This is a genomic window from Cyclobacterium sp. SOCE241, from assembly GCF_056867545.1.
In genome coordinates this window covers 1,095,758-1,153,428 of record NZ_CP149779.1, presented here as the reverse complement: position 1 = coordinate 1,153,428, position 57,671 = coordinate 1,095,758, and the positions used below count along the sequence as shown (strand labels likewise).

The window sequence follows — 57,671 nt, the reverse complement described above, 5'->3', positions numbered from 1 at the left end:
GTTTAAGGGAAAGCAATTGAATTAGTTTTTCTCTAGGTTTACCAAATAAAGTAAAATCTTTATAAGAAAAAGCCTGTTCATCTATTGATTTCTCATCATAATAATTTCCTATTACCCTTATTTTTTCATCCAAATCGGAATGAATTACCTTTGTGATGGCCTCAATTTCATCCTTATTACTGGCAATTATGGATATGGTCTTTATATTTTTTGTATTCAATAAGATGGATTTTTGGGTAGGTTTCTTCTTTGGCTTTTCCAAAGTGCTTTTTACGTAATATTCCCTTATCCATTTCATCTGTTATTATTTTATTTCTTTATTTGTTGTACACATTTTTATAAAAGATTCCTCTGAAATCAAGGGAATGTTTAATTTTTCAGCCTTTTCCTTTTTGCTTGGCCCCATGTCTTCACCTTCAATAATAAAATCAAGGTTTTTGGAAACCGACTTGGAGTAAGTTCCGCCATGGGAAGCTATAAAATCAATGATTTCATCCCGCTTAAAATGATTTAAGCGACCTGAGGCCAGTATTTTTTTACCTTCCAATACTGTGCTTTCAAGTTGCGTTTCTTCTGAAGTAAGCTGGAACTGTAAACCTTTTTCTTTTAACTTCCTTATGATCGATTTATTTTTCTCTTTAGCGAAAAACATTTGAATACTTGTCACCAAAGTTTCTCCCACCCCATTGATAGCTAGGAGCTCTTCAGCACTTGCATTTTCTATATTTTCAATATTTTGAAAATGCTTGGCCAATAATATGGCAGTATTCTCACCAATATTTCTAATACCCAAGCCGAATAGAACTTTTGGAAACGGCTGGTTTAGGGATTGTGCAATACCTTCCAGCATGTTTTTAATCACCCCTTCTTGAAATGAATTCCCTTTTAATTTATTAATAGCGTCAAAAACCTTTTCAAAAATGCCATCCTGGTCATGAATAACTATTTCATGTACACTGTTCCTGTTTTTTGTAATTGGTTTTATTTCTTCTATTCTTTCTTCCTTACCAACCAAAATAGCCAACACATAAGCCACCGGGACATAATCTTCAACCAAATCGAAATGGCCATGATCGATTAAGACAGAAAGTTTTTCTATAGTCAAGCTATTTTGCTTGCCTTTTTTACCTCGATGAAGGGCATATGAATGAAACTCATTGACCTTTTGGTTGAGGCTCAATTCCTCATTTTCTGCAATAAACTCATCTATTTCCTTAAGTGTTAACTGCTGAGTTAATGCATATAAAGCCTTCTTTAGGCTTACGTATAAATACCCTTCACTATTTTTTGAGTACTGGTCGTCGGTGATTTCTAAACCAAGTAGCGCTTCTCTTTTTTCCGGTAAGTAATATAGATCAGCAAGGTCTTGGACATATTCTTGCTGTATCAATGCCCGAAGTCTTTCTGTTCCTAAGGGTCGATGTCCATGGCTCGCTTGGAAACAAAATGCTCAATTCTTCCCAATACTTGTGGTGGACATGCCTCGTCATTTGGACAGAAATGCTTGGCTTCTCCTTCATTTCTTTCTAATGGGGTGCCGCATTCCGGACATTCTCTGATGTAAACAATGGGTTTACTTCCTTCTATCCTTCGCTCCTTGACAACTCCTGTGATTTTAGGGATTATTTCCCCACCTTTTTCAACATTTACAGTGTCTCCTTCATGCAAATCCAACCTTTCAATTTCATTGGCATTGTGTAAGGATGCTCTTTTGACCGTAGTTCCGGCCAATTGTACAGGTGAAAGATTGGCTACAGGTGTGATCGCTCCAGTTCTTCCAACTTGGTATTGGATCGATAGGAGAGTGGCCTCTGCACTCTCAGCTTGGTATTTATAGGCTATGGCCCATTTTGGGACCTTTGCTGTGAAACCTAATTCCTCTTGTTGCCTATAGTCGTTAACTTTTATTACTACTCCATCTGTTTCTACAGACAAATCATGCCGTTTTTCTCTCCATTCCTCAATATACTCAAATACCTCTTCCAGGTTTTGACAGTTTTTGTAGGTAGGAGATACGTGAAATCCCCACTCTTCTAGTAAGTGTATTGATGTCGCATGCTGATCTAAATCAACTTCGTCAGCTATTAATTGATACAAATAACAATCCAATCTCCGTTTTGCGACCACAGTTGAATCTTGCATTTTAAGAGTTCCGGATGCTGTATTTCTTGGGTTGGCCAGCAAACTTTCGCCGTTTTTCAATCGTTCTGCATTGATCTTTGCAAAACCCTTTTTGGAAAGAAATATCTCTCCTCGAGCTTCGAACTTCTCAGGAAGATTTTTTTGTCTTTTATGTGCAATGGAATACTACGGATGGTTTTAACATTCTCCGTTACTACATCCCCTTTGTAACCGTCTCCTCTTGTTACTGCCCTTACCAATTCGCCCTTTTCATAAACCAAACTAATGGCCACCCCATCAAATTTAAGTTCGCAAAAATAATTATAATTTCTATGCTCCAGTCCCTTGAATACCCTCTCGTCAAATGCAACCAATTCTTCCTTAGAATAGGTGTTGCCAAGTGAGAGCATTTTAACAGAATGGCTTGCCGTCTCAAAATTTTTGGTGATTGTGCCTCCAACACGTTGGCTGGGACTGTCAGCTCTTTTTAGTTCAGGAAAATCTGTTTCCAGCTGAATAAGCTGATTCAGTAATATATCAAATTCAAAATCACTAATTTCGGAATTGTCTTCCTGATAATAAAGGTGATTGTAATGGTTGATCTGCTTGGTCAACGCATCAATTTGTTTCTTTGCCTCTTGTATACTTACTTTTTTCATTTAAAAAATGATCACAATTCCTGTCTTCAAATGTACTGTTTTTGATTATAAAATAATGGCTATGGACTTAAATAAAAGATGGAATTTGTATGAGATAAATTTTTTTATCGATCAATTTCTATTCTTCATCGAAAGCCTTTTTAATTTCTTCAGCAGTCATCTTTAATTTCTGTTTGCAAACTTTAACCAAACTACTGGCCTCCTTTACCATCTTTGTTAGGTCATCCATGCTCTGCTCACCATCTTCAAGCTGATTGACCAAATTTTCTAACCTAGAAATGGCCTCATCATAGCTTAAGTTATCCTTCTTGTTTTTCATTTTCCTCTAATTTATTAATAACAGAAGTTATTTTTTTCAATTTTGTATAAGTCACTAGCTCATCACCTATTCCTAAGGCTTGACCCCGAATAGGCAACCCATCTTTCTCTGTTTTAGTGTAGCCCCTGAGCAAAAGCGTTTCCGGATTAAGGCGGTCAATGGTTTTCTCTATTTGTCTAATCCGTTCTTCAGATTTGTTTACCTTCCTATCCACTACTTTTCTTAAATTGAGTGCCAAGTGATCGTTCTTTATTCGCTCCTTGTCTACTTTATAAATGGCACTCCTTTTTGCTTGCTGAGCATACCTTTCCAATAATAAATTATTTTTGTTTAATTTATTTTGAAATATATTAAACAATAAATGTGTTTTATCTGTCAGTCCTGATTCTTCGGCTTTTAATCTGGCCTGCACATTTCTTTCAATGCTCACTAGGTTTCTATGCAAGCGATCTTCAAACTCTCTAAAACCGGACAATATAAAACTTGCTACGGCAGTAGGGGTTTTCAATTTGGTATGGGCTACTAGATCTGCGATTGATTCATCTCTTTCATGCCCAATACCTGTAATAATGGGTAAACTTGAATTGGCTATGGTTTTTGCAAGTTCATAATCATCAAAACAATCCAGATCGGTCTGTGCACCACCTCCCCTAATAATGACCAATAGGTCAAATTTTTCTACGATCAATGCCTCTTCAATTTGATGAATGGCTTCAATTATTTGAGGTATTGCATCTTTGCCTTGCATTGCTGCCTGAAACAAACGGTAATGAACTTTGTATTCTTGAGAATTTTGATCCAGCTGGTTGATAAAATCTCCATAGCCTGCAGCAGTTACAGAGCTTATTATGGCTATTTTCTGACTTACTACCGGTAATACATATTGTTTGTTAAGGTCCATTAAACCTTCATTGGTAAGCCTGCCTATGATCTCTTGCCTTTTTCTTGCCCTTTCTCCCAAAGTAAAATTTGGATCCACATCTTTGATTACCAGACTAATTCCATACAATTCATGGAATTGAACAGAAACCAAAGCCATGATGTTCATCCCTGCTTGAAGAGAGGTACCTGTAACACTTTCAAATTTCCTTGATATTGATTGGTAAGTATAGGACCAAATATTGCCTCGTATTTTAGCAAGTATATTGCCATCGACTTTTTCTATTAAATCGAGATAGGCATGACCTCTAACTCCTGCCCTTAATTCTCCAATTTCTGCAATTACCCAATAAGTAGGAGAAAGGTTACTGTCTAAAGTTCTTTTGATCAGCTCGTTTAAGGAAAGTAGGGATATAGCTTGCTGCTGCATGCTACAAATAAACGAAAAATATGCTTAAAAGATGGACAATTTTACTTTGATGGTAAACAATATTGATTCCTTTTCAATGAATTTCTTGAAGAGTAAAAAAATGAAATGATACTAATTTTTAGGAAAGGATCAATGGCAATAATTCTACTTGAAACGAATTATATATAACAAATTTAAACGCTTAAATGGAAATATATGCTTCGTTCTAAGTCTTAGTAAATACCATAATTTACCACAAAGAAATGATAATTAATTTATTGCAAATAATTTTAGTGAAACTACTATACAAAGTCTGTTCTAATTGTTGCTGCTTTCGGACTTGGACTCTCGCTGTTTGCGATGCATTCTATAGATATGCCTAGTAAAATCCCTATTAATTTCTTCAAGCTTTAAGGCATGAATAGCACTTAGATTAGAGGCAATTTTTCTTGTGAAATTTTTCTCTGCAACCAATAAATTTTCTTGAAGCTTAAATCTTTTTTCTATCAATTCTTCCGCTTCTGCATTGGTTATTTCTTCTTCACCTTTTTTTGAAATTTGACGCATCTCACGCGTCATAGCATTTCTTTTTTCCTGGTACTCATTGTATAAAGGCCAAAATTTTGCAGCTTGATCAGGGCTTAATGAAAGCCGGTTGGTAATAAAGGCCACTCTTGCTGCCTCCAATTTTTCTTTGTCCACTTGATTGTTTCTTTGGCCATAGCCAACAATGGATAGACTTGTTAATAAGAAAACAATAAATAGCTTTTTCATATCAATAAAATATTTCATTCTCTAATAAACCTTCATCTACCCAAGTCTGATTACTCCACTCTTCTTCTGTAATATCATCCAGCAGTTCATTTGGATTTTCAGCCAAGGAAAGTACATCTTCTACATTCCATACCCCGGCTTCGATGTAGTATTCTACTTCTTCATTTAATTCTACTTGGTAGTTATTGGAAGAAATTACGGTTTCATTCCCATGAAACATAAAAAAGCCAATGACAACAACAGCTGCAGCTGCCATTCCACTTAGGTAATAGTGCAAAGCCTTTGGTTTTCTACGCTGAAGAATTTGATCCGGGAGTTGCTCAAAGTAATTTTCGGAGCCTTGAATATATTTTTCTTTGAGAATTTTTCCATACGACTGTTAGACAATTATTTTATCCAAAGGTTTAATCATTGCTTAGGTATTCTTCAATCTTTTTGACAGCATGGTGATATCCTGCCTTTAGACTTCCTACACTCGTTTCAGTGATTTTACTCATTTCTTCATAAGGCAATTCATCAAAATACCTTAAGTTAAATATCAACCTTTGCTTAGTAGGTAATTTTAGTATGGCTTTTTGAAGTTTTTTCTATCTCGTTACCATCTACTAGCGGGGATTGATCCACGTAATTTTCCATTTTCTCATGGTAATCTTCAATGGGTGAGGCCATCTTCCTTTTTCTTTTTCAATAAAATTTAGGCTTTCATTTACCGCAATCCTATAAATCCAGGTAAATAAGGTGGATTTTTGGTTGAACTTGTGGATGTTTTTAAAAGCCTTTATAAATGTGTTCTGAACCACATCATTGGCATCATCATGAATAATAACCATTTTTCTTACGATCCCATAAACATTCCTCTGATATGTTTCCACCAATATACGAAACCCTTTTTCGCGAGTTTTTGGTGAATTAATCAAATCTAGAAGTTCTTCATCGTTTTTTGGCTCCATTCATCTTTTAGACTATAATTTAATCAAATGGTTTAATCGGCTTGCAATTTTTTTATTTTTTATTATACCTTAAAGTTTACTATACTATCCTTTTCGGCTGAAATTAGGATTATTATTTAATCGGTCTAAAGCTGTTGGACAGATTTTTTTACTCAAATATTTTCTGAAACACAGCAAAGCCCTTGACTTAACTGACAAGGGTATTTCCCCTTAAAAAGTCTCCAATTCCCATTTTTTTCTTCCCTTCCAACTGTAATTCCAAAATAGACAGGACTCCTGCACCTGTTTGAAAGTGTACGTAACTTTTATTGTCTGTTTTGATTGTGCCGGGTAGTGCATTGGATTTAGTGTCATCCACTACTTCGGCCTTGAAAATTTTGCAACTTTTGTTATTAATGGTACACCAAGCAGCAGGGTAGGGCGATAGCCCACGAATAAGGTTGTTTATAGATTCTGCAGATTTGCTCCAATCAATTTTGCCGGTTTCCTTAAAGATTTTTGGAGCATGATTGATTGCCTTGTTCTCATCTTGATCTTGAGGCTCAATTTTACCGCTTTTTATGGCATTCACTGTTTTGACTACTAGCTTTGCCCCCTTGACCATTAGTTTTTCATAAAGATCCCCCAAATTATCTTCAGAAAGGATTGGGACTTCTTCCTGAAATAAGATGCTACCGGTATCAATTTCATGTTTAAGGAAAAAGGTGGTTACTCCCGTTTTAGTCTCTCCATTGATAATGGCCCAATTGATAGGTGCTGCTCCTCTATAATCAGGTAAAAGTGAGGCGTGCAAATTGAAAGTCCCCATTGGAGGCATTGACCATACCACTTCAGGAAGCATCCTAAATGCGACCACTACCTGCAAGTCAGCTTTGTAGGATTTCAAGGTCTCAATAAAATCAGGATGTTTTAAATTGGCGGGTTGGAGAACAGGAATACCGTGTTTAACTGCACATTCTTTTACTGCAGAGCTTCTTGGTTTTCTGCCTCTTCCTTGTAACTTATCTTGTGCAGTGATGACAGCTACTATATTCCAATTGTCTTGAATCAATGCTTCCAATGGAGCTACTGCAAATTCAGGCGTTCCCATGAAAATGATCCTTATGTCTTTCTTTTCCATATTTTTATTTATAGATCAGGTAAAGTTTTCTTTTTGTTTTGTAAACATCAAGTCCCTTTTGCCAAGAGGAACGAATGTTTTCCTCAGATTCGCCGGCAATGATTGATTTCCTTAACCGGTCAGAACCTGCGAGTTTGTCAAAAAATGAATTGAAAAATGAGTCCCCTTGGTCTGCAAGCCGGTAAGCATCCAATAAGTAAGAAAGGGTAAATTGATGACTTAAAGGTTCATTTCTTAAATCTTTGCCATAACATAGCTTGTCTTGTTGGGGAGGGTATTTTGACATGCCATCTATACTTACCGGTGTAAAGGTGAAATCACCAAATTTAGGGTCAGGATACCCGTAAACCTGAAAAGGAAACAATGTGCCTCTTCCCAAGCTTACATCAGTCCCTTCGAAAAAACACAGAGAAGGATACAGTCTAATGGCAATATCATTTGGCAAATTTGGCGATGGTTTCACCGGCAGTGAATAATGGTCATCATGTGTCCAGTTGGCTACGGGTATGATTTCAATTGGTGCTTTTACTTCATCTTTTAACCAGCCTTCTCCGTTGATCATTTGAGCCAATTCTCCTACAGTTAGACCATGAACAATTGGAATAGGGTGCATACCTACAAAGCTTTCGTAACCTTTTTCTAGTACGGGACCGTCAATATAGTCTCCATTAGGATTGGGACGGTCAAATATCATGAGCTTTTTATCTTGTTCGGCACAAGCTTCCATCAAATAATGTAAGGTGCTGATAAAAGTATAAAAGCGAATTCCTACATCTTGGATATCAAAAATAACGATATCAACATTTGCTAAGGCCTCTTTTGAAGGTTTTTTTGAACTACCGTATAAGGATACAAGAGGGATGCCTGTCTCAGCATCTATTGAATTGTCAACTTTCTCACCTGCATCTGCCTTACCTCTAAAACCATGTTCAGGTACAAATACTTTTTTCACCTCGATCCCCTGTTCTAACAAGAAATCTACAAGGTGCATATTGTTTTTGGAAGGCAAAATACTCGTCTGATTGACAGCAAGTGCTACTTTTTTCCCTTTTAGTTTTGGTAAGTAAACCTCCGGACGATCAGCTCCAGGGAGAATTTCCGGTTTAGCTTCCTCTGATTGAGCTGAAATTTCTATGGAAGAGCTGATATTGTCCGGCTTACTCTTACAAAAAGTCATGTTGCCAAACAAAAAAGCGAGGATAAGTATTAATTTAGTCTGCTTCATGTTAATTTGCGTTTGAGTTAACAAAATAAACGACTTCATTGAACCTTTCCTACTTCATTGCAAAAAGAATCAGTTTTAAAAAGACGGGAGGTTTTACCGGAACCATCCACAGAATCGCTGTAGCCAGTATTGCGCTTGGCTTGTCTATTATGATCATCTCCTTTTTAATTTTGGGAGGTTTTCAATCGGTGATTTCCAATAAAGTTTTTTCTTTTACGGGGCATTTTCAAGTAAATCGCTTTGTAATGAGTCAATCCTTAGAAGATTCGCCAACAAGTACAACAAGCGATTTTTATAGGCATTACAAGGAAAGCGATTACATTCGACATGTGCAAGTATTTGCCAACAAGCCGGCCCTTATCAAAGGGGAAGAAGAGGTTGAAGGGGTCATGATGAAAGGGGTTGGGAGAGATTTTGATAGCTTGGCCTTCAAACCCTCAATAGTAAAAGGACGATTCATACAATTTCCTGAGAAGGGACAATCCTCTAATGAAATTGTAGTCAGTACAAAGATCGCGAAGAAAATGCTTCTTGATGTAGGTAGTAAAATCACCATGTATTTTGTTCAAGATCCGCCAAGATTTAGAAGATTAGAGGTAGTGGGCTTGTATGAGACTTTTTTGGAAGATTTTGATGACAAATTTGTACTGGGTGATGTAAGAGTTATACAGGTGCTCAATGATTGGGATGAGGATAAAGTTGGGGGATTTGAGGTTTTTATCAACGACCCGAAAAACATTGATACTTATGAAGATGAGCTGTATGAAAGTATAGACTATGACCTAAGATTGACCAAGGTTACTGACAGGTTTATTCAGATTTTCGACTGGTTGGAATTACTCAATAACAATGTTTATGTTTTTTTAGCTTTAATACTGTTTGTGGCTTCTTTTAATATGGTTTCTATTCTCTTCATTTTGATTATGGAGAGAACCTCCATGATAGGCTTACTTAAAGCCATGGGAAGTACCAATCGTCAAATCAGAAATATTTTCATATGGAACGGCATACGGATAATTGGCAGGGGAATGTTACTAGGCAACCTGATTGGGCTTGGTTTTGGTTTGTTGCAGCAATCCACTCATCTTTTCAAACTCAATGCTGAAAATTATTACATGAGTTATGTTCCCATTGTTTGGGACTGGCCGATAATTTTTGGCTTAAATGTGTTGATTTTGTTGATTACAACTCTAGTATTGTTTATTCCTGCTGTGATTATCAGTAATGTAAACCCAATCAAATCAATCAAATTTGATTAACGGGCCTTGGTTTCACAAAAATGCTTTTTACTTTCATGTAGATTACGCCTAAAATAGCTTCTCTAAAAATATGTTTGGACATTTTGGAGGTGCCTCTGGTCCGGTCGGTAAATATAATAGGCACTTCTAAAATATTAAAACCCATCTTCCAGGTAGTAAATTTCATTTCTATCTGGAAAGCATAGCCGATAAATTTTACTTTGTCCAGTTGTATGGCTTCCAATACTTTTCTATGGTAACACACAAAGCCTGCTGTGGTATCTTTGATGGGGATCCCTGTGATAAATTGCACATATTTGCTGGCGAAAAAGGACATTAAAACCCTTCCCATTGGCCAGTTGACCACATTTACACCAGAAACATATCTGGAACCAATTACCATGTCATGATTTCCAGTGACAGCAGCGGTATATAAAACGCTCAAATCTTGAGGATTGTGAGAAAAATCAGCATCCATTTCAAAGATATATTCATATCCTTCTTTTAATGCATAGGCAAAACCCTCCAAATATGCAGTACCTAATCCTAACTTTCCTTTCCTTACGATCAAGGAAAGTCGGTCAGGATAAGTCTCCTGCATCTGTTTAACCAGATCAGGAGTGCCATCAGGAGAATTGTCATCAATTACCAATAAGTCGAAACTTTCAGGCAATGCCATGACCTCGACAATCATGTCTTGGATATTCTCCTTTTCGTTGAATGTAGGTATAATGACTAGTTTGCTGCTTTTCATATTTGAGAATACAAAAGTAGAATTTAATACGGAATATTCTCTGGCTAGTTAAAAAATTTGAAAAGCAATTATTGTTAAAGAAAGTGAAAAAATACAATTCAAATGAAGTTAATTTATCAATTTTCATGCGTCTCTAAAATTGCCTTTAGCATGGAAAAATCTACCACAGAACGATTGGGTTAAGGAAAATACTTATCCAAAGGTTTTTCCAGGCATTCATTCTGAAATCCTACATAATGCCTTCATGCACTAAGCAGTTTGTATGACGTAAGATTGGATTTCCTTAATTTGTGTATTACCCGCTGAAGTAAACCGATAAACATCACAGAAAGCATAAGTAGACTTTCCCATCTTAATTTCACCATTGACTGAGGCTTCTTTTCCGTGTGTGATAATTGTATGAATGATTAACTCATCTGCGATATTGTGTTTCATGGCATGGATTTCATTGGAAAAGTTTTGCTTCCCTCTGATAGATTTGTCTCCATGGATTTCCCAAACTATGTCTTCACTTACATGTGAGCAAATATAAGATGCATTTCCACTTGCAAAGGATTCGTTGAAAGTTTTAAGGAATTCTTTTTTTGGCGAGTTCGCACAATCCGGAGTAATGGTCAACTTTGTCATTATTTCTCAATTTTATTGCAGTGTAATTTATTGCTTCATTTTATCGAAGTCCATGTATAAATAATTCCAGCGATGTCCATCTAAGTCTTTAAATGTAAAACCATACATCCAGCCTTGTATGACTGTGGGCACGGAAATTACTTTCCCACCGGCCTCTTCCACCTTTGAAGCCATTCTATCCACAAATGCTTTACTAGGAGCTCCAATGGATAGCAATAGCTCATTGCCTTGGGTAGTATCTGTGACTTTGTTTAATGCATATTTTTCAAACTGAGTTTCTGTAACCATTAAAACTGAAACTCCTCCAATTTTAAAGCCGATCATTTCGGGGGCATCCCTTAACTTTTCAAAACCAAGCTCAGAAAAAAATACTTTTGTATTTTGTAGATCTTTAACCGGTAGATTTAACCATAGTTCTTGTGTCATCGAATAATAATTTTTAGTGTAAATCTAATTTCCGAAAAAAATATTTATTTGTGCAGTGTTCATCCGACAGAGTTAGGGGTGATTGCGACAATTTTCGCCTTGTTGTATGTATGAAATGAAAAAGCATTGAATTGCTTCTTTTCAACCTTACTTTGGGGTGATTATATGGTTATCTTTGCTAGTCTGATGAAGCTCAAGTTTATTACCGTATGATTTAGTTATATTGGGTAGGGTACAAAAAAAGTGGTCACAAAATGACCACTTCTCAATTTTTCTAGGATTGGTTTTCTTAACCGATTACCTCAACGTTAACTGCGTTAAGACCTTTACGACCTTGCTCTTCTTCGTAAGATACTTTGTCATTTTCTCTGATCTCATCGATCAAGCCACTGTTGTGTACGAAAATGTCTTTACCTGAATCACTAGGAGTAATAAATCCGTATCCCTTTTCTTCGTTGAAAAATTTAACTGTTCCTTCTTGCATTGTTTTATTCGTTTTAAATTGTAGTGTTGTTTCTTATTAATCTATGCGCTCTACATTGACCGCATTAAGTCCTTTTTTCCTTCTTGAGTATCAAATGATACTTCGTCGTTTTCCATGATTTCATGGATCAAACCACTATTGTGTACAAAGATATCTTTGCCGGATTCTTTTGAGGTGATGAATCCATACCCTTTTTCTGTATTGAAAAATTTTACTATTCCTTCTTGCATTAGTATTGATGTATTGTATTGATAAATTGATTTTTATTTGTGGGGAGTGGTCGGATATGTTTTTTTCCAAAGTATTGCTATAATTTGATACTTTGAAGCTTAAATTTTTACCTTGATTTTGCCCTTATGTGTTGACAGATGTTGATATTTAAACTATGGTAATTAAAGAATTTAGCTTATAAACTATATTGTTTACACCATTGGTTTTAAAAATTTCGGTACACTTAATTTAAGGGTAACAAAATGATCAGATCCTGCTGATTTTTTGATGTTTATTTATAACAAAAGAATTAATTATTACTTAATTCAATAAAAAAGAAAATGTTGAGGGGATAGCTCTGGTTTATTGAACTATCGGAAACGTTGGGAGAAATTCTTAGAGGAAAATACTACTTTTACGTATACTGCTCACTGCCTTTTGCAGCGCACTTGCTTATTTATTGCACCAAACTATTTTTTGGATGGCATAAAGGTAAGGGTTTTATGTTATAATAAACTAATTTATCTTGAAAATATTTTGTAGAATCGGCGTATTTTTTGATTTGGCCATATAAAGTTGCTTTGTAAATTCAGGATTGGCTAATTATTTGTGAGGAATAATCAATTGTAAGCTGTGCAATCCCCTAGGTGCTGTTTAGCAAATTCATTTCCATTCATGGCAGCAGTTTCTAAATCAAAACAGGCTTGTCTAGGATTTTTTTCATCATACAGATCGCCCTTCTTGCCAAGGCATCATAATGTTTTGGAGCTAGTTCTAATACCTTGTCGAAATCTTCAATGGCCCAGGAATAATGACCAAATGTCATTAAACCAAAACCTCGATTATAATAGGCACTGATATTGTTGGGTTCTAGGTTGATGTATTCGTTAAGAGAAACGATTAGTCCTAGTCCGTCCCCTCCCTGTGCTTGGGCAATACCTTTATAGTAGTGTGGGCTGGCTTCCTCGGGTTTCAGTTTGATGGCCAAATCCAAGAATTCAACAGCACTTTTATGGCGACCGTTCTTTATCATGGCCCTTGATAAAAATAGCAAAACATCATAGTCTTCAGGGGCGAGCATGGCGGCCTTTAATAGGTTGTTTTCTGCTTCTACAAAACGCCCCTTATCCCAAGCGAGTTTTGCGATTCCGGTGTATGCATAAGCATATTCCGGATCTAAGGCTAAAATTTTTCTGTAGTCAGCTTCTGCTTTTTTCAATTCTCCTAACTCTTCATAAGAACGTGCCCTAAGGTGTAGGGATTTGAGGTCTGTAATGCTTACAAAGAGTACCTTATTGAATTCGGCGATAGCCTTTTCATAGTCACCACTGTTATACAGCTGTTCTCCGGTTTTATAATTACCAATACAACCGGTTAAAATGAAGCAAATTATAATCACACGTAAGGTCATAGGGATTAATACTTTATAATATTAAATAATTAGTTTAATATAAGTGGTTAAAATATATCTTGCAAATTTTTTGATTAAAAATAGGAGAGTATGCCTAATTTTTTAGAAGAAAGAATTGTTTCCCTTTACCAGGGCTGAATATTTAGGATTCCATATGCAAGTAGAGCTTACTTGAGATAGGTAAGGTTTCTATTCTATTTACCTTCTACAAAACTGTGTTTATGCGTTTTTCTTTGCCGGTTGTGCTAGTGGCCATAAGGATTTCTACAAATCAAAATGAGTTTTTAGTAGGGTCCAACCTGTTGATACAATAATTTAACATTAGGATAATATTTTGGTTGGTACCATTTCAGGAGGCTCTGTTTTCTTTGTAGGTATGAATTTTTATGAGCAAAATTGGTTCCCATACCTATTTATCTTTATTGGCTTGTTTGTTCATTTCCTGGGGATTGAAGCCTATAGTATTTACATTTTGGACGAGGCCAAAAATGCGGCAGCAGCAATGGAAATGTATCAAAACCAAGAATGGGTTTTGCCAACTTTCAATGGCTTACCAAGGTATGACAAACCACCCCTACATTATTATTTTTTTATTATTGGATATAAAATATTTGGAATTAACCCGTTAGGTGCACGTTTTTTTCTGCCTTAGCAGGATTTGTATGTTTTGTGATTTTGTATTTTTATTCATACAAAGTTTTCAGTAAAAGGTCAGCATTTTATGCAGGTTTAGCCTTGTTGTCTTCTATTCATTGGTTGCTGCAATTTCACTTGGCTGTTCCTGATCCATTTTTAATCACCTTCCTTTTATTGACACTTATCAGTTATGAAAGGTATGTCAGCTCTGATTTCCAAACCAAATATTACTTATATACAGCAGCATTGTTTTTGGCATTGGCCACTTTAAGTAAGGGGCCTGTGGCCATTGTTTTGATGGGATTGACAGTATTTTTTTATATGGTTTTGGACAAAAGACCAATAGGGTTTCATATAAAGCAAGTGGTAAATTTTAAGGCTTTTCTAATTTATTGTATCATTGCTCTTCCATGGTATGTTCTTATTTCCATCCAAACCAAAGGGGTTTGGCTAAAAGAATTTATCTTTCACCATAACCTTAACAGGTTTTCTTCAGCTATGGAAGGACATGGTGGTGGGGTATTGCTCACGCTCATTTTTGTGGCTGTTGGATTTATTCCGGGGATTGCGGCTATTATACCTGCTATAATTAAAGTCTTTAAGTCACGTAGACCTCCGGTCATAATAGTATTGGCATTACTATTTTCAGTTGTTACCATAGTGTTTTTTATGGTTTCTGGTACCAAACTTCCTAATTATACAGCTCCTGTATACCCATTTCTTTCTCTTTTGGTGGGTTGGTATTTTACAAACCTTAGCCCTAGCAAATTTAAGGCTCCTTCTATCTTTGCTTGCTTGTTGATATTTATTATTCCTCTGGCTTTATTTTTACCCTATATAAAACATGTTTTACCTGAGGTAAATGATCTGTCATTTTGGTTTTTTGTACCTTCTATTTTTGGCTGCTTAGGCCTTTTCCTGATATTAGATAAAAATTATGAAAAAAGCTGGTTGCTTGGTTGTTTGGGTTTTATCTGTTTTACCGGACTGCTGTTTTATGATGCCTTGCCCAATATTGATACAAAAATCCTGTGTTTCAATCTAAAAATCTTTGGGTAAGTAACAATCAGCTATACTATTTTAGAGCATTTAATCCTGCTTTTGTTTTCAATAGTAAACAAAGAATACCATCCATTGAAGATCCTAAATATGCACCCAAGGCCGGAGACCTAATCATAACCAATCACAAAAACCTAAATGAATTGGAAGAAAAAGGCATCAAAGCTTCCAAAATATTTGAAGGAACAGATCTCTTTGAGGGCTCAGTCACAGTTATTATGCGTGTTTACGAGGAAGAACTATCCATACGGCAATAGTTTTCGCAGGTAATATCCTTTCTTATATTTTAGAAAGGTTGAGTTTCATTCTTACTTACCTGATATTTTTTGTATATGAAAACAAATTGACTTTCCAAGTAGCTTCTATTTATCATGTACTGTCTATAGACTCATTAGTTGACCGAGTACTTTTTTCCGCTTAGGGAAAAGACTTTTCCTGAATTTTTTCTTAGAGAAATACTTAATCGTTAGCCAACGTCCTCCATAAGCAGATGCAACACCAAGAGCAGAGCCAGCAATCACATCCGGAAGGAAATGTTGCATTAAATATACCCTGCTGAAACCGGCTAAAATAGCAATAAACAAAAGTATCAGTTGGTATCTTTTCCTTTTGTGATTGAGCATGGCCAATGCACATGTTAGCATAAAGACAGTTGTGGTGTGTCCTGAGGGAAAAGTATTCCAATGACTCATAGGAACCCCCGGGACAGTATAAAAGTCAAAACCTTTCAAGTATTCTGCAGGCCTTGGCATGCCATGGAAAAGAACCCTTTTACCTATTGTGACTAGAAACATATGTATAAGTGTGGACCAAGCTAAAAAAATAGAAAAACTGTATTTGACCAAAAGCATGGCTAAGATGGGAAGAAGCACTATGGCGCCATCACCTAAATGGGTAATCCCAGCAAAGAACATGTCCAGTAAAGGAGTATGGTATTTATTGACCATTAATTCAAACTGTCCTTTTTCGTAAAAAGGTAGGAAGAGGCAGGCCATCACTAAAGTGTAAAGGTAGGCTCTAAAATAAATTTTTGCTCGTGTCTTTTTTTTTTTCATAACTTTGATGAAAAGGTAAGCACAAGCATATAAATACCCATTAATCCATTGTTATGGAAATTTTAAAAAATGGGTTTTAGGAATAGAAACCATAAACCCTGACTTTAAAATAGAAAGTCTACTTTATAATCAGGGTTTATCAATACATAACAAGGTAAACATTCTTACCTATAATAAAAGAAATGTATTATTCTGCTTTCTTTTCGGGAGATGTATTTTCCAAGTATTCAATTACTGGGGCTATTTTTCCTGTAAAGTTTCTCGAATACAATCTGTTCCATTTACCTGACTTTAATTGTAGGTTTAAAGAATAGAATTTTCCCCGCCAAAGTGTTTGAATTTTTTGGACATTCCATTTTTGAAGATCTGCATCAAGGTTAATATCCTCCCTTTTTAAAGGATGAAAAATGGTCAATTTATTTCCCTGAAGAATAATATTATTACTATTTTTAGTATTGGTCAGCAAAACAATCATAAGTGCAGACACGATTAAAATCGATACGATAACAATATATAAATAATCCATCTTAGTGTTCTTTAGTTGAAGAATACTAATTACAAGTCAAGAAATATGCCATAAAGTAATTTCTAGACGTGATTCAGATATGAGAAAATTCATTCATTTAAATTTTTACTGAAATTTCCGTTTGTGTCCATTGATATACTTTTATTTGTTAAGTTCATACCAAAGGTCAGGACTATCAGTAATCATTTGAAATATATTTACACTTACGATTCCGAAAATAATATGGGCGATAAACAAGGCAAAGAAATAATGATTTTGGGAAATTCTAGGTTGGTATTGGTGTAGTTGTAGATAAGATTTCCAAACCAATATTGCTACAATTCCACTCAGAGCTCCAATAATTACTGAATCGAAAAAATTAATTTCAAATATTCCCCAATTCCATAATAGGTAATAGGACATTGAGAAAATAATTCCCACGCTAAAATGAGCAAGGGTTCCTAAGATTATAGTGCGTTTACTTGGTGAATGTAAGTTGTGATCTCCTGAAATCATGCAGCCCAATAGATGAATCACCTTGGTAAAGTGCTTAAAGAGAGTGGTATACATATACATTATGGTTGTCATGACCGCAGTGGCAACAATTCCAGACAATACAGTGATGAAAAAATGTTTAATGTCCATGTTCTTAAGGTTTTGAGTATGAATTGTTTTTTAAATGGGTTCAATCAAATTTCTTATTTACGATTATTTTTTTCAAATAAGATATTAAAAATTCCATTGGAAGTATGAAAAGCCAAGTTTATAGATCAGGTTTAAATTAGATTTTATATGCCTCTATTCTTAGACCCGAAATTGGTATAAACAACCTTTTATGAGCTGAAATCACTTTAACTTGGCGATTTTGTTGTGTTTTCACCCATCCCGCCGGCAATCAAGTTCACCATAGCGATTAAAAACTTATAACTTCAAACTGCCTTTTTTTTATGGTTACAAAACCCATACCGAATGTTGTTTCATTCTAGGGTTTTAATGGTTAAAAAAACTAAAATCATTGTTATTGAATAAGGTGAAAAAGCAATGATTTTTAAGAAGTATTAATTTTAGGTTAATAAATGGTGAAATAACTAAAAATAACGTAAATAAATTGTTTTAATTTTGTTAAATACCGAATAATATACTTGTAATTATTTTTTTCGGTATTAAAATGTTTTATTTGATAAGTAAATAGGTTTGATAGGATAGAAATTATAAGTATGTACAGTGCTTTGAGCAATAAGGACCTTCTTTTTCAGATATCGGATCGAACCGATAAAAAAGCATTTGGTGAGCTCTATAAAAGGTACCATGAGAAGCTGGTTTCATTTGCTTTGTATTATTTACCTATTCAAGAAGAGGCTGAGGATGTGGTCTCAGATATGTTTGTGAATCTCCTTAAAAAGCATGTTTTATTAAAAGACATCGACAACTTTGATGGATATGTTTATTTTTCTGTAAAAAATCTTTGTCTTAACCGGATAAAGAAGAACAAGCACATAGCAAATTTTTTTACCATTTCACCAGAAATGGATCACATGGGCGCAAGTGAGCGTTCACATCCGCTTAATCAACTTCTGAATAATGAATTAAGAGAGTTTTACAATGAATTGATTGAACGTTTGCCAAGCAAAAGGAAATTGGTGTTTAAAATGATTAAGGAAGATAGCCTTAAGATAGCTGAAGTGGCTAAGCTTTTAGAAGTTACAGAAAAAACGGTTAAAAAGCATTTAGAACTTGCCATCAAGGATTTGAGATTAGGTATTCAAGGCTATCTAGAGATCAATGATAAGCATAAGAAAGTTATTGAGCAAACGAGAAAAATTGAAAAGGCTTTGGTTTAATAATTTTTAACTCCTTTTCAAGATAAACCTTGAAACCTTGTCCAAGGTAATTATTGGGTCAAAACAATTACATTTTTAATTTGAAATAATTTCAGCTTTCAGGTACTATTTGAATGCAAGCATAGGCTATAATTCTAATGCTTATTTATTAACCTTCCAATAATTTTTTCTAGATTTTAAAATGCCAAATATTCATTAATTTAATTTTATTTATAAAATTAATGCATCTCATTACGCCTTTTCTCCGGTAAAGTTGTCTTTATATATGTGAGACATAAGGAAGATAAAATAGATGGTCTCCTTGCAAAAATAGTGGCCCGTACAGCAAGTCCTTCGGAAATTGAAGAGGTGGAAAGGTGGGCTTTAGAAAGTAAGGAAAATTTTGAAACGTTAAATGTTATTAAAAAATTATGGCAAGAACAACCCTCAACACCGAAAGTGCGCTTTGATGAAGGGAAAATTGATGATATTTGGGAAAAAGGAATAGTAAAAAATAGTGAAAAAGCTTTTTCATATAGAATTTTTCTAAAGTACGCAGCAGTTGTATTATTTGTTTTTGGTTTTTACAGCACTTATTATTATTTTATTGCTGCAAACCAAGAGAAAAAAGAAGAAAAGGTAATAGAATATACAGTTCTCACCAACCCTGCGGGTAAGAAAACCAAACACACGCTTCCCGATGGTACAGTGGTATTTTTAAATTGTGCTTCTAATATCAAATTTATAAAAGCATTTAATAGTGAAGAGAGAAAGGTTTACCTCAAGGGTGAAGCTTATTTTGAGGTAGGTAACAATGTAAACAAACCATTTATTGTAGAAAGTAATGGAATAGCCACCAAGGCCCTTGGAACAATTTTTAATATTAGCGCCTATCCGGGCTATGAGACGATGAAGGTTTCCCTTTTTGAGGGGAAAGTTGAAGTAAAAAATCCTAGCAGCGAAAAACAACCAATTCTACTACTACCGGGAAAAGAATTACAAGTAAATATTCAAGACGATTCTTATGCAACTGCAACCTTTGAGCCTGAAATGGTAGCGGGTTGGAAAGAGGGGAAACTGGTTTTTGAAAATGAAAATTTTACAGAGGTAAAGGTAAAACTTGAACGGTGGTTTGGGGTAGAAATTTTGGTTGAAGGCAATAAACCAAATGACTGGAAAGTGAGCACTGTCTACGAAAAGGAATCCTTAAAAAATATATTATTGGACTTACAATATGCTAAACGATTCGCCTATGAAATAAATGATAATCAGGTAACAATTCAATTTTAAACCCTCAGAACCAAATGGTTAATTCCCTAATGTTTCTGAAATTTTAATCAGCAAATGTTTAAAAATTTATTTTGCTAAATCTTTTAATGCCTACACTGAATTTTAACAAATTAAATTATGAAAAAAACCTTTACCACTAATCCTAAAAATGACAAGGTATGTCATGCTTGGTTTTTTGCTACAATTAGTTTTCTTCAACGCCTTGCTTGCAGAGAGAATTGAAGCTAAAAAAATCAATGAAGTATTTGTAAGTATTTCCTTCCATAAGGGAAAACTGGTTGATGTATTTAAAGAAATTGAAGAACAGTCCGAATTTCATTTCACAGTACATGAAAATGATGCATTCTTACATGAATTGATCTCAATCCATCACAAGAAAATTTCAGTAGAAGACGCCCTTTTGCAAATAAGTGAAGAAACCGGCTTGGCCTTTCAACAGATAAACAACAATATTTCCGTTCGTCTTCATCGCAATAATGAGCGTAAAAACAATACAGCAGAAGCCCAAATAGATATTAAAGGGCAAATCATTTCCGGTACAGACAATTTGCCTTTGCCGGGAGTTGCAGTTAAGGTAAAAGGAACCTTGCAGGGAACAGTTTCTGATTTTGATGGAAATTATAGCATTCGTGCAGATGAAAATGCTACCCTCCAGTTTAGTTTTATTGGATTTACTACTTTAGAAGAAGCAGTAAATGGAAGGTCAATAATTGATGTAGTTTTGGAAGAAGACCAGCAAAACCTTGATGAGGTGGTGGTTACCGCCATTGGTATCAAGCAGCAAAAGAAAAAGCTAGGTTATGCTACGCAAGAAGTAAACACAGAAGTTCTGGGAGAGGCAAGGACCATGAACCTTGGGAATGCACTTTCCGGTCAAGTAGCAGGTTTAACGGTGACCAATCCCACCGGTATTTTCCAGTCACCCTCTTTTACTCTTAGAGGCAAGACGCCTTTGATCGTATTGGATGGTATTCCTGTAGAAACCAATTTATTTGACATTTCACCTGAAGACATTGAAAGTATCAACGTGCTAAAAGGCGGAGCGGCTTCAGCGCTTTATGGTGCCAGAGGAAAAAATGGAGCAATATTAATCACAAGAAAAAATGCTTCAAAGGAAGGGCTTACCGTTACGGCATCTACCAGTAATATGGTAACTGCGGGATTTACAGTATTTCCTGAAACACAAACAGAATACGGAAATGGATCCAATGGCAAGTATGAATTCTGGGATGGAGCTGATGGAGGCATTTCAGATGGTGACATGATTTGGGGTCCCAAATTTGAACCGGGAGTAATGGTTCCACAGTGGAACAGTCCAATAAGAAATATACAAACAGGTGAAACGATTGATTGGTACGGAAATGTAGCAGGTACGATTTATGATGACAAATCTTTGTACGAAAGGGTGCCAACTGAATGGAAAAGGCATGACAACCTAAATGAATTCTTGAAAACCGGAGTTGTTTCGAAAAATGATTTTTCAATTGCTTATCAAGGTGCAAAGTCCAGGTTTTACTTTTCCGGAAATTATTCTTATCAAAAAGGGCAAGTACCCAATACCGCGCTTAGTACAGGAGGTTTGAATTTTAATAGTTCTTTCGACCTTACGGATAAATTAACCTTGGATGCCACTTTAAGTTATAATAAAGTTTATTCTCCCAACTACCCTAGATATGGTTATGGACCTAAAAACCACATGTACACCATTCTAATTTGGATGGGAGACGATGTAAACGGCCAAGATTTGAGAGACCATATGTATGTCCCTGGACTTGAAGGCTATCGTCAAGCCAACTATAATTATGCGTGGTACAACAATGTGTATTTTGCGGCCTATGAATTGAACCAAAAGCACAATCAGAATACCCTAGATGGTAAACTAAAATTAAATTATCAAATTACTCCTGATTTCAATATACAGGGTAGGGTTTCTGCGAGGGAGTACAGGGTTTTTTCAGATATGCAAAGCCCAAAATCATACATGAATTACGGAGACTCAAGAAACGGAGACTATAAAATGTGGAATGACAGCCGTTTGAATCTTGATACGGATATTCTTGCATCATACAATAAAACCGTTAGTGATAATTTTGCCTTTGCTGTGAATGCAGGTGGATCAATATTTTACAGAACCTATCAACAAGAATATGCCTCTTCTGATGGCTTGATTGTACCCGGGATTTATAGTTTAAGTAACACTCAAGGACCTGTACAAGCAAGTAATTACTTTGATGAAAAAGCCATTAGAAGTACCTATGGATCTGTTAATTTTGATTTATGGAATTCAATATTTTTGAATTTCTCCGGTAGAAATGACTGGTCTTCCACCTTACCAACTTCAACCAATTCTTATTTTTATCCATCTGCATCTTTGAGTGCGATGCTGTCAGAATTTGTTCAGTTGCCACAAGCTATGGATTACCTTAAAGTTTACAGTTCCTGGTCTCAGGTTTCTAGTGATTTAAGTCCTTACAGTATTTACTCTACCTATCAAAAAGGAGTGACATATGGAGCGACTCCTTCTGTTTACTATCCATCAGGATTGGTAAATAGTAGTATCATGCCAGAAAAGTCAACCACATTTGAGGCTGGTTTCTCTACTTCTTTTGCTCAAAAAAGGTTGACATTTGAAGGTACCTATTATAGGATTTTAGATGAAAATCAAATCATTGATTTGAGTATTTCAGAAGCTTCAGGCTTTGGTTCAAGGAAAGTAAATGGTAATGAATACACCACCCAAGGCTTTGAGGCGATGGTCAATTTCAGCGCCATAGCCCAGAGTGACTTTTCATGGGATATAGGGCTTAACTGGACTAGGTATGTGAAAAAATCACCGAGATCTATGCAAACAATGAGAAATACGGTAATCTGGTCGTAGGAGACAGGGCGGATGCTTATTATGCTACTGTTTGGCAGAAAAGTGCCGATGGCCAAGTGATTTTGGATGCCAATACAGGATTGCCTACCAGAGATCCTTATCCAACAAAGATTGGACATTTGAATCCTTCGTGGAGATTGGGCCTTCAAAACAAGTTTAAGGTAGGAGATTTTAGAATAGATATGGACATAGACGGTGCTTGGGGAGGACTGATAAGATCCTTAACCATAGAAAAAATGTGGTGGGGTGGCAAACATCCCAATTCTGTATTGTATAGAGATGAAGAATATGCAGCAGGGCAACCGGTGTATGTACCGGAAGGTGTAGTAGTAACCGGTGGAGAACTTGTGAGGGATGTAAATGGAGCCATTATTACTGACACCAGAGAGTACTCGCCAAATACCACTGCTGTTAGCTGGCAAACATGGTCACAAATTTACCCATATAGGGCACAAGTTACTGAAGAAGAAAATTCACTTTTCGCCAATGTCTATGATCGTTCTTATTTTAAATTAAGAAGGTTATCAGTGTCTTATGACTTGATGAATATTATGACTTCAGAAAAAATAAAGAATCTAGATCTTTCTATCTACGGTTATAATCTTGCCATGTGGAAAAAGATGCCTTTGTTGGATCCTGACTATGGAAACGATGACAACTTGCAGGATCCTTCTTCAAGATATGTAGGTTTCACGCTACGCGCTACCTTTTAATAGATTTTCCAGACTAAGTAAAAAGACATAAAATGAAAAATATATTAGTTATAGGTTTATTGTTGATTGGGCTTGCCTCCTGTCAAGACCTGGAGGAAATGAATATCAACCCTAATTTACCGACAGAAACTCACCCTCAACTTTTATTGACCAATATTGAGTGGGACGCTTTTAGAGATTCGCGGGGAACTTCTCCTTTGTATGCATTGAAAATGCTAGTGCAGACCGATGGAGAAAATACCAACCAATATTATAAGTGGGATAGGGGAAGTTATGGTTCTTACGGTACCTTGAGAAATGTAACGAAAATGATGGAGGAAGGAGAAAGAATTGGAGAACCTACCTATGTGGCCTTGGGTAAGTTTTTTAGATCCTACTACTTCTATAACCTAACATTGACCTTTGGGGATATTCCTTATGCTTCTGCATTATTGGGTGAATCAGACCAAGATTATCAGCCGGCATATGACGATCAAGAGTCTGTCTTCGAAGGAATATTAATGGAACTGGAGGAAGCAAATGAACTATTAGCTGCCAATAACACCATTATCGCGGGAGATATAATTTATGATGGAGATGTGAACAGCTGGAGGAAGTTAATCAATGCATTTCGTTTGAAGGTTTTGTTGACCTTATCAGAAAAAGAAGGGATGAATGATGGAAGTGAGTTTGCCTCTATTTACCAAAATGAACCATTGATGGAAAGTGTAGAAGAAAGCGGGCAATTGGTCTTTTTGGATCAACAGGGAAACCGTTATCCAAACTTTAATTCAAGTAGTTTTAGTTCAGGTATGTATATGGATTCCACCTTTATCAAAAGGCTTCAAGATCGTGAAGATCCTAGGTTGTTTATTTACAGTACCCAAACCAAATCAGCGAAAGAAGCGGGGAAAGAAATAAATGACTTTTCAGCTTATGAAGGAGGAGATCCGGCAGCTCCCTATGCCGAGGTAAATGAAAAAGCCACAGAAGGAAATGTTTCCAAGGTTAATGACCGCTACCATCGAGATCCTGTTAATGAGCCCTATGTACTTTTAGGCTATTCAGAACAGCAACTAATTTTGGCAGAAGCAGCCACTAAGGGATGGATCAATGCTGATGCAGGCATGTTGTACGAATCAGGAGTAAAGGCTTCTTTTAGGTTTTATGAAATGTATGCCGAAAACTATTCTTCTTATGTTGGAGAAAGTGATGCGGAAAATTACTTATCTAAACCTATCAATGATTTCACAATGGCTCAAACTGAGGAAGAGCAATTGCAACTGATCATCATGCAAAAATACCTACAATCCTTTTTCCAATTGGGCTGGACTTCTTATTTCGATCACTTAAGAACAGGTGGTTACCCTTCCTTCAGAAGGCCTGCAGGTGTGGAAATCCCTTACCGATGGATTTATCCACAATCAGAATACAATTACAACGCCAATAATGTAACTGATGCCATCAGCAGACAATTTGGTGAAGGTAATGACCATATTAATGAGATGACTTGGTGGCTAAAATAATATAGCCAAATACCTAAATAAAAAGAGGGAATTACCGGAAAACCGGAAATTTCCCTCTTTTATTTTTTAGAGTTTATACCCACATAGTCTTATAGGGTGCGCAATAATTATTTTAATCCAAAAGAAAATTATATTGTTTGAAAAGGTTAGCCTAGCACCATTATGTTGAACCTGATTACCGATAGTCACTGGGACTAACTGTAGGAAAGTAGCTGATATTGAAGTAATTTCATCACTAGATAATTGTTTATTGCCTTTTTCGAGTTAAGCTTTAAATAATTTTAATGAAGGTTTTGTTAGATTCAATATTTTGGTTTAGGTGGAAAATGAAAGAAACAGTGAGTATATTTGAGTTTAGCCTGTTAAATTTTGTATGGTTCTTTTTTGGTCTTCCAAATTTAAAAACCCTGCCTATTAAATTAATGAAAGATTTTTCACCAAAAATAAAGTCAAGAAAGCAATTCCTAGTAATTTTTTGACAAGTCAAACAATAAGATGCCACTGACATAATGGAGTCAGGATTTGAAGGCAAATGGGGATTCTAGGAATTTTATTTATTTTTTCTTTCATGAACATAGTCTGATTAAAAAAAGATCTTTAAGACAAATAGAATTTAATCCTTGAATTAACAAACAAACTTAAAATAATGAAAATAGTAGCGATTTTAATGACAGTTTTATTGTCCGGTTTTAATTTGGCAGCTCAGCAATTCGATGATTCGAAAGTACCCGGTATAGTAGTGGCCTATAGCCCTGCTTCCTCCGGTAAATACATTGGCTCTCCAAGCTTGGCCGTTTTGCCTAATGGTGATTACGTAGCCTCCCATGATTTTTTGGACCTGAGTCCAATGAGCATAAAAGAGCTACTTCAAAAATTTATACCTCCAGTAATAAGGGGAAATCATGGAAGGAAATTGCTGAAATTGACGGGGCGTTTTGGTCTAAGCTTTTCGTTCATCAAGGTACCCTTTATTTAATAGGACCAGACAGACATCATGGAAATACGCTTGTTAGGCGCTCAGATGATGGTGGAAAAACTTGGACGCAACCTACCGACAAAAACAATGGTTTAATCCTAGAAGGGGAGTACCATTGCGCTCCTATGCCTATTATTGAACACAATGGAAGAATTTGGAGAGCCATGGAAAGTGCCATGGGCCCAATCAAGAAATGGGGAAAAGGTACGGTGCTTTTATGTTATCAGCCCCTGTGGATGCAGACTTATTAAAAGCAGATAGCTGGACCAGTAGCAATATTCTCTATTACGATTCCACTTATCTTGATGGTAATTTTGGTGGATGGTTAGAAGGCAATGCAGTCGTTGACAAAGAGGGACAAATTTGGGACATGTTGCGTGTGGATGACCGTTCTACTTTAGAAGAGAAAGCTGCCAGAGTTAAAATTAGTGCCGATGGTAAAAAAGCCACTTTTGATCCAGCAACTGGATTTATCCCCTTTCCTGGAGGAAGTAAAAAATTTACCATTCGCTATGATGAAAAAAGTGACCTTTACTGGACCATTGCTAATGTAATTCCGGATGATATCAAAAAGTCAACAGACCGTACTAACCCTGCAGGTATCCGAAATACTCAGGCCCTGTTCTCTTCTCCCGATTTAATTAATTGGGAGCAAAAAAGGTGTTATTGCAACATGAAGACATTAAAAACCATGGTTTTCAATATGTGGATTGGCTATTTAATGGAAAAGACATCCTTTTCCTGTCCAGAACTGCCTATGATGATGGGGTAGGAGGCGCACACAATAACCACGATGCCAACTTCCTTACCTTTCATAAAATCAAAAAGTTTAGAAAAATTAAGTAAAGTACTCTTTTCAACACTTATAAGGTTGAAAGTTGTAATAGGTTTAATAAACCGTGGGTCAAAATCCACGGTTTTTTTGGTATTACAAGTTTTAGGAAGCGAAATAACTAGACCGGTTTTAAAAATAATATGGTTTAGGTTTAACCATACTTATATTAATTATGTGACTATTAAGAACCCCTTTGGGGATGACATGATTATAGCCGGTGGCATTATCCACTGGATACGTTAAATAAACCTAAATTGATTTTGGCGGTATTGTTGCCCTTTTTCGCAACAATGCTGACAAAATCTCCCTGATGAACGTTTCCTCATGGAAATGAATTGACCTTGCAATCTTGGTCTCACTTGACTGGTTGATTTTTCATTATTCCCACTGTTCATTTTTGGCTTGACCCAAAAACGAACCAAAAAGGTCAAGGCTGTCAAATCTTATTTCAAATGATGGATTAGGTTTAGGGAAAATAGATCATTAACGTTTCCACCATTTGATTTTTGGCGCTGAATTCCGGGCTAAAAATGAGTGGATCTCCTTTATTGGAGCTAACTCATTTTTTTAACGCCCTCCATGCGTCTCCATAAACCATAAGCTTTGAAGGCCGAAAATACCTGACATAATATGCTGTCATAAAAGAGTTTCTTTGTCGAGATTCAATGACAAAGAAAACTATCTAGCCAATTGTAACATTAACCGAACTAGCAACTCCCTATTAAAACAAAATTTTGATCTTTACGATAACGGTAAACCCCTTTAGGGATGATATTATTATAGCCGGTGGATTTTTCCGCAACAATGCTGACAAAATCAAAACGTCTATTATTCATCGAAGACAGATTAAATACTATAACCTCACCAAGCCCTAAAGGGGTGTAATATACTAGCCAAGGGTGTCAGCCCTTGGAATTAAATGATCAACACATCTTGATTTTGGCGGTATTGTTGCCAATTCTGCAACAATGCTGACAAAATCTCCCTGATGAACGTTTTCTCACGGAAATGAATTGACCTTGTAATCCTGGTCTTACCTGACTGGTTGATTTTTCATTATTCCCACTGTTCATTTTTTCCCTTGAAGCGTAGCCAATCAGGGCAGGCCCTGAGTGAGTTAAAAATCAGGGCAGGCTATGATCAAAAACGAACCATAAAGGTCAAGGCTGTCAAATCTTATTTCAAATGATGGATTAGGTTTAGGGAAAATTGATCATTAACGTATCCATCATTTGATTTTTGGCGCTGAATTCCGGGCTAAAAATGAGTGGATCTCCTTATTGGAGCTAACTCATTTTTTAACGCCCTCCATACATCTCCAAAAACCATAAGCTTTGAAGGCCGAAAATACCTGAAATAACATGCTGTCATAAAGAGCTTCTTTGTCGATATTCAATGAAACACCTAATGCTATCTAGCCAATTGTACCATTAACCGTACTTGCAACTCTTCCTATTAAAACAAAATTTTGATCTTTACGGTAACTGTAAACTCCTTTAGGGGTGACTTGATTATAGCCAGTGGATTTTTTCGCATCAATTCTGACAAAATCATAACGGCACAGTCCTTTACCGAAACCATACATTAACCTTTATGACAACCGAAAACCCCGGCAGGGGTGACATGATTATAGCCGGTGGAGTCAGCCACCGGGTAAGAAATCAAATGTCACTTGATTTTGGCGGTATTGTTGCCCTTTTTTTGCAACAATGCTGACAAAATCTTCATTTAAAATCGGAATTCAATTTTCTCTGATAAATGCATTTTGGGAATCGCCAACCCATCTGTATTTATACAAGGTAGTCCGCTGTAATCCATTATCGCCTTTTTCATTGTGGGATATATAAAACAAACCATTACCCAAAGGCTGTATGCCCGTTGCTCCCCATTTAAAATGCCAACCACGAATACCTGTATCAGAATCCTTAGGCCCAGCTTGCAACAAAGACAAGGTCTTGACATTTATTTTTTATTATCGGAACGAATTTGGCTTCTTCTAGGCTTTTTATGGCCATCAATAACGAATAAATCATAATTCGGAAATTGGGTTTTGGATCCCTTATACACCGCCGCAAACAAATTCCCCGTATGTGAATCATAGGCTAAATTTTGGATACCATAACGGGTATTGCCGGTTTTCAAAAAATATTTTTCTAATGGCTTATTAGGACCTGAGGTATGCAGATTATCTTGAGATAGCTGCTTTTCATATTTATCCCAATTGCTGACATCATACTTTAAAATTACCTGATGGTCATTGTCATCCCTATCTACATCCCCATAAATTCCATAGGCAACATATAGATACTTCTTATTCAGATTAGAACTTCCTATAGTAGGAGCAAAGGTAAGTCCATCGATGCCTGAACAGGCAAATCGGTGAGGCATGATTTTACCAGCTACATTTACTTTAGCTTCATAATCTTGTACCACCTCTGATAAATAAACAGTACGCAATAGGTCCTCTGTTTCGGCATCCATATCGGACCGTACAATTTTGGCCCCATCAAAAATGGCTATATAGAATCCGTTCACACCCGTACTCTCTTCTTTTCCCAAACTCTTTTTGATCCCTTTACCTATTGCATCATTTTTATACTCCAAAGAACCGTAGATTTTACCATCTTCTTGGTTGAAATCCAAATCGCCCAGGTGACCCATAAATCCGCCTACGCTTCCTACCAATCGGCCTGAAAGGTCCATTTTGACCAGTTTATTGGTAAAAGAAAGATAAATAAATCCGTTTTTCCTATCCAAAGCCATGCCTTGTACATGCATTTTCCCTTGGTCTCCTGAAAAGAAAGCATCGGGCCAATGGCTTGGCATTTTAACTTCCTGCCCTTGAGTGTTCCCCTGCATCAAAATAAAAAAGAAGGAGAATAGTAATGTTTTTTTCATTGGAATTGGTAATCTGTTTCAGTGATTTGTAGACTTTTCTTCATTTCTGAAAAATAAGCCCATTGCCTTCATTATGGACGATTTTTTTTCAATAAATGGGATCAAAACGTATAGAATAATTGAAAATCAATATACCAATTATTTTAGTAGGCTTGAGATAAATTGTTATAGACCCGGGAGAATCCAAAATGATTTGTTAGCCATGGCAGTGGAGCAATAATAAAGCATAGACTGGATAAATAGATCAATTTTTATAAGGTTAAGAACTTGCAAATAATCTTGATTGAGCACCTGTGGAGCCAATAAACCCCTTTTTTAATTATAGTCAATCTTTTTGAATAATAGTCAGTAGTAACCAAATACTATTTAAAGACTTATGGTATCGATAACTTTTTGAAGTTGATGGGAAATATTCTAACAATGGGATGAACGGAGCTTTTAATTTATAAGTATTTGGTAGTTTTGAAGCTTAATAGGCTAAATAAAAATAGGCTTACCATAGTATTTGTTTGGGAAAACCTTTAAAATGGAAAGTTTTACCTGCTGTATGTACCTGCCGGAAAGGCATATTGTTTTGAATCAATTAAAAATAAACAAGTAAATAAATGAACTGTAAAAAATTAGCCTTAGTACTGCTGTTGCCGGCAATGTTACTGAGTACTGCAGCCTTGAAGGCCCAAGTGAAAAAAGTAAAACATGTGGTCTTATTGGGTTTGGATGGCTTAGGAGCTTATGCAATTCCTCAGGGTGAAATGCCAAACCTTAAAAGAATTATGGAATCCGGAAGTTACAGTTTAAAAGCCAGAACAGTCTTACCCTCATCCAGTGCAGTAAATTGGGCTTCTATGTTGATGGGCTCAGGTCCTACGGCCCATGGATATACTGAATGGGGAAGCAAAACGCCGGAGATTCCACCTGCAAAAATTGGTAATTATGGGATTTACCCTTCTATCTTTGGCTTGATTCGAGAGCAAATGCCTCAAGCCAAAACCGCAGCAATATATAGCTGGGGTGGCATTGAATACCTGTTGGAAAAGGATGGCATTGATGTGGTGATGCATGGAGATGATGATGAAATCTGTACCGAAAAAGCTTCTGAATTAATTATTAAAGAGAAACCAAATTTTGTATTTATCCATTTGAGTGAACCAGATGGAGTAGGACATGGGATTGGCCACGATACTCCGGAATACTATGCAGAACTAAAAAATGTAGACCATAGAATTGGTCGAATTTATGATGCCATTGAAGAGGCGGGCATTGCTGATGAAACCATTTTTATGCTGTCTTCAGATCATGGAGGAACAGGAAAAGGCCATGGAGGAAAAAGTTTGGAAGAAATATATATCCCATGGATTATTGAAGGCAGGGGTATAAAAAAGAACCATGAGATTTCAGACCTGATCATGACCTATGATACAGCGGCCACCATTGCCTGGATATTTGGTCTGGAAATGCCACAGGTATGGAGAGGAAAACCCGTGTTGGAAAGCATTAAATGACTTTTCCTTTACTATAATAGAAATAGTTGCCAAGTTTATAAATCAAAATAACCATGCTAAGGGCCGGATTTTATTTAATTCGGTCTTTTTTATAGAAGTTGATTCCTTTAAAGTTTAGGGGGAAAGGAATTTTTAATCAAAGGTTTCTGTGAATTTTTTGCACCTGCTTTAGTATTATAATAAACTATAATTCCAAAATCTTTTCAAATCACCAAATTTTTTGAAAGCATTGATTAAATAGGCGCAATTTCTGTTTATTTGTATTGTCGGGATTGTAATGATGGTTTTACTATTTATAAATCCGAAAATCTTGCAGGTTTTGTTGATAATCAGTGCGATGTTAAAATTAGCTGAGTGAAACCTGAAAGGTTTTATCTCAACAAGAACCAATTGATTAAAGAAATAGGCTGCGGAAATTAGGTATTTGCTATGATTTCGTTTGCCGATACACTTAACTGTAGACAGTAATACAATCACTGTCAAGTCAATAATAAAAATTTAAGCCCATGAGAATTGTCTTTGCTCTCTTTGTCATTAGTAATTTTCTCTTTAGTTGTACTGCCTCTCAATCGGAAAAAACAGCCATAGAAGCCCCTCAGTGGGAGGAAATAGAGCTGGTTTTTACCGCAGTCAATACCTATAACAATCCATATACGGATGTAGAAATGCATGCAGAGTTTGTAGGTCCAGATGGACAGCAACTGCGCCGACCTGCCTTTTGGGATGGGGGACAAACCTGGAAAGTCCGCTTTGCTTCTCCTATTGCCAATGGAGAGTGGAAATGGAAGACCATCGCTTCTGATAACAGTGACACAGGCTTGCATGGGCAAGAGGGAAAACTTAAAAGTGTGGCCTATGCTGGTGAAAATCAATTGTTGAGGCATGGTCTGTTGCGCATGTCTGAGGGCAAGCGAAATGTAGTCCATGCAGATGGTACGCCTTTTATCGTGGTGGGAGATACCCCTTGGGCCATGCCATGGAGAGCAACCTATGCAGATGTAGCACAGTATGCCCAAGATCGTGGGGAAAAAGGCTTTAATGCTGCTTTACTTATGAGCATTCAACCTGACCAAGGCGCTACCGGTCCCAATGCAAGGGATACGGATCAAGGCTTTGCTGTTGCTTTTTCGGACTTACCAGAAGGGCATATCAATCAAATTAATGCGGATTATTTTCAGTACTTGGACAGCCTGATGGGAATACTTGTGGACCATGAAATTGTCCCAGTCTATCAGCCTGTTTTTCATGGTTTTGGTTGGAAAGGAAAAGAGGTGTTGGGCAAGAATATAGTGGCCGAAGAATATGCCCGCTATTGCAAATACCTTGTGGCACGCTACGGGGCCCGTCCAGCCATGTGGTTGGTAGGTGCTGACGGAATGGGTAAAGAAGTAGGGGTTAAAGAAGGTGGAAAAACCGTTGAAGCTTGGGATGCTTACCAACAACCTACCGGAATTCACTACAATCCTTTTGATGATTTTATCCCTGAATGGGCCGATCCGGATACTTACGAAATACATTACAATAAAGCCTATCAGGATGCCGAATGGCTGGACTTTCAGTGGGCACAAACAGGACATACTGCCCAGAAGATTTATGATAAAGTAGAGCAAATGTATGAGAACAAGCCTATAAAAGCAGTGGCAAATGGAGAACCGACTTATGAAGGAATAAGAGATCCGGAAAATGGTTCAGGCTGGTGGCAGGGAGAAGAAGCATGGATGCAGTTGATGTCAGGAGGCACCATGGGCGTTGTTTACGGTGCAGGTGGCATGTGGCAGTGGAAAGTGAGTCCTGATGAAGCGGGATGGGCAGCATGGGCAAATTCTGAAGTGTCCTGGAGGGAAGCCTTGAACCTGGAAGGTAGTCGCTATGTAGGATATGTAGCACGAGCCTTGGAGGGCATGCCTTTTACAGATATGGAGAAACGCGCTGACTTAGCAGGAGGGAAGCTATGTCTGGCAAAAGCAGGTGAGTTTTATGTGAGTTATCTCAACGAAGGGGGAGAAATAACCCTCAGTGAATTAACACCTGAAATGCCTTATCAATGGTTTAATCCGAAGACAGGCGCATTTTTGCTAGAAGCTTCTGTGACTGAAACCGTTCAGACCTTCACTGCCCCAGACAATGAACCTTGGGTGTTGCTTGTTGGTCAAAGGGGAAATATTTAAATTGACTTTTACCTGTTTTGATTTCTTAATTTGTACCAATAAAATTTATTCTAGTGAGACAATCTGTATTTATTGCATTGCTTTTTATTATAGGTTCCTGTGCCAACCAAAAACCCAAAAATGAATTTTGGAACGATGGCAAATCCGTTTTTGAGTTAAGTGAGATTTTTGCAGGAGAGCGATTTCCCAATGTGGTAACGGCTAAGGATGGTTCGATTGTAGCCACTTGGGGAAATAAAAGTTACCAAGTGCGTAGGAGTGAGGATGGAGGAAAAAGCTGGGACCCAATCATTACTCTTGCCAATCCAGGTTTTCAAGGAGGAGGAGTCATTGTGGATGAAAACAGTGGAGATATTTTGGCATTTGTAGAAGAAGGTCATCCCATTTCCCCTTTTAAAATGTACAGGAGTAAAGACAATGGGAAAACATGGGCAGTTGAAGAAACAAGTCTAACAGGAGACAAGAATGGAAATGTTCCTTCCATGCACATGAATGAGCATGGCATTACCCTTCAATTTGGTGAAAAGAAAGGAAGATTGATTCGGGCAACGCGCAATTATGATGGCGGAAACAACAAGGAGTTTTGGCCCAACCATTATACCAATGCCATTTATAGTGATGATGCAGGTAAAACCTGGCACACAAGCGCCTCTTTTCCTGCCAATGGAACAGGTGAAGCCACGCTGACAGAACTTTCCGATGGAACGATCTACTACAATTCCCGCAGGCACTTGTCCACCGATGGCTTGAACCCAAGAATGAGACATATTGCGCACAGTACAGATGGGGGAGAGACCTGGGAAGGCCTATACGTCAGTGAAGAATTGCCTGATGGAGACCAAAGCGGGGATTATGGATTGATGGCAGGCTTGATTAGACTGCCAATCGAAGGGCATGATGTCTTGCTCTATAGCAATATAGTATCCAATGAAGGCAGAAACCACGGAACCGTCTGGGCCAGCTTCGATGGTGGCAAAACTTGGCCTGTAAGCAAACTGGTAGAGGAGGGCAAGTTCGCCTATTCCTCCATGACCGCCGGAAGATCCGGTACCCCAAGCGAAGGATTGATTTACCTATTCTTTGAAGGAGAAGGCGAAGATCCTAAAGGTTACTCAGGTAAAATGGCTATTTTCAACCTTGCCTGGCTTACGGATGGTAAGGATTGGAAGGAGTTTTTGAATAATTATTAATTGTTAATGGTTAATTGTTAATGATTAGGTTAAATCCGGAAACCTTCCAGGTTTTATTGATCATCAGCGGGATATTAAAATTAGGCGAGTGAAACCTGGAAGGTTTAATCTCTATTGGAACCAATTGATTAAAGAAATTCGCTGCGGAATTTAGGTGTTAATTTTTAGGTTACATAACAGCCCTGTAATGGTGAGATTTTATGGTTTTGGGTGAGCTCTTGGATTGGTAATTGAATGTTTAATGATTTTGTCCGCATTTTTGTTTTTTTCTACGTAACGATGGGCACAAAATCACTTATTGACGGTTTTATCCGTGTTTTTTTATTGAGAGGAAGTTTTTAGAGGTTTTTGTCAAATACTTTCGATTTTAGTTTGAATACCACCTATGGCATGTGATGGTACATTCTAAACAAGGCGATATTGCACTGTTAATAGATACTGCCTTCCATAACATAGAAAAAATCAATGCTTCCCAAAAAAGTGCTTCGCCCGATCATTAGGTGAGGGATGAGGTATACAAAGAGATTTTTGAGCAAGCCGAGAACTTTAAGAAGTACCAGAGGTGAGAGTAGGTTGGATATTAAGAAGTATAGACCAGTTTACGGGGTTCATTTTAACAAATATCTTCCATTGCTTCAGTAGTAAAAACAATCTCAAATATCATAGGCCAAGAAATTCCTTCAATTGATCATCTGTTAACTTAGTAGTTTTTCCCTCATTGTAGGATTGAATACTTTTTGCCAAACGTTACTTGACCATAAAGATAAATTTGAATAAGGTCTTCTTCTGCTTGGCGGGTAAGAATATAATTCATTGGCCATTTTTTACTCTTTGTTTAGCCTCTGCAAGAATTTCAGCCATAGATTTATTGGATATGCCACTATTTTCACCCTTTATAAGCTCATTCCTTAACCATAATCGCTCTTCTTCTTGTTCTCTTTGTCTACGAATCAGGTCATTGATCAATTCACTTTTACTGGAGAATTCATTCTCTTCAATTTTTGTTTCATCCAACGGTCATTCGGTTCATTAACAGAGATAGTTTGTCTAGCCATTTTTTTTGTGTGTTTATGGTGTAATAATACACCATATTTAACGAGTATACAATGCATCTTGTTTATTTTGTACAGGTTTATTGAAATGGCATATTATATCATTCCCTCATTCCAACGAAACCCGATAACGGTAAAAGACATTATAATCCAATTCGAAATTGATGTTTCTTTTTTCATGCGGGAAGTTAAATCCCTCCCGACTTTGGTTGCTACAGGCTCTGCCCTTTTAATTTAAGGGGAGTGGCTGAAAATGAGACTTGGGTTGATTAAAAGATGGTTTGGTTTCTTAGGCAATTGCCCATTTGCTAAGGAAGGCATAAGCACCACCAACCCATACTTTCTATAATCGAACTCAGGTACCCAAAGAAGGTTTTGACCTGCAGCATTGGCCTAATCATTATTAAAAACCTGGCTTTTCTTTTTCCAAAAGTCCTTTTAGTAAAAGAAACCAAAATAGTTTTGTTTTTAGAAATCTATGCCTAAGTTTGTGCCACAATCATGTCAAAGGCTTTCAAAATAGACGCCTTGATTTATAAAGAAGTAGCGAGAGACTGGCTCTATGACCTACTGGCAACCTTCATCAAATGAAAAGGTGCCAATTCCAGACTCTTAAATAAGAGGACTATAAAAAAGACAACATGAAGACAAATTACAACCCCATTATTTACACCTTTTCAAAGGAACTTTTTCGCCACAAGACGATTCATTTGTGTTGCTGTTTGCTGCACAATAGGGATAAGTTTATGTCTGGCTGCATGTAAAATTCATTTCCAATTTCCGATACTAAGACGATTTAGTCTATGGAGTGATTGCTTCAGCTTCACCCTTATAAAATCTTATTTATTATTTATTAACTTTTAAATTAAATAACCATGTCAGAATTAGTACAGCGAACATTCCAAGGACTTATTGAAGCTACCAAAAAAGATGTAAGCCTAACAAAAGGAGTATTTAGAGTTACTTCCGAATCGGAAGAACATGTCCGCGTGAAAAATACGGCGAGAGATTTTGAGTTTATCGCAGATGAACCAGAAGCTTTGGCAGGAACAAACTTAGGCCCCAATCCTGTAGAGTATTTATTGGCTTCTCTAGGCTCTTGCCAGGTGATTACCTATCAAGTTGTCGCTTCCTTAAAAGGAATTCAGTTAAACAATGTCAAGGTAGAAACCAAAGGAAATATAGACTGGAGGGATTCCTTGGAATAGACGAAAATGTCCGTCCGGGATACCATAAAATAGAAGTGGAAACGATTATTGATTCTGACGAAAGTCCCGAAAGGATACAAGAACTTATTAAAGAGGTAGAGGCCCGTTGCCCTGTATTGGACAATCTGGTAAATACTGTAAAAGTAGAAAGCAAGATCTCTATTGTCAATGAGAAAAATCCTGTTGTCTAAATTCAGCAATCATTAACCAAGCAATTGTATCCGGCGAAGGGAGGAAAACAGCGAGGTTTTTTAATTCATTTTGAAAAGCGCTGCAGCCCTGGCCCGGATATAATTTCCTATTATAGGAATTAGGAGAGGGTAAGAAGTTGAGTAGGTTGATGCATTTTTCTACAACAATGTTGAAAAGGTCCTTAAATGCTTTTTCAATCGAGTGGTGGTTCTTTTCTGACTATATAGGTCTAAAATTTAAAGTCAATCACCGCAAAACCCAATTCATCTTCGACATTGACATAGGACCAGAGCTTGCCATCTTTCCAAAAGTAGCTTCCCGGAGCTTGTTTTAAGCCTTCAATTTTGGTCTCGCCCAAAACATTGAAGTCTTGGTCATAAGCGAAAAAAAAAACCTCATAAGTAGATGGATCTTCTCGTCTTTCACCCAAAAATGTCTTTTTACCCAGTCGTAAAAACATTTCTCTGCTCTCATCCCAGCGCGGCTCCAAGTAATTCAAATGCTCGAAAACCTTTTTTCGATCTTCATTAAATTCTGCTTGTTCTACAGGAGAATTATTTACAGAGAATGTCATATGGTTAGGAAAGTTTTTGTGCTGAATATCAATAAATTCGAAGCTGTTTTTCATCAGGGTCTAACCGATAAACCGCACTCATAGCACCCACGGTAAGCAAAAGTTGTTGATTTTCGATATACATTTGGTTGTCGACCCAAAAGTCTATCATCCCATCTACGACCAAAGTCCCCGTAAATTCCATTACAGCTTTCATTTCAGGTATTGGCTCAATTTGATATTCCTTGGTTATCGGATCGATAATAAAAGGTGCTTCCTATTTTCCTTGACTTGGTGGTTGGGAATAGATTCCATTTGTTCTCAAAATCATAAACAGCCTTATCATACAGCTGTTGCACATTATTGGCTAGATCAGGCTCAATTCCTTCCGGCACCACATTTAGACTTTTTGTGCAGTTCGCCACTGCCATCAAATATTCCCTGTGTAGTATAGCCGTTGATAAAACAAATCCCCATTTGGTCCCGACTGAAACCTCTCACATAATTTGAACCTAAATTCCATTAGGCCCCTCCTCTTGAAATGGTGTTTTACTAACTAACTTGAGCTTATTCAAATCCACTTCCACTAAATTCAGGGCTATTTTCAAAAACAGCAATTTGCTTTTGTCTTGATTAAGGGCTTTAGTTCCTAGTCCTGAGCTTAAGATGAAAATATCCTCTCCCGAATCTACCAGTACCGTATCCACCGTATAAGTCAGTTTTCTAGAATATTTCCTGATTCGGCTTTTTCAGATGATGCCTTACCGCAGGAAAAGAGAAGGGGAATCAAAAGGAGGTAGAATACATTTTTCATTGTTCTAAAATTTAAATTCCATCACTACAAAGCACAGTTCAAACTCGGACTTCTCAGATGCGGTTGCATTTTGGTAAATCGATATCTGAGATATAATTGACGATTTGTTTTCTAATAGGTAAATAGACCCAAAACAAATATATAATAAAAGATTAGTTTAAAAACTTATTTACTAAAAATTTAAAATTTAACCTTGTTACTAGGTAGCTTCTAAATAGCCTTCTTGCTATATTAAAAATGCTTTGTGGTTTGGGAAAGAGGTTGAGATACTTCTTAATACAACTTTGGCTTTGGCTGTGTTAAATATTAAGCCAACCTTAGATAGAATAGGTCTTACTTAAGCATCCAATCCTACTGGCAATTGAACTAAAAATGAATTTAAAAATAGGAAAGAAATAAAAATAAAAAATCATATATACCTGATATATAATTAAATAAATACTATTATTTAAAGTTATATAGAACTTAGTCTAAGCTTACTTCTTAACAGAATGTAAAAAATAATTGAAAAGCAGTTGTATGAGGAAAAACGGTACAAATTCGGTACAAAAATCAAAACGAAATTCTCATGATTCTAATCATCGAGCAATTCTTAAAACCTTTTTGCAAAGTAATTCAGTCATTCAAAATCCAAGTATTGGCTTTCTTCTTTTTGTTGAATTGCTCTGCTTAAAATTCGAATACCATCTTTTAAGGTTTGTAATTTTTTTGTTGCTTCTGGGCTAGTCTATTTTCATTGATTGCATAGCCTTTGGATATGGCTTTTAACCGTTTGGTTGCCCTTGACGGAATTTAATACCATTTTTGGAGTTGACTCTATAACCCACCGAAATGATCATATCCAAATTGAAGTGATCAATATTTCTTTCAATATTCCTTTTACCCTCAAGTTGAACTATCCGGAAATTCCGGATAGTTGAATCCCTCCCCAATTTCTGAGTTTTATATATTGTCTTGATGTGCTCGCTTATTGTTCTTACATCTTTATCAAAAAGGTCAGCCATTTGCTTTTGTTTCAGCCAAACAGTGTCCTTTTCAAACTTCACCTCAATTTGGGTCTGGCCATCTGTCCCCTGATATATTTCGATTTGGTTTTCCATTCTAAACTCTAAAATTTTCTACTACACGCATTTCGGCATTCCCGACTCACCATCATCTTTTTTTATTTAATCAACTTACTATCTTTTTCACCAATAGGTGTTAATATATACCCAAACAGGCTCAATACCTGATTTATCTTTGACAAGTTTAGATTTTCTTATGCTTGCTCGATCTTTCTGATCACAGTAAGTGCTACTCTGGCTTTTTCAGCAAATTCTTCTTGAGTTAAGCCTAGTTGCTTTTTTTTTGGCTTTTACAAATTTCACATTTGACGCATCGGCATTCATACATTTGGAACGCGAATTTCATCGAAATACGGGTTTGATTTTAGGTTCACTTAGTCCAGCCCTAAAAAAGACTGGAAAATTGAGGCACACACGCTACTATCTCTCAATGGTGGAAATCTTACATTGATTTTATTTCAATATATATTTCTTGCCGTCTGCCACCAGTTGTTTTAAAAATGAAATGGTCAATTCTAATTCTTTTGACTTGTAGCTATTATTTATGTGTTTAAATATGGCAGGTCGTTGAACATCAAAAATAGAAGTTATAGCATGCGCATCGAGCCAAACAGTTTTTTTCATAAATTAACCTCAATTTGGGTCTGTCCGTCAACTTCCCTGGTATATTTCGATTTGGTTTTCCATTTTTAAACGTATGCATACCACCAAGTACATACTAAGCCTTATTTTTGAAGTTCTGTGGGTAAAGGTTTCTTACGTTTATTTGGTTTGTCTGCATGATATTTTCAAGTGTATACTTGAGCCATTTAAATTGATTTACATCATGGTTTTTACATAATAAAAAAGGAGGAATAAATCATGGCAGCTCTTTGTGCTGATGCATGTGAACCTGCGAATATGTAGTTTTTCCTTCCAAGTGCAACAGGCCTTATGGCATTTTCAACTAAATTATTATCTATTTCCAACCGGCCCTCGTGAAGATAGTTGGATAATTCGGCCCAGGGGTTGGCACTGTATAAAAGTGCTTTTCCCATAGCCTCACGGGGTTTTATAATTACCAACTGCTCTTTTATCCACGCAGCCATTTCATTGATCACTGGAAGGGATCTTTCAAGCCTGAGTGCTTTGCGTGCTACAGGATCATGACTTTTTTCTTTAGCCTCTCGCTCTACCTGATAAAGCTGACCTATATAGGTGAGCGCCTGCTGTGCCGTTTTATCGTCGTTAGACATGGCTTCGAAAATCTCTCTTCTAGGATGTGCCAAGCAGGCAAGATGAATGACAACTTTTCTGGCGCCCGTCTTTTTATATCTGGGATATCCATCAGTCTGCAGATAGCCTTTGAAGCCACTGAGCACGTTTTCCATACTTTTCGCTGCACGAGTAGGCCTGTAGTCAAAAAGTAAGGTACCATCCAGCGGACTGTGGTAGACCCAGTAAAAACCTATATGACAGGACTTTTTACCCGGGTTTTCCAGTACTTTGATGGTTGTCTCATCAGCCTGGAGATAGCCCATCAAATTGGTGTTTTCAAGCAGGCAGTAATATAAAGGTTCCAGCCGTTCTAGGCCCTGTCTTGCCCAAAGTTCTATGGTAGAGGGAGCAATTGGGATCTTTTCCCTCTTAAACTGCTGTATCTGTCTGTAGAGTGGTAGGTGATCCATGTATTTACCAACTACTAGCATGTGAGCCAGTTGTCCGGCAGAGGGAATACCTTTATCAATGACCCTAGTCGACAGAGGGGCTATTTTTACCCCGTTTTCAATAAATTTATCTTTAGGGGCGTATTTATAGCGGATAAACCTTTTGATGAAAAACTTTGCGGGAACAAAATCTAGTTCCTCGGTCACTTCTTTACCGATGCAGACCATCTCCGAGAGGTCACCATCCGGATACAGTTCCACTTCTTCTACGGGAAGATGTTCAGCAAGAGGTCTGGGCCCTCCATGGGAGGTTTTCCTGATACTTCGTAGTCTTTCTTTCTTTTTTCAAACTCCGCTCCGCTGCCTGTTCCTGCTGTTTTTCGGCAGGTCCTAAAAAAGGAAGTGACATCTGATCACTGCTACCTTCGAAACGTTCTCTTCTCTGTCCGAATGCAAGTCGCCTGAACTTCTCGACAAGGGACTTTAGATAGGTAGCCTCCTCTTCTTTCTCACGGATAATACGCTCCCTGTCACCCAGAAGGGTGATGAGTTATTCTTTAGAGAGCCGTTCCAGAGAGGTTTCCATGATTTATAAATAGGGGACAGAAAGCGAATTTCCATGGATTATTTATCCACACGAGCTGTGGATAAATCGAAAGAAAAATGGTTTTTAGAAAAAATGGAACAAAATCATCCAATGCAGCCTATAGGAGCAGGTAGGTAAAGAATTTACTGACTTCCGGTCAATGAAAAAAGTGCTTTTACACCCTATTTTGGTACCTCTTTTTTGTTTATAACCTTGTAAAAGTATCCCTTCTGCCATCATAACCAGCTTCGGCCACCGGATTGGCCCACATGTTTGGGTCTTTTCGGGAGGGGTAAAGGTTCCTTGCTCCAATCGTTTATAATATTGTACGTATCCGCCTTGTTCCCAATGGAGCAATTTGATTAGGTTCCTGCCCCGATTCAGGAACACATACACCACACCGGATGATGGATCTTTATCCAAGTGGTTGCGAACTAGTCCGCAAAGCCCATCGAAGCTTTTTCTCATGTCCACAAGACTGCCGTAAAGGTAATAACTATGGATAGATCCCAAGCTAAACAGCAGTACAGTCGGATAAGCCGGAAAACTAGGTCGGGATCAGCACTATCAATCCGTAGTACTACTCCATTGGGATAGACAAGCTCGGACTTGCAATTCTTAGTGGAGAGGGGGTGTGATTCTCGATCTTGTGAAAGACCTCACGCGTTGTCGCCTCTCTTTGTAGCTTTCTGTACCAGTAATTGAATTTATGAAACCCTATCCCCTTATATTCACTGAAAAGCTTCTGCGTCTGTCCACTAGTTTCAAACTCATGGTCCAACTCTACCATTTCTTCTCTTAATTTCATAACTTATGTTTTTGCTACAAAAATAAAGGACTCCCTTTTAGATAAAACATACTCTTGGTGGGTTGGATACATCTCTTCTATTATTTTCATAACTTATGTTTTTGTTAAAAAAATAAAAGACTCCCAATTTAGAACAAACATGCACTTTGTGGGTCGGATAAGGTTTGTAAAGAAAGCCATCATGAGGGTTATTATTAAGCAGTATAAGAGGGATAAAGCCAAAAAATAAATTAGCAATAGAAATTTACAATTACGATTTATAGCTTAATATTGGCTTGTATAAAAATAAATACTGTCGAACTTTTTCAATGTAACATCTCAAGCAAGAAGAAAATATCATTTCTACAAGTGCTAGTCCCTAGTAAGGAAATGAGAGCTTTATTGTAAAGGTGGTGGTTGTTAAAAATCTGTTATTCAGTGTCTTAAATTTGTATTTAATCTTGATAGTTTATATATTGATACATCATTTCAATGCCTCTCATTTATATGAGGGAGAACTGACAAAACCTATATTCTGAAGCTATATTTAAATAAAAAAGTATCAGCAGAGTAATATATATCTATTTAATCAACTGGTAAGTTAAATAGATTTAGAGTATGTTGGAGTACATGAAAATAAAAATAAAAGGAAATAAAATTGCGTAAAGTCTACAATATAAGGTAGTATTTCGAAGAAAAACTGCGTCTATAAATGAGTTAGCAGAAATAAACTAATCGAACATGGGACTCAAGGAAATCATTGAAAATAACTTCATTATTATTCTAACAGGAGTTTGCATCTTATCAGGAGGAACAGTTTTTGGGATTACAAAATTCTTTTTTGATACTGAGAAAAAACTGATGGAGTTAAAATTTGAGGGAGAAAAGGATGAATTGACTTCACGAGTACTCTCAATAGAGAGAAACATTGGCGAACATAAAAGTTTTGATATAAGAAGGTTTTTCTTGAAAAACGATACCAACACATCTAGTAATTCTAGTTATATTCCAGTAGCAAATTTTTATGCCGACACTTCTAGCAATTTTTTTAGTTATGAAGCTCTTAATGAAATTGACTTCATAAAGAAAGTCTTTGGATTAAGCGATTCTGATTTTTTAATAATGAAGCTTTCTGATCCAATGTTTTCAATAATGTTTAATGACCCCACTTACTTAGCTTTTATAGAAAAGTATCCAGTTCACGCATGGTTCTCTCGAGATTCACTTGTTTTCGAGCAAGAAGGGGTAGTCCAAAAGTTAATTCCTCATTTATCTGTTCAGATTGTAGATGCCAATATTCTCAATGATATCATGGGTTTAGGAATTGATATAACTGCTGAGTTAGAATCGGATTCTACTGATCCAGAAGAATTAGAATTAACAATTGAAGATTCCGAAGAAATTGATGATCTTAAATATCAGCTAGAGAATCAGTTGAATAATGATTTTGTAAGCATATTCTTCGCAACTCAGCTTAACTTGAGAGTGATGTCAGGTTTAACAGCTGGCGAGACAACAACAATTGAAAATCTACAGAAAATTGGAAATGTATTGTATGCCAAGTTCAAAACTAAAACTCAAAATGTCAATATTAACGGAGCCTCTAGTAATGAGATTTATTTGATAGAAGAAAATATTATCATAAGTGAAGGAAATCATTTTTATTTCATTCGATCTCACATTCCGAGCTTAGAACCTCATCCAAGAGGTGAAAACATAAAAAATATCAATTTATGGTTCAATGAACTCAAATTCATATTATAGCTGCTAATAAATGAAATAGCACGTGCCTCTATTGAGGTATTTGAAATAGAAATGCAAAACGGAAACATTGACACCATTTGAAAACTCAGAGGCACGTACCTTATTTGGGACTTTATGCCTAATGAAAAACAATAACCAAAATCAAAAATCATGAGAAAATCAATTTTTACTTTGCTAATTACTTTATTGTTTGGATTAAATGTTAATGGGCAGGATTCAACAAAAGTTGAAAAACTCAATCAAGACAAACTACAAGAACTGTCAAATGATATTATTATTGAACAGGCGCGTCTAAAAGAGCAACTAAGACAGCTTGAACAAAACATACAATCTTCAGACAATCTTAGAGAAGTGCTGGGGAAGCGAATATAGCAAGATATGACTCTTACGTATCTACTCTTTCAAATCGCTTCGATGCTGGTCAAGAAATTTTGCATCACATCATTAAAGAAACCAACAGTTTTAACCTCTCCTTTAGTCAACTTGTCCTCCAAACTCAATTTAATAAGCTTATCGATCCAACTACATATTCAGAATTCAATACTGCAATGAATTCAACTTTAAATATATTAGGAGATCGGAAACCTTTCCCAACTGTTGACGATGTAAACAACCTAAAACAAGAGATACCTGCACTGGACAACCCCATTATTTCAACTGGGGTTTCAATAGTATCCTTTTTTTAGCTAAATATCATAAAAGGAGAGATTTGGAAAGTGAAAGTTTAAAATCACTTTCATGTGTTCTCTCTTTTACAAATACAACGAAAAAAGACTATGACATACTAATTGGACAATTATATTCACTGAGCAAAAGACTCGAGAATTATAACTTGGCATCAAAAAAGTATTTTTCAAGCTACTTACGTGAATTAAGGTTCGAAAAAGGCTATACTCAGGATTATCCTGACGAAATCGACCTTGTTGAAGGTAAAAAAAATGAATTTTTCGAGAACTTGAGAAATGAAGGCAATGATATTGGTATTTTAGGTTATGAATCAAGTAATGATGATAAAATTACATACCAGATTGAACAGGTGAAATTTTGGATGAATGAATATGAACTATTACTTCTAGAAATCAGTGGTTTCATTTCAAATTACCGTAAATTTATTGAGGACACCCAAAAGAGCGGACAATCGATGTGTTCAAACTTTAACGAAGAAACTTCAGAAATATTCACCGAGATTTCTAGCCAACTAGAAATTGTTGAAACGAATTTCAATACTGTTTATGTTGAAAATAGAATCCCTACGCCAATGAAAAGAAATTTGTTTGGATTTAATTAAAATCTCTGGGTACAATAACTAATTATTCTGAGGACTGTAACAGCATAGTCTGAATGCAGTGTGTGTGCCCAGCATGGGCATTTGGTATCGAAGATACCAAATTATTACAGAGAGTGAAAAGCCCAGACCTAGCTTTATCGGTATCTCTTATGTGTAGGGATTTATGTCCCGACCTTCGGAGCCATACTGACGTCCAAAAGTTGGGAAACTTACAGGCATCTTGCTGATTTATCCAGTGGATATGAGTCTCGTCCTGAAAATGGTTGACACTTTTGTTTTTCAAATATAGTAAGTGTTTTAATTTCTAAGAAGTTTCATTTAACTTACAGTACCACGATAAAGCGGAGGCAAGCTCTGCTGAGGAGCAACTTGCCAAGGAATAGTCGTTTGGTCCGATAGCGTTGCTATTTTCAGACCGGGCCTTGACAGGTTCGGTCTTCTTTTTCCAATTATATTTCTTTCCAATAACGCGTTCGGTATCATGCCTTGTAAAACCTTCGTCATGTACTTGGTTAGGTGTTAGATTTCCTAAACTCTCGTGTGGTCTCATATCATTATAGATTTTGATAATCTTAATGATGTATTTTTTCGGGTTGATATTTGTTTCTCCTGCAATATCCTCCAGCTGTTTTTCATCAGATCTAACCGATAAACCGCACTCATAGCACCCACGGTAAGCAAAAGTTGTTGATTTTCGATATACATTTGGTTGTCGACCCAAAAGTCTATCATCCCATCTACGACCAAAGTCCCCGTAAATTCCATTACAGCTTTCATTTCAGGTATTGGTTCAATTTGATGTTCCTTGGTTATCGGATCGATAATAAATAAAAGGTGCTTCCTATTTTCCTGACTTGGTGGTTGGGAATAGATTCGATTGTTCTCAAAATCATAAACAGCCTTATCATAAAGCTGTTGCACATTATTGCCAGATCATGCTCAATTCCTTCCGGCACCACATTTAGATTTTTTTAGCAGTTCGCCACTGCCATTAAATATTCCCTGTGTAGTATAGCCATTGATAAATAAATCCCCATTTGGTCCCGGACTGAACCTCATTGTACACCTTGAACCTACTCCATTAGGCCCCTCCTCTCGAATGCGTTTTACTAACTAACTTGTTTTATTCAAATCCACTTCCACTAAATTCAGTGGGCTATTTCAAAAACAGCAATTTGCTTTTTGTCTTGATTAAGGGTTTTAGTTCCTAGTCCTGAGCTTAAGATGAAAATATCCTCTCCGAATCTACCAGTATCGTATCCACCGTATAAGTCAGGTTTCAGAACATTTCTGATTGGGCTTTTTCAGAAGATTCCTTACCGCAGGAATAGAGAAGGGGAATCAAAAGGAGGTAGAATACGTGTTTTTCATTGTTCTAAAATTTAAATTCCATCACTACAAAGCACTGTTCAAACTCGGACTTCTCAGACGCGGTTGCATTTTGCAAATCGATAATTCGAGATATAATTGACGATTCGTTTTCTAATAGCAATAGACCCAAAACAAATGTATAATAAAAACTTAGTTTAAAAACCTATTTACTAAAAATTTAATATTTAACCTTATTACTAGGTAGCTTCTAAATAGCCTTCTTCCTGTATTAAAAAATGCTTTGTGGTTTGGGAAAGAGGTTGAAATAACTTCTTAACACAACTTTGGCTTTGGCTGTGTGAAATATTAAGCCAACTTTAGATAGAATAGGTCTTTCTTAAGCATCCAATCCTACTGGCAATTGAACTAAAAAAATGAATTTAAAAAGGAAAGAAATAAAAATAAATAATCATATATGCCTGATATATAATTAAATAAATACTATTAATTAAAGGTATATAGAACTTAGTCCAAGCTTACTTCTTAACAGAATGTAAAAATAATTGAAAAGCAGTCGTATGAGGTAAAAACGGTACAAATTCGGTACAAAAATCATGTTCAGGTTCTCATGATTCTAATCATCTAGCAATTCCAAACCTTTTTGCAAAGTAATTCAGTCATTCAAAATCCAAGTATTGGCTTTCTTCTTTTGCTGAATTGCTCTGCTTATAATTCGAATACCATCTTTTAAGGTTTGTACTTCTTGTTGCTTCTGGGCTAGTCTATTTCTTTTCATTGATTGCATAACCTTGGATAAGGTAGTCTTTTAACCGTTTGGTTGCCCAGATTCTGAATTGAGTACCTTAGTTTGGAGTTTACTTTATACCCAACAGATAGGATAAGATCTAGATTGTAAAATTCAACTTCCCTTTCAACTTTTCTTTTCCCCTCCATTTGAACTGTTGCATTTTTTGCAACAGTTGCTTCCCTAATCAGTTCACCTTCTTTGTAGATATTTTTTATATGCCGGGAAATAACGGATTTATCTCTTTGAAACAATTCTGAAATTTGTTGCAAAGGTAGCCAAAAGGTGTCGCCTTCAAAACGAACCTCTATTTGAGTCTGGCCATCACTTCCTTGGTAGATTTCGATTTTGTTTTCCATAAAAGTTGTTCCGTAAATTCACTCAAATTTCTACTGTTCAACTTGTTTCACACATCAATAAGCATGGCCATATCCAAATATAGCAATTTAGGAGCTGTTCAGGGGTGATGTGAATTTACACCTTAAATGGTAAAAAATAGAAAAAAATGATTTATTGTTTAGTTGTTTCTGCCTACTTTCCAGGCCATATAGTTGAATAAGCACCTTTTTTTATGGTTAAATATCAGGCATTTGGTTATTTCCCCTAAAATTTATTCTGATTGGAGACAGGTGTAGAAATTTTTGATTTATTTTTGGAAAAATAAATAATGAAATCTTTCAGTAATGTCAGATGTTCATATACCATTATTAAAATGCAAGGTAGAGGAGAAAATCATGGTTTTCATTTTGTGTATCTGAAAACGTAATGGGGCTTTTTCGAATTCCATCTGGGAAACCTCCATGTAAGCATTCCAGTTGAGGTACCTCATTTAAATATTAAGTATAAAAGGAGTAAGCTTACTTTCCGATACTATATCTTTTCTATACCTGTAGATCCGATAGTTAGGTCGCATTAGCAACAGATTAGCAACAAGAAGTGTTGATATTAGGCTAATTAAGGACTAAAGAAAGGAAAAACGAAGTGTGCGGGCATAAAAAAACCGCTCCACAAAGGAAGCGATTTTTAAGGAAAACACCAATTGCTTTACGCAACTGTTATAGAGCCTAAATAACCACGGGCGAAGATCGAGAAACCGAATGCGATTGTATATTTCTAAAGATGCGTTCATAGGTTTAATTCTAAGAAAAAATGCTTAATCAATTTCCATGCTTTTTCTAAAATGAGTATTGAAGAAAGAACTGTTTTCACCCTATTCATTTTACCTTTTTTTCTTTGTTTAGGGAAGTCAACCTATTTTCAAGTTCATTAACCCTACATTCTAAACTGGAATTTGCCTTCATGTTTTTTTTATTTTAAAATTGTTTAGGCAAATATGACACTTGATTTAAGCGTCCAAAGGAACAACACTATGCTACTTTTAAACGCCTTTGTTCCTATTGATCATCAAGCACATAGGACGTAATGTATTTATGTTTCAGGAGAAAGATTATGCCATTCTTTGATCTGCTCAACTACAGTTCTATCATCTAAAAATTTCTGATAGAAAACCCACGATTCTTTGAATAGCAAAGCAATGATTTCATAGTACTGTTGCCCAGGAAGTATTTTACCTTCTTCAATACCTGAATGATCCTTCAGAAAACTGTAGAGAGAATGTACCATACGGACCAAGTGTCTTTCATGTGGTAGGTTGATTCGTGGTTCTTTTTCAATCTTGATGCTGCCGTCTTCATTTTTCTTATATGTAGTTGGAACCACATCACAATCAAACTCAACCCGGTAACCTTCATAGTATTCTTTTAGGGCTTTCTCAATCAGAAATAGTGGTAAGCGTGAAGAAAGTGCCTGTTCTCCGTCTTCGCCTTCCATTGTGAAATTTATAGAAGTTAGCTTTCGTTTGTCTTTAACACCGTTCATTAGCTTTTTGAAGGCGTTCATCTCAGGATTCTGCGGGTCTTCCTTTACGCCTTGAGCTGTCATTTGGTGACCTACAAGCCAATTGGTCTCATTTATACAGGAAGCAATGTGGATGAGGTCAGGTAATAAATCAGTAATATCGAAGCGATGGCAAACGAAGAAAGCTGTTGAAATAGCATCGGCTCGTTTAGTGGCATTTGCCATTTCAAGAAAGTTGGGTTCAAAGTACTGCTTGAGCCTTTCAAGATCTGTAGGTACTTCTGCAAAAGTGAGCTTTGGTTCAAGATCATTACGTTTCAACCAATTCCGAATGTGCCTTGTTTTGACATCATCTGTTTCATTCCAATCTCCAACGGGAATCAGAGAAAACTCAATGAGTTTGGCAATGCAAAGCATTAGCCGATTTGGGTAGGAGTCTCTTCGGTAACTTCAAAGAACTTAGCTTTTGAAAATAGGTTATAATAAGACTTGGCTAATCGATATTTGAACTTTGATTTGTGTGCGTTCTCTTTAAATCGGTCAGGATAACGTGCAAGGTCCTTCTTCCAATCCTTGTAATGCATATCATCGTAGGAACTTTTCATGTTCTTGATAAACTCTTTAGCAAGCCATTCATGCTTCAATTTAATCGTGCCAGTATTGAATACAAATTTGATATGGTCTAAACGCGGTCTGACCTTTCCTTCGAACTGTCGCCAAGACTTCATGTCAACTCCCGACTGCTCAATGACCTGAATTGCTTTTTCGGTTTCTTTTTCCGCAGTGGTTATCAGCTTTTGGTTTTCCGGCATTTCCCAAAAAGCTACATCACGGATATAGGTGTCTTGGGCTGTCGCTATTACTTCCAAAAGCAGATCCCGAATGTGAAGAAGCTCAAAATCGTTGATTACGGTGAGAATTTCATGATGGATATTTGGTGGAATTACCAACCTAACATATTTGTGTTGAGGTTGATAACCTTCAACAAAAGCACGCTCTTCAAATACTTCTTTAAAAAATCTACCCGTAATGCAAGTTGCCAATTACTATACCTAATATGGAAGTCCCAAGGAGGTTTCTCTGGTGACTTATATAATTCTACTTCTACGCATTCAATCCTTTCTTCCCCTTCCATAATAGCACCTTCTTGGTACAGCATATCTTCACTGTATTCAAAATGGTGTTGGTGTTTTTCAGAATAGAATTGCCAATCATAAGTAAATCTGTTTCTCTGGAATTTTGCCCAATCGAATTTAGGCAAGCCAACCCGTAAACCTTCATTTTTTTATCTTCAGACATATGATGAGAATTAAAGGTCTAATTTGATTTTGTTGGCTGCTTCTTTCTTCTTGTCGTCAATAATTTTCGCATAAACTTGGGTCGTTTTAAGCTCTCTATGACCTAGCAGCTTTGATACTGTGTAAATATCTGTTCCAGCTGTAAGTTGTAATGTGGCATAAGTATGCCGGGCGCAATGAAAGGTAATGGTGTTGGATATTCCTGCTTTCATCATCCATTGTTGCAATTTCAGGTTGTGCCAAGCTGAGTATTTCAATCCTTTAAACACTCGCTCGTCTTTATCTTGGCGTTCGCCAAGCAAGCCAACGGCTTGTTCTGAGATTGGGAGTGTTTCTGCTCCTTTGGTTTTCTTCTGTCTGAATCGGATGTAGTAACCCCGATCATTTGAATGCTGCACTTCGGACCATAGGAGTTTATTTATGTCTGACCAGCGCAGTCCTGTAAGGCAAGAAAAAATGAATGCTGTCTTTAATTGGGTGTTTTCACATTCGGTATTCGCAGCTGCTTGCAGTTCTTCGAGTGTCAAAAACTCTCTTTCCGGTTCTCCCTGTTTAAATGCTTCTGCACCTTCGGCAGGATTATGTGGAATGATGCCATCCTTTACGGCTTGCTTTAGGGCAGCCCGCAACTTGTTAAAATAGGAGTATTTGGAATTTTGAGATAGTTTCTGAACTCCATGGGCTATGGCCTTTTTATCCAGGTATTCTTTGAAGTCCTGTACGAACTCTCTATTCACAAATTCAAAAGAAATGTCTTGAGGCATGAACTTCTTGAAATGCTTGATCATGCTATCCCAATTCCCGTAATTTCCTGCGCTGTCCTTGCGTTTATTGGCAAGAAGTTGCAGATAGGCAGTAAAACTGCCTTTTAGTTTTTCACTGTCACGAAAACCGTAAGTGCCGTTTGGGATTTCAATTTGCCTTTGCTCTCGGATGGTTTCAGCCAATTGCTGGGTCTTCTTATTGATTTCCTTTTGCTCCTTGGTTTTCGGGTTAGGCTCTAGGTAGAGATTTAGGTATTCCGTTTTGCGTTTGCCCTTGTTGTAGTAATCAAGGTACAGGCTGGTCTTTCCGCCCTGGTTCCTTTGTCTGAGTGTTACTTTCATGCCTGAAACAGTTTATCGATTTCGGTTCTCCTTATTATGGTTCGTCTAACAAGTTTGGCCGCTTTGATTGTGCCAGACTTGATTTGACGGTAGATAGTCATGCGACTTGTTCCAAGTAGCTTGCAGGTTTCTTCGATACTTAAAAAGTCTTTGCTTCCTAACTGATCTTCTTGGAGCTCTAAACGCTGATGGGAGACAGGAGCTGCTTCTTGTGGCTTAGCATCCCGCTTGCGCTTCTTATAATTTCGGGATGCGCATTTATGGCTACAGAAATGGGTAACCGTAGTCTTTGCGATGAATGACTCACCACAGTGCTGACAGATCTTCGGTATCTCAATGTTGCTGCTCACGTGCTTCCTTTTGTGGGCTTGTTTCCGTCACTGGGTGTATCTGATTGTATCAGTATGTATCCTGATGTAACATCATCTCGCCATTGCTCAAAAAATCTGTTGCTACCCACAAACTTGTTTCTAGTAACAACTGATTAGCAATAAATATACGGAAAAAAGGGATGATTAGCAACAAACAAATGAAGGAAAAATAGCCTTAATGATAGTATAAGAAGGGTTTAGCGGATGAAGGGAAAGTAACTTACTTTCCAATACAGAAAGTGATTAATACTGTAAATCAATTACTTACAAGTAAGGGGTACAAATAAGGTACAGGAATGCACGAAATAAGGCAAAAAACGCCCTTTTCCCGTGCTTTTGGTAAGTTGAATATTTCGTAATTTAGTCAGGGTTATTTCATCAGTTAGTTCATGGCAAAAAAATACTGTTTTGATTGCAAGGTAAGGATCTTACCCAGCAGCTTTTAGGGCTTTTTCCAAAGATAGCTGAATTCACCTGATCAGTTGAAACAGATTCAGATTCCTTAATTTGCTTCAGCAGCTTCAAATACTTTTTGGTAGGCTTGCCAGCATAGTATTTTTTGAAATGCTTTGAATAAATCTGTTCATAGGCTTTTTCACTTCCATAGTAAGTACCAAAAAGATTATCAAGTGAACGCCCGTACTTGCTGTATGTTTGTTTTTCATACATGCAATTGTACCCTTTAAACGCTGCACGGCTTAAAAAATAACCATGAACCAAATAAAGCTTTCTGCAATACTTGAAAGTTTTCGGGCAAATAAAGAACCAAACTTTACCCCTGTTCAGGTTCGATTCCTTCCAAAATAACTTCACCTTGTATTCACGTTCTTCACCTTGATAGCTATATTTCAAAACTATGTATGGATCGTTTTCAAGCATGGAAACAAACAAGCCTGCACTTCCTGTTTGCTCGCCTCGACTGCTCCATGTTAAGGTTGTATTTATTGTATGGTTCGGTTTCAGAAAACCCCAGCTTTTGAAATCAGAAATATTTATCTGACAAGTTGTATCAAACAGTATTGGGAAATTAGAATATTTTGGCATGCTTTCGATATTTATTCGATTTATGAAACCTAAATTATTAAAGAACTTACCTGTTTTTCAATCGCTTTCCATACGTGCGAACAGATAGTGGAATATTAATTAAAAACCCCAATTGAGGGGTTCACCTTCACCTGCTTTAATTGCTTCAACCTTTGGGAAAACATAAGGCATCAGCTTCAGAACTATATCCAGCCGTTCTTTCGGTTCAAGTTTGGCAAGCTGTTCAGGAAGTTTTTCAATTTCTTGCTGCATGATTGTTTTCATAGTTTCACGCAAGGTTTCTGTAAGTACAGGATCTTTCTTTTTCATAGTTTAATCAGTTCAATTTGTCCAATAAAGGAATTCATTCACATCAGCCATTCTTTTTGGATTATACCAAGCAGGTCTGTACCATTCAATTTTGCATTTCTTTGCAGCCTGAATAAATGCACTTTCCATTCTTGGTACTTCATTTCTAAGGAATTCAATTCTGTTTTTATCTTGCTCGATTCCTTTTCTAAGTTCTGTAATTCTGTTTGTAATTCCTGTATATTCATTTGTTTCAGGTCTGTTTATGGGGTTTCTGTATAGCTTCCAATCTTGCTGGATCAAGAAATCTGCAAGGTCGTAACCCTTCAACCGCTGTTCATCAGTTGCGTTTCTTTCCAGCAAATCAGAAACAGAAAATTTACTGTTTGGAACAAGTTCCTGAAGTTCCTTTGCTTTCCTGCTCCAATCGCTGAACGCCTTGCCTGTTTTGGATAAGTCAGGGAACAGCAAAACTTTTCTTCCATGCAGGTTTTTACATCTTTTCAGATTCAAACCGCTTAAGTTGTAAACAGCAAGCCAAAGTAAGTTTTCAGGATCTTCAGGTAAGCCAAAATACAAAGTGCCGTAAATCGCTGTTTTGGGTGCTTCAACAAGCGCAACAGGGTTCTGCTGGTACTTGCTCAACAAGTGTTCACCAAACAAGCAATTAAAAAACCTTCCTGTTTTCCATAGTTCATGTACTTGGTAAGCCATTCAGGTAAGGGCTTGTTCTGTTGGTTCAGCCCGTTGAAAATAACCTTGTCAAGCTTATCTGTTCCTGTTGTGTGGTTGCTATTATCAAACTGCTTAACCTGTACAGCATGAACGTTCCTGTTCTTGTCTATGTACGGAAATGTAACTGCTCCTTGTCTGTAACCTTTTGTAACCGTACCCAAATAATACAGGGAAATAATCTGTTCCACATCTTCAGGGCTGAAAGGATAAGAAACAGTATTCAAAAGGTTCTGAATAAATGTATTTTGGCTATATCCTTTTAAAGTATTTTCGAATACCTGAACAGGAAAGAAAACAGGTTCAATAACCTTATTCTGTTTTACCTGAATACCCCTGTTTTTTTGCTCCTGAAAGGTTAGATTCCTGTTTTGACTATCGTAGTACCTTGAATCAGATTCGTTCCATTTAAGCCCCTTAAAATCGCCTGAATCAGCAAGGATAAATTCAGCGACAAAACAGCCATTGGGCAAGCTTTCAAATACAAGGCTTTTCGGGAAATAGAACCTTGAACCTTCCTGAATAATCAGTACTGAATTTTTATGTTCCTGAATAGAATCAGCAGGAACAAAACAGCATCTTGTTTCCAAAGGTGGTAAAATATGGGTGCTGCAATTTGCTTCACGGTCGCACTTTCCGAAATCGCCCGTAATGTATTCACCTGATTCAGTTTCAACGTACTTCACAAAGGTTTTCTTCAGGCATACAGGGCAAGGAAACTTTCTGCTGGATTTATCAAGTATGTATCTGTATGTTTTCATTTTTTAGATTCTTTTGTTTGCACTATGCACTTTCAACACTTTGCGCACTTGCTGCACTTTTGAAGTGCATGAAATGCAGTTAATGCGGAAAGTGCAAAGTGCATTGAATTACAACAGCTTTTCATACTTGCCCCTTTCAAGGTACTTGAACAAGTTCTTATCCTTAATCCATTCTTTGAACGCCCTTTCTTTCATTACTTCCAATTGCAGGGAAATTTTAATTCCTTCACCTGTTGTAAATTCTTCAGGCAAGGCATCATAAAGTTTCTGTTTATCTGCTGGTAGCTTATCAAATGGGTTCGTTTCATTCAAAAGTTTGTGAACCTTGATAGCAGCGTTCTGAAAGTATTCAACAAGCTTAACAGCCCCTTGTACAGATTGCAGGCTTATTGCTTGCTTATCAGATTCAAAACATGCAAACCGTATCATTTCCAGCAGCAAAGAAAACCGTAAGGCATACTGTTCAATTTTGGCATAAATACCCCTTATTGAATCACTTTCTGTTCGGTTGCATAAATCAGTTAGTTTCCTATTGAACTGAAACATTTCTGCACGTGCTTCAGGGCTGAAATCCAATACTTCAGGCTGGTTTTCAATTTTAAGGTTTAACAACTTGTCAAGAACAGTAAACCATTCTGTTTCAATAGTAGGATTAAGTTCTTTTTCGCTCCAATATTCCTTTTGTAGCTTGTCAGGTACTACAAACAGTAGCCTATCAATAAAACCATTCTCTGTACGGTTTAACGCAAGCTGTTCAAGTACAGCAGGCTGAACAGTTCCAATTACTGAAACAAAAGGGTTCTGTATCATTATTGGATTGCTTGTTTTTCGGTTTATTCTAATCGCTGTACCGCTCCAAATACTTAACCAAAATTGTTCTTCACTTCCTTTGTTGTACCTGTTGAAGTTATTGAACCAAGCTGCAAGTTCATCAGCGTAAACCCCAATACCCCTTTTATTAAAATCCATTATTTCAGTCAAAGATTCAGGGGTGAAATCCGATACAAGCAGCTGTTCCCATTTAGGTTTTTTAGGAAACTTTACTTTTTCCTGTTTCTTTTTTCTGTTGGTGAAAGCCTGTTGTATTCCTCATACTTCCTGAACTCTTCCAAATATTCTTCAAACTTGATTTTATCCTTTTGATTAATCGGCTTCAATGCCCATGCAATTGGGTGTGTTTTGTTTGTGCCAGCTTTTCCGACAATCGACAAATAAAGAACAGCGTTCTGTTCATACCCTTGCATAATGCGCACTTTGTGAGTGTTCCCAATAGCAACAGATACAGCGTACATGATAGCAGCCCCAATAAAATCAACAGGAAAGTTCAGGCTTTCATTTGTTTCTCTGATTATCTTTTGAATAAGGTCGGGGAATACTTCAACGGGGAAAGGGTTCTGTTCTTTGCTCAATTCCTGTTTCTGTTCCTGAACATGGTTCAAGATTGTTTCAGGGTTAAGGTTTTCGAAAATTGGATTAAGTTCTTTCATTCCCCAGCACGTTTAAAAAGTTCAACAATCAAGGGAAACAGTTCTTGGTTCGTAGTATAGAACCCTGCACGGTGCTTTGAAATCGGACAAATACCAATCTTTACAAGCTTGATTTTATTTTCCTTTTTCCATTTAGCAATATACCTGCAAATATTTGCACGCAAGATTTTTGTTTCAACGGAAACGGCAAGCATGGTTTTTGGCTGTTTCTGAAATGCTGCAAATACCCTTTTCTTTTGTGCCTGAAATGCAGTATTTTTACCCTGTTCTTTATGCAAAAATACTTTTGGGCTGTTGGTGGTGGTTTTCTTACTTTCCATGCTTCAGCCCTAATTTATTGTTAGACAAATAGGCATCAGCTTCAGCCTCCACATCAGCAAAGGATTGTTTTCGCCCTGCTTGCAAGTACTTGGTAAGTTCCTGCTTTGAAAAATATAAACGCTTGCCCCTTTTCATTACAGGAAGTTCACCTTTGGAACTTTTACTGTACATGGTTGGAACAGTAAGGTTCAGGAATTCAGCAGCCTGCTGAATTGTAAGAACTTGTTCAGAATCTTCACCTGAATTCCGTTCAAAATTTACCGCTTTCAGGATTTTAGCTGTAACCCTTTCAGAAATGCTTTCAATAAGCTTTTCAGGATCAATCGGACTTAATACAAGATTGTGCATAATACTTTCTGATTATTTGATTATGCACGCAAGTTCACGGGGCAATTTCAGGGGCTTTTGGGGATTCGCCCTAAATTCGCCCTAATTACAGCTGTTTACTTTGCAGGTATTTTTTTAGTTCTTCAGGGTACTTTGTAAGTTCAAATAATATTTCTTTCCAATCTTCGCCTGCTATTTTAACAAGGTTTGATTCTGAATTAATATCTCCGTAATTGTTCCAAATTCTTGAAACCGCTTTGTAAAATGTATTTGGCGAAATCGCTCCGTTTACTCTTTTAAAACCAACTTTTTCAAGTTCTTTTTTTCCAAAAGAATAACTAACCCCTGTTGCATTACAGTCAAAAAGATAAGC

63 protein-coding genes, 5 pseudogenes and 1 riboswitch (2 of these 69 running past the window's edge) are annotated in these 57,671 nt (G+C 36.8%); of the genes and pseudogenes, 19 read left to right on the top strand and 49 right to left on the bottom strand.

Translation table 11 applies throughout. From position 1 onward, the window contains the following. The 9 genes and pseudogenes from WG932_RS05520 to WG932_RS05480 form a co-directional block, all read right to left on the bottom strand. Window positions 1-298 (bottom strand): annotated as a pseudogene (locus WG932_RS05520) (DUF6913 domain-containing protein) (it extends 196 nt beyond the left edge of the window). Window positions 299-304: 6 nt separating this feature from the next. Beyond that, a pseudogene (ligA, locus tag WG932_RS05515) lies at window positions 305-2,780 on the bottom strand (NAD-dependent DNA ligase LigA). Between the two features lie 118 nt (window positions 2,781-2,898). Further along, a complete protein-coding gene (xseB, locus tag WG932_RS05510; protein WP_483087261.1) occupies window positions 2,899-3,099 on the bottom strand; it encodes an exodeoxyribonuclease VII small subunit in 201 nt (66 codons plus the stop codon). Then, on the bottom strand, window positions 3,080-4,408 hold the full coding sequence (gene xseA / locus WG932_RS05505) for an exodeoxyribonuclease VII large subunit (RefSeq protein WP_014022341.1): 1,329 nt from the start codon (window positions 4,406-4,408) through the stop codon (window positions 3,080-3,082). Before xseA ends, xseB begins: the two co-directional genes overlap by 20 nt. 297 nt (window positions 4,409-4,705) lie before the next feature. Continuing rightward, window positions 4,706-5,161 carry a Spy/CpxP family protein refolding chaperone gene (locus WG932_RS05500; protein ID WP_014022340.1) on the bottom strand — a complete coding sequence of 152 codons (456 nt, stop codon included), beginning with the start codon at window positions 5,159-5,161 and terminating at the stop codon, window positions 4,706-4,708. 1 nt (window position 5,162) lies between these two features. After that, window positions 5,163-5,438, bottom strand: coding sequence for a hypothetical protein (locus WG932_RS05495; RefSeq protein ID WP_483087260.1), 276 nt, complete (start codon window positions 5,436-5,438; stop codon window positions 5,163-5,165). Between the two features lie 127 nt (window positions 5,439-5,565). Further along, window positions 5,566-6,111: pseudogene (locus WG932_RS05490) on the bottom strand (RNA polymerase sigma factor). Between the two features lie 187 nt (window positions 6,112-6,298). Next, a complete protein-coding gene (gene fmt, locus WG932_RS05485; RefSeq protein WP_014022337.1) occupies window positions 6,299-7,231 on the bottom strand; it encodes a methionyl-tRNA formyltransferase in 933 nt (310 codons plus the stop codon). Between the two features lie 4 nt (window positions 7,232-7,235). Then, entirely contained in the window at window positions 7,236-8,456 is a 1,221-nt protein-coding gene (locus WG932_RS05480; protein ID WP_483087259.1) for an exo-beta-N-acetylmuramidase NamZ family protein, read from the bottom strand. Between the two features lie 38 nt (window positions 8,457-8,494). Between WG932_RS05480 and WG932_RS05475 the strand changes: the two genes are divergently transcribed. Beyond that, complete coding sequence (locus WG932_RS05475; protein WP_483087258.1) at window positions 8,495-9,715, top strand: ABC transporter permease; 1,221 nt, start codon at window positions 8,495-8,497, stop codon at window positions 9,713-9,715. Here WG932_RS05475 and WG932_RS05470 read toward each other — a convergent pair. The 6 genes from WG932_RS05470 to WG932_RS05445 all read right to left on the bottom strand — a co-directional run bounded on the left by WG932_RS05470 (window position 9,702) and on the right by WG932_RS05445 (window position 13,606). Next, entirely contained in the window at window positions 9,702-10,448 is a 747-nt protein-coding gene (locus WG932_RS05470; protein WP_014022334.1) for a polyprenol monophosphomannose synthase, read from the bottom strand. The genes WG932_RS05475 and WG932_RS05470 overlap by 14 nt on opposite strands. 249 nt (window positions 10,449-10,697) lie before the next feature. Next, window positions 10,698-11,075, bottom strand: coding sequence for a nuclear transport factor 2 family protein (locus tag WG932_RS05465; protein ID WP_014022333.1), 378 nt, complete (start codon window positions 11,073-11,075; stop codon window positions 10,698-10,700). Window positions 11,076-11,102: 27 nt separating this feature from the next. Then, the gene (locus WG932_RS05460) at window positions 11,103-11,501 is read right to left on the bottom strand and encodes a VOC family protein (RefSeq protein ID WP_483087257.1); all 399 of its coding nucleotides are present in this window, start codon (window positions 11,499-11,501) and stop codon (window positions 11,103-11,105) included. Window positions 11,502-11,790: 289 nt separating this feature from the next. After that, entirely contained in the window at window positions 11,791-11,985 is a 195-nt protein-coding gene (locus tag WG932_RS05455) for a cold-shock protein (protein ID WP_014022331.1), read from the bottom strand. A 50-nt stretch (window positions 11,986-12,035) separates the two neighbouring features. Beyond that, a complete protein-coding gene (locus WG932_RS05450; RefSeq protein ID WP_483087256.1) occupies window positions 12,036-12,215 on the bottom strand; it encodes a cold-shock protein in 180 nt (59 codons plus the stop codon). Window positions 12,216-12,883: 668 nt separating this feature from the next. Further along, on the bottom strand, window positions 12,884-13,606 hold the full coding sequence (locus tag WG932_RS05445) for a tetratricopeptide repeat protein (RefSeq protein WP_483087255.1): 723 nt from the start codon (window positions 13,604-13,606) through the stop codon (window positions 12,884-12,886). A 334-nt stretch (window positions 13,607-13,940) separates the two neighbouring features. Between WG932_RS05445 and WG932_RS05440 the strand changes: the two genes are divergently transcribed. The 3 genes from WG932_RS05440 to WG932_RS05430 are packed head-to-tail and all read left to right on the top strand — an operon-like array spanning window position 13,941 to window position 15,558. Further along, window positions 13,941-14,258 (top strand): ArnT family glycosyltransferase, encoded by a 318-nt coding sequence (locus tag WG932_RS05440; RefSeq protein WP_483087254.1) that lies wholly within the window; start codon window positions 13,941-13,943, stop codon window positions 14,256-14,258. A 23-nt stretch (window positions 14,259-14,281) separates the two neighbouring features. Beyond that, window positions 14,282-15,301, top strand: coding sequence for an ArnT family glycosyltransferase (locus tag WG932_RS05435; RefSeq protein ID WP_483087253.1), 1,020 nt, complete (start codon window positions 14,282-14,284; stop codon window positions 15,299-15,301). Beyond that, complete coding sequence (locus WG932_RS05430) at window positions 15,274-15,558, top strand: hypothetical protein (protein ID WP_483087252.1); 285 nt, start codon at window positions 15,274-15,276, stop codon at window positions 15,556-15,558. The genes WG932_RS05435 and WG932_RS05430 overlap by 28 nt, the downstream gene beginning before the upstream one ends. A gap of 123 nt (window positions 15,559-15,681) precedes the next feature. Here the strand turns inward: WG932_RS05430 and WG932_RS05425 are convergent, their stop codons facing one another. From WG932_RS05425 to WG932_RS05415, 3 genes are all read right to left on the bottom strand, one after another. Then, the gene (locus WG932_RS05425) at window positions 15,682-16,356 is read right to left on the bottom strand and encodes a phosphatase PAP2 family protein (RefSeq protein ID WP_483087251.1); all 675 of its coding nucleotides are present in this window, start codon (window positions 16,354-16,356) and stop codon (window positions 15,682-15,684) included. A gap of 187 nt (window positions 16,357-16,543) precedes the next feature. Next, on the bottom strand, window positions 16,544-16,882 hold the full coding sequence (locus tag WG932_RS05420) for a hypothetical protein (RefSeq protein WP_014022326.1): 339 nt from the start codon (window positions 16,880-16,882) through the stop codon (window positions 16,544-16,546). A gap of 141 nt (window positions 16,883-17,023) precedes the next feature. Then, a complete protein-coding gene (locus tag WG932_RS05415; protein WP_149394096.1) occupies window positions 17,024-17,506 on the bottom strand; it encodes a hypothetical protein in 483 nt (160 codons plus the stop codon). 572 nt (window positions 17,507-18,078) lie between these two features. Here WG932_RS05415 and WG932_RS05410 point away from each other — a divergent pair. The 7 genes from WG932_RS05410 to WG932_RS05380 all read left to right on the top strand — a co-directional run bounded on the left by WG932_RS05410 (window position 18,079) and on the right by WG932_RS05380 (window position 26,815). Continuing rightward, entirely contained in the window at window positions 18,079-18,702 is a 624-nt protein-coding gene (locus WG932_RS05410; RefSeq protein ID WP_483087250.1) for an RNA polymerase sigma-70 factor, read from the top strand. A 267-nt stretch (window positions 18,703-18,969) separates the two neighbouring features. After that, window positions 18,970-19,971, top strand: a complete 1,002-nt coding sequence (locus WG932_RS05405) for a FecR family protein (protein ID WP_483087249.1) — start codon at window positions 18,970-18,972, stop codon at window positions 19,969-19,971. Window positions 19,972-20,119: 148 nt separating this feature from the next. Beyond that, complete coding sequence (locus tag WG932_RS05400) at window positions 20,120-22,849, top strand: SusC/RagA family TonB-linked outer membrane protein (protein WP_483087248.1); 2,730 nt, start codon at window positions 20,120-20,122, stop codon at window positions 22,847-22,849. Window positions 22,850-22,905: 56 nt separating this feature from the next. Next, window positions 22,906-23,562 carry a hypothetical protein gene (locus WG932_RS05395; protein WP_483087247.1) on the top strand — a complete coding sequence of 219 codons (657 nt, stop codon included), beginning with the start codon at window positions 22,906-22,908 and terminating at the stop codon, window positions 23,560-23,562. A 32-nt stretch (window positions 23,563-23,594) separates the two neighbouring features. Beyond that, a complete protein-coding gene (locus tag WG932_RS05390; RefSeq protein WP_339677962.1) occupies window positions 23,595-25,067 on the top strand; it encodes a SusD/RagB family nutrient-binding outer membrane lipoprotein in 1,473 nt (490 codons plus the stop codon). 646 nt (window positions 25,068-25,713) lie between these two features. Continuing rightward, the gene (locus tag WG932_RS05385; protein ID WP_483087246.1) at window positions 25,714-26,043 is read left to right on the top strand and encodes a hypothetical protein; all 330 of its coding nucleotides are present in this window, start codon (window positions 25,714-25,716) and stop codon (window positions 26,041-26,043) included. A 193-nt stretch (window positions 26,044-26,236) separates the two neighbouring features. Further along, complete coding sequence (locus WG932_RS05380) at window positions 26,237-26,815, top strand: hypothetical protein (RefSeq protein WP_483087245.1); 579 nt, start codon at window positions 26,237-26,239, stop codon at window positions 26,813-26,815. A 1,804-nt stretch (window positions 26,816-28,619) separates the two neighbouring features. Here WG932_RS05380 and WG932_RS05375 read toward each other — a convergent pair. Both WG932_RS05375 and WG932_RS05370 read right to left on the bottom strand, forming a co-directional pair. Then, window positions 28,620-28,829: a hypothetical protein gene (locus WG932_RS05375; RefSeq protein ID WP_483087244.1), complete on the bottom strand. Its 210-nt coding sequence runs from the start codon at window positions 28,827-28,829 to the stop codon at window positions 28,620-28,622. An 11-nt stretch (window positions 28,830-28,840) separates the two neighbouring features. Then, window positions 28,841-29,776, bottom strand: coding sequence for a hypothetical protein (locus WG932_RS05370; RefSeq protein ID WP_483087243.1), 936 nt, complete (start codon window positions 29,774-29,776; stop codon window positions 28,841-28,843). 605 nt (window positions 29,777-30,381) lie between these two features. On the opposite strand from WG932_RS05370, the gene WG932_RS05365 reads away from it, so the two are divergent. The 3 genes from WG932_RS05365 to WG932_RS05355 all read left to right on the top strand — a co-directional run bounded on the left by WG932_RS05365 (window position 30,382) and on the right by WG932_RS05355 (window position 34,636). Further along, window positions 30,382-31,278 (top strand): alkaline phosphatase family protein, encoded by an 897-nt coding sequence (locus WG932_RS05365; RefSeq protein WP_014022317.1) that lies wholly within the window; start codon window positions 30,382-30,384, stop codon window positions 31,276-31,278. Between the two features lie 506 nt (window positions 31,279-31,784). After that, window positions 31,785-33,446 carry a glycoside hydrolase family 140 protein gene (locus WG932_RS05360; RefSeq protein WP_483087242.1) on the top strand — a complete coding sequence of 554 codons (1,662 nt, stop codon included), beginning with the start codon at window positions 31,785-31,787 and terminating at the stop codon, window positions 33,444-33,446. A 53-nt stretch (window positions 33,447-33,499) separates the two neighbouring features. Beyond that, a complete protein-coding gene (locus WG932_RS05355) occupies window positions 33,500-34,636 on the top strand; it encodes a sialidase family protein (RefSeq protein WP_483087241.1) in 1,137 nt (378 codons plus the stop codon). 810 nt (window positions 34,637-35,446) lie between these two features. Here WG932_RS05355 and WG932_RS05350 read toward each other — a convergent pair. Then, window positions 35,447-35,650 carry a ribbon-helix-helix domain-containing protein gene (locus WG932_RS05350; RefSeq protein WP_483087240.1) on the bottom strand — a complete coding sequence of 68 codons (204 nt, stop codon included), beginning with the start codon at window positions 35,648-35,650 and terminating at the stop codon, window positions 35,447-35,449. 568 nt (window positions 35,651-36,218) lie between these two features. Beyond that, window positions 36,219-36,322: riboswitch (SAM riboswitch) on the top strand. Window positions 36,323-36,563: 241 nt separating this feature from the next. Between WG932_RS05350 and WG932_RS05345 the strand changes: the two genes are divergently transcribed. After that, a complete protein-coding gene (locus tag WG932_RS05345) occupies window positions 36,564-36,896 on the top strand; it encodes an OsmC family protein (RefSeq protein WP_483087239.1) in 333 nt (110 codons plus the stop codon). Next, window positions 36,788-37,087: an OsmC family protein gene (locus tag WG932_RS05340; RefSeq protein ID WP_483087238.1), complete on the top strand. Its 300-nt coding sequence runs from the start codon at window positions 36,788-36,790 to the stop codon at window positions 37,085-37,087. Before WG932_RS05345 ends, WG932_RS05340 begins: the two co-directional genes overlap by 109 nt. A gap of 230 nt (window positions 37,088-37,317) precedes the next feature. Here the strand turns inward: WG932_RS05340 and WG932_RS05335 are convergent, their stop codons facing one another. The 10 genes and pseudogenes from WG932_RS05335 to tnpA form a co-directional block, all read right to left on the bottom strand. Continuing rightward, the gene (locus WG932_RS05335) at window positions 37,318-37,716 is read right to left on the bottom strand and encodes a DUF4221 family protein (RefSeq protein ID WP_483087237.1); all 399 of its coding nucleotides are present in this window, start codon (window positions 37,714-37,716) and stop codon (window positions 37,318-37,320) included. Next, complete coding sequence (locus WG932_RS05330) at window positions 37,691-37,858, bottom strand: hypothetical protein (protein ID WP_483087236.1); 168 nt, start codon at window positions 37,856-37,858, stop codon at window positions 37,691-37,693. Before WG932_RS05330 ends, WG932_RS05335 begins: the two co-directional genes overlap by 26 nt. Window positions 37,859-37,871: 13 nt before the next feature. Then, window positions 37,872-38,072, bottom strand: coding sequence for a hypothetical protein (locus WG932_RS05325; RefSeq protein ID WP_483087235.1), 201 nt, complete (start codon window positions 38,070-38,072; stop codon window positions 37,872-37,874). An 81-nt stretch (window positions 38,073-38,153) separates the two neighbouring features. Then, window positions 38,154-38,348 (bottom strand): DUF4221 family protein, encoded by a 195-nt coding sequence (locus WG932_RS05320; RefSeq protein ID WP_483087234.1) that lies wholly within the window; start codon window positions 38,346-38,348, stop codon window positions 38,154-38,156. 871 nt (window positions 38,349-39,219) lie between these two features. Further along, complete coding sequence (locus WG932_RS05315) at window positions 39,220-39,555, bottom strand: virulence RhuM family protein (RefSeq protein WP_483087233.1); 336 nt, start codon at window positions 39,553-39,555, stop codon at window positions 39,220-39,222. A gap of 158 nt (window positions 39,556-39,713) precedes the next feature. Beyond that, window positions 39,714-39,785: pseudogene (locus WG932_RS05310) on the bottom strand (transcriptional regulator); the annotation flags it as partial. 187 nt (window positions 39,786-39,972) lie between these two features. Beyond that, the gene (locus WG932_RS05305; protein ID WP_483087232.1) at window positions 39,973-40,143 is read right to left on the bottom strand and encodes a virulence RhuM family protein; all 171 of its coding nucleotides are present in this window, start codon (window positions 40,141-40,143) and stop codon (window positions 39,973-39,975) included. 94 nt (window positions 40,144-40,237) lie between these two features. After that, window positions 40,238-41,712: pseudogene (tnpC, locus tag WG932_RS05300) on the bottom strand (IS66 family transposase). 123 nt (window positions 41,713-41,835) lie between these two features. After that, window positions 41,836-42,264, bottom strand: a complete 429-nt coding sequence (gene tnpB, locus WG932_RS05295) for an IS66 family insertion sequence element accessory protein TnpB (protein ID WP_483087231.1) — start codon at window positions 42,262-42,264, stop codon at window positions 41,836-41,838. Between the two features lie 67 nt (window positions 42,265-42,331). Continuing rightward, complete coding sequence (gene tnpA, locus WG932_RS05290; RefSeq protein WP_483087230.1) at window positions 42,332-42,559, bottom strand: IS66 family insertion sequence element accessory protein TnpA; 228 nt, start codon at window positions 42,557-42,559, stop codon at window positions 42,332-42,334. A gap of 720 nt (window positions 42,560-43,279) precedes the next feature. Here tnpA and WG932_RS05285 point away from each other — a divergent pair. From WG932_RS05285 to WG932_RS05275, 3 genes are all read left to right on the top strand, one after another. Further along, window positions 43,280-44,302: a hypothetical protein gene (locus WG932_RS05285; RefSeq protein ID WP_483087229.1), complete on the top strand. Its 1,023-nt coding sequence runs from the start codon at window positions 43,280-43,282 to the stop codon at window positions 44,300-44,302. Between the two features lie 150 nt (window positions 44,303-44,452). Beyond that, complete coding sequence (locus WG932_RS05280; protein WP_483087228.1) at window positions 44,453-44,674, top strand: hypothetical protein; 222 nt, start codon at window positions 44,453-44,455, stop codon at window positions 44,672-44,674. A gap of 337 nt (window positions 44,675-45,011) precedes the next feature. Then, complete coding sequence (locus tag WG932_RS05275; RefSeq protein WP_483087227.1) at window positions 45,012-45,590, top strand: hypothetical protein; 579 nt, start codon at window positions 45,012-45,014, stop codon at window positions 45,588-45,590. 304 nt (window positions 45,591-45,894) lie between these two features. On the opposite strand, the gene WG932_RS05270 is transcribed toward WG932_RS05275, so the two are convergent. The 18 genes from WG932_RS05270 to WG932_RS05185 form a co-directional block, all read right to left on the bottom strand. Further along, window positions 45,895-46,140 (bottom strand): hypothetical protein, encoded by a 246-nt coding sequence (locus WG932_RS05270; RefSeq protein ID WP_483087226.1) that lies wholly within the window; start codon window positions 46,138-46,140, stop codon window positions 45,895-45,897. Continuing rightward, entirely contained in the window at window positions 46,137-46,511 is a 375-nt protein-coding gene (locus tag WG932_RS05265) for a DUF4221 family protein (RefSeq protein ID WP_483087225.1), read from the bottom strand. Before WG932_RS05265 ends, WG932_RS05270 begins: the two co-directional genes overlap by 4 nt. Before the next feature lie 1,063 nt (window positions 46,512-47,574). Further along, window positions 47,575-47,697: a hypothetical protein gene (locus WG932_RS05260; protein ID WP_483087224.1), complete on the bottom strand. Its 123-nt coding sequence runs from the start codon at window positions 47,695-47,697 to the stop codon at window positions 47,575-47,577. Next, entirely contained in the window at window positions 47,694-48,065 is a 372-nt protein-coding gene (gene rhuM / locus WG932_RS05255; protein ID WP_483087223.1) for a RhuM family protein, read from the bottom strand. Before rhuM ends, WG932_RS05260 begins: the two co-directional genes overlap by 4 nt. A 1,069-nt stretch (window positions 48,066-49,134) precedes the next feature. After that, the gene (locus WG932_RS05250) at window positions 49,135-49,980 is read right to left on the bottom strand and encodes a hypothetical protein (RefSeq protein ID WP_483087222.1); all 846 of its coding nucleotides are present in this window, start codon (window positions 49,978-49,980) and stop codon (window positions 49,135-49,137) included. Further along, window positions 49,980-50,606, bottom strand: coding sequence for a hypothetical protein (locus WG932_RS05245; RefSeq protein ID WP_483087221.1), 627 nt, complete (start codon window positions 50,604-50,606; stop codon window positions 49,980-49,982). Before WG932_RS05245 ends, WG932_RS05250 begins: the two co-directional genes overlap by 1 nt. A gap of 61 nt (window positions 50,607-50,667) precedes the next feature. Continuing rightward, window positions 50,668-50,862, bottom strand: coding sequence for a hypothetical protein (locus tag WG932_RS05240; RefSeq protein ID WP_483087220.1), 195 nt, complete (start codon window positions 50,860-50,862; stop codon window positions 50,668-50,670). Window positions 50,863-50,872: 10 nt separating this feature from the next. Next, the gene (locus WG932_RS05235; RefSeq protein ID WP_483087219.1) at window positions 50,873-51,967 is read right to left on the bottom strand and encodes a phage integrase SAM-like domain-containing protein; all 1,095 of its coding nucleotides are present in this window, start codon (window positions 51,965-51,967) and stop codon (window positions 50,873-50,875) included. Further along, window positions 51,964-52,317, bottom strand: a complete 354-nt coding sequence (locus WG932_RS05230; RefSeq protein WP_483087218.1) for a helix-turn-helix domain-containing protein — start codon at window positions 52,315-52,317, stop codon at window positions 51,964-51,966. The genes WG932_RS05235 and WG932_RS05230 overlap by 4 nt, the downstream gene beginning before the upstream one ends. 408 nt (window positions 52,318-52,725) lie before the next feature. Next, window positions 52,726-53,382: a hypothetical protein gene (locus tag WG932_RS05225; protein ID WP_483087217.1), complete on the bottom strand. Its 657-nt coding sequence runs from the start codon at window positions 53,380-53,382 to the stop codon at window positions 52,726-52,728. A gap of 99 nt (window positions 53,383-53,481) precedes the next feature. Continuing rightward, window positions 53,482-53,691 carry a hypothetical protein gene (locus tag WG932_RS05220; RefSeq protein WP_483087216.1) on the bottom strand — a complete coding sequence of 70 codons (210 nt, stop codon included), beginning with the start codon at window positions 53,689-53,691 and terminating at the stop codon, window positions 53,482-53,484. Window positions 53,692-53,703: 12 nt separating this feature from the next. Further along, window positions 53,704-54,315: a DUF6371 domain-containing protein gene (locus tag WG932_RS05215; protein WP_483087215.1), complete on the bottom strand. Its 612-nt coding sequence runs from the start codon at window positions 54,313-54,315 to the stop codon at window positions 53,704-53,706. Further along, on the bottom strand, window positions 54,312-55,163 hold the full coding sequence (locus WG932_RS05210; protein ID WP_483087214.1) for a PG0870-related protein: 852 nt from the start codon (window positions 55,161-55,163) through the stop codon (window positions 54,312-54,314). The genes WG932_RS05215 and WG932_RS05210 overlap by 4 nt, the downstream gene beginning before the upstream one ends. Window positions 55,164-55,271: 108 nt before the next feature. Beyond that, on the bottom strand, window positions 55,272-56,174 hold the full coding sequence (locus tag WG932_RS05205; protein ID WP_483088582.1) for a DUF3987 domain-containing protein: 903 nt from the start codon (window positions 56,172-56,174) through the stop codon (window positions 55,272-55,274). Window positions 56,175-56,203: 29 nt separating this feature from the next. Beyond that, a complete protein-coding gene (locus WG932_RS05200) occupies window positions 56,204-56,650 on the bottom strand; it encodes a DUF3987 domain-containing protein (protein ID WP_483087213.1) in 447 nt (148 codons plus the stop codon). Further along, window positions 56,647-56,970 carry a hypothetical protein gene (locus tag WG932_RS05195; RefSeq protein ID WP_483087212.1) on the bottom strand — a complete coding sequence of 108 codons (324 nt, stop codon included), beginning with the start codon at window positions 56,968-56,970 and terminating at the stop codon, window positions 56,647-56,649. Before WG932_RS05195 ends, WG932_RS05200 begins: the two co-directional genes overlap by 4 nt. Beyond that, on the bottom strand, window positions 56,960-57,319 hold the full coding sequence (locus WG932_RS05190; protein ID WP_483087211.1) for a helix-turn-helix domain-containing protein: 360 nt from the start codon (window positions 57,317-57,319) through the stop codon (window positions 56,960-56,962). The genes WG932_RS05195 and WG932_RS05190 overlap by 11 nt, the downstream gene beginning before the upstream one ends. Before the next feature lie 85 nt (window positions 57,320-57,404). Further along, a protein-coding gene (locus tag WG932_RS05185; RefSeq protein WP_483087210.1) for a hypothetical protein crosses the window boundary here: on the bottom strand, window positions 57,405-57,671 show its 3' portion. Its footprint extends 258 nt past the window's final position; the window shows 267 of its 525 coding nt (coding positions 259-525); its start codon lies beyond the right edge, outside the window; the stop codon is at window positions 57,405-57,407.

Bases quoted from the DNA above. Each gene is read 5' to 3' on its own strand.
- xseB (WP_483087261.1), bottom strand. From the start codon at position 3,099: ATGAAAAACAAGAAGGATAACTTAAGCTATGATGAGGCCATTTCTAGG.
- xseA (WP_014022341.1), bottom strand. From the start codon at position 4,408: ATGCAGCAGCAAGCTATATCCCTACTTTCCTTAAACGAGCTGATCAAA.
- WG932_RS05500 (WP_014022340.1), bottom strand. From the start codon at position 5,161: ATGAAAAAGCTATTTATTGTTTTCTTATTAACAAGTCTATCCATTGTT.
- fmt (WP_014022337.1), bottom strand. From the start codon at position 7,231: ATGGAAAAGAAAGACATAAGGATCATTTTCATGGGAACGCCTGAATTT.
- WG932_RS05480 (WP_483087259.1), bottom strand. From the start codon at position 8,456: ATGAAGCAGACTAAATTAATACTTATCCTCGCTTTTTTGTTTGGCAAC.
- WG932_RS05470 (WP_014022334.1), bottom strand. From the start codon at position 10,448: ATGAAAAGCAGCAAACTAGTCATTATACCTACATTCAACGAAAAGGAG.
- WG932_RS05465 (WP_014022333.1), bottom strand. From the start codon at position 11,075: ATGACAAAGTTGACCATTACTCCGGATTGTGCGAACTCGCCAAAAAAA.
- WG932_RS05460 (WP_483087257.1), bottom strand. From the start codon at position 11,501: ATGACACAAGAACTATGGTTAAATCTACCGGTTAAAGATCTACAAAAT.
- WG932_RS05455 (WP_014022331.1), bottom strand. From the start codon at position 11,985: ATGCAAGAAGGAACAGTTAAATTTTTCAACGAAGAAAAGGGATACGGA.
- WG932_RS05450 (WP_483087256.1), bottom strand. From the start codon at position 12,215: ATGCAAGAAGGAATAGTAAAATTTTTCAATACAGAAAAAGGGTATGGA.
- WG932_RS05445 (WP_483087255.1), bottom strand. From the start codon at position 13,606: ATGACCTTACGTGTGATTATAATTTGCTTCATTTTAACCGGTTGTATT.
- WG932_RS05425 (WP_483087251.1), bottom strand. From the start codon at position 16,356: ATGAAAAAAAAAAAGACACGAGCAAAAATTTATTTTAGAGCCTACCTT.
- WG932_RS05420 (WP_014022326.1), bottom strand. From the start codon at position 16,882: ATGGATTATTTATATATTGTTATCGTATCGATTTTAATCGTGTCTGCA.
- WG932_RS05415 (WP_149394096.1), bottom strand. From the start codon at position 17,506: ATGGACATTAAACATTTTTTCATCACTGTATTGTCTGGAATTGTTGCC.
- WG932_RS05410 (WP_483087250.1), top strand. From the start codon at position 18,079: ATGTACAGTGCTTTGAGCAATAAGGACCTTCTTTTTCAGATATCGGAT.
- WG932_RS05400 (WP_483087248.1), top strand. From the start codon at position 20,120: ATGACAAGGTATGTCATGCTTGGTTTTTTGCTACAATTAGTTTTCTTC.
- WG932_RS05390 (WP_339677962.1), top strand. From the start codon at position 23,595: ATGAAAAATATATTAGTTATAGGTTTATTGTTGATTGGGCTTGCCTCC.
- WG932_RS05385 (WP_483087246.1), top strand. From the start codon at position 25,714: ATGAAAATAGTAGCGATTTTAATGACAGTTTTATTGTCCGGTTTTAAT.
- WG932_RS05380 (WP_483087245.1), top strand. From the start codon at position 26,237: ATGGGGAAAAGGTACGGTGCTTTTATGTTATCAGCCCCTGTGGATGCA.
- WG932_RS05370 (WP_483087243.1), bottom strand. From the start codon at position 29,776: ATGAAAAAAACATTACTATTCTCCTTCTTTTTTATTTTGATGCAGGGG.
- WG932_RS05365 (WP_014022317.1), top strand. From the start codon at position 30,382: ATGAACTGTAAAAAATTAGCCTTAGTACTGCTGTTGCCGGCAATGTTA.
- WG932_RS05360 (WP_483087242.1), top strand. From the start codon at position 31,785: ATGAGAATTGTCTTTGCTCTCTTTGTCATTAGTAATTTTCTCTTTAGT.
- WG932_RS05345 (WP_483087239.1), top strand. From the start codon at position 36,564: ATGTCAGAATTAGTACAGCGAACATTCCAAGGACTTATTGAAGCTACC.
- WG932_RS05335 (WP_483087237.1), bottom strand. From the start codon at position 37,716: ATGAAAAACAGCTTCGAATTTATTGATATTCAGCACAAAAACTTTCCT.
- WG932_RS05330 (WP_483087236.1), bottom strand. From the start codon at position 37,858: ATGAAAGCTGTAATGGAATTTACGGGGACTTTGGTCGTAGATGGGATG.
- WG932_RS05325 (WP_483087235.1), bottom strand. From the start codon at position 38,072: ATGGCAGTGGCGAACTGCACAAAAAGTCTAAATGTGGTGCCGGAAGGA.
- WG932_RS05315 (WP_483087233.1), bottom strand. From the start codon at position 39,555: ATGGAAAACCAAATCGAAATATATCAGGGGACAGATGGCCAGACCCAA.
- WG932_RS05305 (WP_483087232.1), bottom strand. From the start codon at position 40,143: ATGAAAAAAACTGTTTGGCTCGATGCGCATGCTATAACTTCTATTTTT.
- tnpA (WP_483087230.1), bottom strand. From the start codon at position 42,559: ATGAAATTAAGAGAAGAAATGGTAGAGTTGGACCATGAGTTTGAAACT.
- WG932_RS05285 (WP_483087229.1), top strand. From the start codon at position 43,280: ATGGGACTCAAGGAAATCATTGAAAATAACTTCATTATTATTCTAACA.
- WG932_RS05280 (WP_483087228.1), top strand. From the start codon at position 44,453: ATGAGAAAATCAATTTTTACTTTGCTAATTACTTTATTGTTTGGATTA.
- WG932_RS05270 (WP_483087226.1), bottom strand. From the start codon at position 46,140: ATGAGACCACACGAGAGTTTAGGAAATCTAACACCTAACCAAGTACAT.
- WG932_RS05260 (WP_483087224.1), bottom strand. From the start codon at position 47,697: ATGAAAAGAAATAGACTAGCCCAGAAGCAACAAGAAGTACAAACCTTA.
- rhuM (WP_483087223.1), bottom strand. From the start codon at position 48,065: ATGGAAAACAAAATCGAAATCTACCAAGGAAGTGATGGCCAGACTCAA.
- WG932_RS05250 (WP_483087222.1), bottom strand. From the start codon at position 49,980: ATGCTTTGCATTGCCAAACTCATTGAGTTTTCTCTGATTCCCGTTGGA.
- WG932_RS05240 (WP_483087220.1), bottom strand. From the start codon at position 50,862: ATGTCTGAAGATAAAAAAATGAAGGTTTACGGGTTGGCTTGCCTAAAT.
- WG932_RS05235 (WP_483087219.1), bottom strand. From the start codon at position 51,967: ATGAAAGTAACACTCAGACAAAGGAACCAGGGCGGAAAGACCAGCCTG.
- WG932_RS05225 (WP_483087217.1), bottom strand. From the start codon at position 53,382: ATGCCAAAATATTCTAATTTCCCAATACTGTTTGATACAACTTGTCAG.
- WG932_RS05220 (WP_483087216.1), bottom strand. From the start codon at position 53,691: ATGAAAAAGAAAGATCCTGTACTTACAGAAACCTTGCGTGAAACTATG.
- WG932_RS05210 (WP_483087214.1), bottom strand. From the start codon at position 55,163: ATGAAAACATACAGATACATACTTGATAAATCCAGCAGAAAGTTTCCT.
- WG932_RS05200 (WP_483087213.1), bottom strand. From the start codon at position 56,650: ATGAAAGAACTTAATCCAATTTTCGAAAACCTTAACCCTGAAACAATC.
- WG932_RS05195 (WP_483087212.1), bottom strand. From the start codon at position 56,970: ATGGAAAGTAAGAAAACCACCACCAACAGCCCAAAAGTATTTTTGCAT.
- WG932_RS05190 (WP_483087211.1), bottom strand. From the start codon at position 57,319: ATGCACAATCTTGTATTAAGTCCGATTGATCCTGAAAAGCTTATTGAA.